Genomic DNA, 57,671 nt, shown 5'->3' with positions numbered 1-57,671 from the left:
TCGACGACGTCCGGGTAGAGCGTGCCCTGCACCAGGTACTCGACCCGCTCACCGGCCTGACCGGCTTCCTCCTGCAGCTCGCGCGCGGCGCGCTCGAAGGTGCGGATGAACTCGCGCCCGATGATCTTGCGCTTCTCCTCGGGGTCGATGACACCGGCCAGCGCTTCGGTGAACTGCTCCACGGCGTCGATCACGACCAGGCGCGCTCCGGTGGCGGCGACGAAGTCACGCTCGACCTGGGTGCGCTCCCCGGAGCGCAGCAGCCCGTGGTCGACGAACACGCAGGTCAGCTGATCACCGACCGCCTCGTTGACCAGCGCACCGGCCACGGCCGAGTCCACACCGCCGGAGAGTGCGCAGATCGCGCGGGCGTCCCCGATCCGTTCGCGGATGGCCGCGACGGTCTCGTCCACGATCGAGGTGGTGGTCCACTTCGGCCGGATACCGGCGATGTCGTGCAGGAAGCGGCGCAGCACCTCCTGACCGTGCGGCGAGTGCGCCACCTCGGGGTGGTACTGCACCCCGGCGAGGCCGCTCTCCGGGTTCTCGAAGGCGGCGACCGGCGTGTCGGCGGTCTCGGCGATCACCCGGAATCCCTCGGGAGCCTTGCTCACCGAGTCACCGTGACTCATCCAGACCGGGTGGTGATCCGGGAGCTCCTGGTGCAACGTCCCGCCCGCGGAACACACCGACAGCTCGGTACGCCCGAACTCCCTGGTGCCGGTGTGCTCGACGGTACCGCCGAGTGCCCTGGTCATGGCCTGGAATCCGTAGCAGATCCCCAGCACGGGCACTCCGGAGCGGAACAGTTCCGCGTCCACCTGCGGCGCGTCGGCCGCGTAGACGCTGGCGGGGCCGCCGGAGAGCACGATGGCGGCGGGGTCGCGGCGCAGCATCTCCTCGACGGGCGTGTCGTGCGGGACCACCTCGGAATAGACCTGCGCCTCGCGTACCCGGCGGGCGATCAGCTGCGCGTACTGCGCGCCGAAGTCGACCACCAGGACGGGGCCGCTACCGGGCCGTCCTCGCTCAGCAGTCTGCCCGGCGGGGTCGATACCGCCTGTGGTGTCGGACACGACGTCGAACCTCCAGGTGAGAACACTACGCTGGTCAGCGTATCGTCCCCGGTCCGAGGTCCGACGAGGGCGTCGCACACCTTTGACCGACCCCGCCACGATCTCCTCGGGGAGCAACGTGGCGGCCGTGATCCGTCCGCTCAGCGCCGCAGGGCCCCCGGCGCGTGCGAGGGCACCGCCGGGTCGGCGGGTGCCACGGGTTCCACCCGCCGGTACTCCTCCGACTGGGCGGGGCGCTGGTCTGGCTCGCCCTTGTTCGGCCACATCGAGAAGGCCCGCTCCGCCTGCGCGGTGATCGTCAGCGAGGGGTTGACCCCGAGGTTGGCCGTTATCGCCGAACCATCCACGATGGACATGTCCGGGTATCCCCAGGCGCGGTGGTAGGGATCGATCACGCCGTGCTCCGGGTCCGAGCCGATCGGGCAACCACCGATGAAGTGCGCGGTCATCGGGACGTCGAACAGTTCGCCCCAGGTGCCGCCCGCGATGCCGTCGATCTCCTCGGCGGCCAGTTCGTTGGCCCGTTCGCCCGCGGGGATCCAGGTCGGGTTGGGGGAGCCGTGCCCCTGCTGCGAAACGAGCTTGCGGCGGCCGAACAGCCCCTTGCCGAGCTTGGTGCGCAGCGAGTTGTCCAGGCTCTGCATCACCAGCAGGATCACCGTGCGCTCGCTCCAGCGCCGCACCGAGAGCAGCCGCAGCGTGGTCAGCGGGCGCGTCAGCACGTTGCGCAACCACTGCCGCCAGCGCGGCTTGTCGATGCCGCCGCTGGTGGGCAGGGTCTGCAACAGCCCCATGGCGTTGCTTCCCCTGCCGTAGCGCACCGGCTCGATGTGGGTGTCGTTGTCCGGGTGGAACGAGGACGTGATCGCGGTGCCGGTGGAGAAGTCGCGTTCCGCGTCGACCGAACCGCGCTGCGCGCCGATGATCGCCTCGGAGTTGGTCCTGGTCAGCTCACCGAGCTTGCGGGAGAGCCCGGGCAGCTCGCCGCGCTGCCCGCAGCGGTGCAGCAGGTTCTGGGTTCCCCAGGTCCCGGCGGCGACCACCACCTGGTCGGCGGTGAAGGTTCGGCCCTGTCCGCCCAGCACGGCACCGGTCCGCTCGGTGCGGATCCGCCAGCGGCCGTCCAAGTCCTTTCGCATCCCGCCGACCGTGGTCAGCGGCCACACCTCGGCGCCCTTGGACTCGGCCAGGTAGAGGTAGTTCTTCATCAGGGTGTTCTTCGCGCCGACCCGGCAGCCGGTCATGCAGGCACCGCACTCGGTGCAGCCGGTGCGTTCCGGCCCCGCACCACCGAAGTAGGGGTCCGCGTTGTTCTCCCCCGGCTTGCCGAAGTACACCCCCACCGGGGTGGGGTGATAGCTCTCGCCCACGCCCATCCGGTCGGCCACCCGCCGGATGACCCGGTCGGAGGGGGTCTCGGTGGGATTGGTGACCACGCCGAGCATCCGGCTCGCCTGCTCGTAGTGCGGGTCGAGCTCGTCCTCCCAGTCGGTGATGTGCGCCCACTGCGAGTCCTGGAAGAACGGCTTCATCGGGCGGTAGAGCGTGTTGGCGTAGACCAGGGAGCCGCCGCCCACTCCCGCACCGGCGAGGATCAGCACGTTCTGCAGCATGTGGATGCGCTGGATCCCGAAGCAGCCGAGCCGGGGTGCCCACAGGAAGCGGCGCAGGTCCCAGGAGGTCTTGGGGAACTCGTCGTCGGCGAACCTTCTGCCCGCTTCCAGCACGGCCACGCGGTATCCCTTCTCGGTCAACCGCAGTGCGGCCACGCTGCCGCCGAAGCCGGAGCCGATCACGACCACGTCGTAGTCGTGCTCGCCGGAGTTCTCGCGCCGAAGGTGTCCCCGATCACTCATGGCTGTGAGAGTAGAACAAATTACTCGCCAGTAGCCATAGCTGAGCGGCTCCCGGGAGCACATTTTTCGGCCGGAGCCGACCCGAAGCGACAACGCGGCAGGGCAACGGCACGAACCGGCGGACGCACCGCCCCGCCGCTCAACCGGTCAAGAACACAGTCCGGTTCGACGGCGGTCCCGCATCCCCCGAAACCGCGAACCCGGGTGGGTCACCGTAGGTTTCCAGTGGAACTCATACCCGCGCCCCTACGCCGACGTGCCCCTCGGACGTCGCGGCGTGGTGGCTCACATCGAGCAGTGCGGCGCCGCCCTACGTGCCCGGCACCAGAGCAGGCGATCGGGCCGTTCCGCGATGAGTTCCCGGCAGCAGTCCCGACGGCAAGCTCGATGAACCCCGGACTTGCCCGCGTACCCGGCAGAGGAACGAACATGTCGAACCGTCCCAAGGCACACCACGACGACGATCACGAAGAGGATCTGCACGCGATCAGGAAGGTCTTCGACGAACTCGAAACCGCCTTCGTCGAGCACGATGCGGCGAAGTTCGACGACAGGTTTACCGCCGACACGGTGTTCACCGCCGTCAACGGTGTCCGGTTCCAGGACTGGCAGGAACTGCACGAATACCACAAGGAGCGATTGGAAAACCACGCCGACGGCATCCGAACCTGGTACGAGATCGAGCAGGTGATCTTTCCGCGATCGGATGTGGCGATCGTGTGCCTTCGGCAACCCGCGATCAGCCAAGCGGGCCGACGCGCCAACGTGGGCACCTGGATACTCTCCAAGCTGGATGGCCAGTGGTGGATCTGCGCTGCGCAGAACACCGGTGTTGCCTGAACGACCTGCGCTGCGGACGGTGTGCGCGGCATCGCGAGAATCGACGGTCAAGGCGGCGTCGCGAGATTTCCGGTGCCTCGGCCGCGAGCGCCGGAGGTCGACGAGCCGGTTCGATCGCGAGGCAGGGCCGCTCGCCGCGTTGGACCCACTCGAGAGCGGGCCCAACGCGGCGAGGCGCCGACTCGGCGATCGGCTAACCGACCACCCGGGCAACCGGAATCAACGGCACAACATCAGACCGACCTTCTGGAACTCCTTCAGTTCGGAGTACCCGGTCTTGGCCATGGCACGACGCAGCGCCCCGAACAGGTTCAGCGTCCCGTAGGGATCGCTGCTCGGCCCGAACAGCAGCGTGTTCAGGTCCACCCCGGCGCTGTTGAAACCGACGATCTCGCTGCGCGGCAGGTTGGGGTGCGCCGCCGCGGCCGTCCAGTAGTAACCCTGCGCGGGTGCCTCCGAGGTCTCGGTGAGGGCCTCCCCCAGCATCACCGCGTCGGCGCCGCAGGCGATCGACTTGGCGATGTCACCGGAGTAGGACAGCCCGCCGTCGGCGATCACGTGCACGTAGCGCCCGCCGGTCTCGTCCAGGTAGTCCCGCCGGGCGGCAGCGGCGTCGGCCACGGCGGTGGCCATCGGCACCCCGATGCCCAGCGTCTGGGTGGTGGTCGCGGAACGGGACTGCCCGAAACCGACGATCACCCCGGCGGCTCCGGTGCGCATCAGGTGCATCGCGGTGCGGTAGTCGCCGACCCCGCCCGCGATCACCGGCACGTCGAGCTCGCCGATGAACCGCTTGAGGTTCAGCGGCTCCCCCTCCTGGGAGACGTGCTCGGCGGAGACGATGGTGCCCTGCACCATCAGCACCTCGACACCGGCGGCGAGCAGCGTGGGGGTGAGTTCCTCCGCGTGCTGCGGGCTGACGCGGGCGGCGACCGTGACGCCGGAGTCCTTGATCTGCTTGATGGCTTCGGTCAGCAGGTCGGTACGGATGGGCGCGGCGTGCAGCTGCTGCAGCATCGCGATCGCGGCGTCCGGCCCCTCACCCTCTTCGGCGGTACGCACGACCTGCGCGAGCTCTCCCTCGACGTTCTCGTGCCGGGCCCAGAGGCCCTCGGCGTTGAGCACTCCCAGACCGCCCAGCTCACCGATCCGGATCGCCGTGGCCGGTGACACCACCGCGTCGGTGGGATGCGTCACCAGCGGAATGTCGAGGCGATAGGCGTCGATCTGCCAGGACAGGGATACGTCCTTGGAGGAGCGCGTACGGCGCGACGGAACGATCTCGACATCGTCCAGGTCGTAGCCGCGCATGGCCGTCCGGCCCATCCCGATTTCCACAAGATCCCGCACGTGTTTCCTTCCCGCGGTGCCGCTGTGAGTCGAAGAGGGGGTCGAGTTCCCACCGGGTTCGCCCGGCGGGGCAGGCTACCGCGTGGTGTAGTTGGGTGCCTCGGCGGTCATGGTGATGTCGTGCGGGTGGCTCTCCTTGAGCCCCGACGCCGTGACCCGGACCAGGTGGGCCTGCTGCAGTTCCGGGACGGTTCCGGAACCGGTGAAGCCCATCCCCGAGCGAACCCCGCCGATCAGCTGGTGCACCACCTGCCCGAGCGGGCCGCGATAGGGCACCCGGCCTTCGATGCCCTCCGGGACCAGCTTGTCCTCGGAGAGCACGTCGTCCTGGAAGTAGCGGTCCTTGGAGTAGGACTTGCCGTTCTCCCGCGAGGACATCGCGCCCAGCGACCCCATGCCCCGGTAGACCTTGAACTGCTTGCCGTTGACCAGCACGAGCTCCCCGGGGGCCTCGGCCGTGCCCGCGAACAGGCTGCCGAGCATCACGCTGCTGGCACCGCTGGCGATCGCCTTGGCGATGTCGCCGGAGTACTGGATGCCGCCGTCGGCCACCAGCGGGACCCCGGCGGGACGGCAGGCCTGGTCCGCCTCGTAGATGGCGGTGATCTGCGGCACACCGACGCCCGCCACCACCCTGGTGGTGCAGATGGAGCCCGGCCCGACGCCGACCTTGACGCCGTCGGCCCCGGCGTCGACGAGGGACTGCGCCCCGTTCCTGGTCGCGACGTTGCCCCCGACCACGTCGACGGAGTCGCCCAGTTCGCTCTTGAGCGTGGCCACGGTCTCGGCGACGGCCTTGGAGTGGCCGTGGGCGGTGTCGACCACCAGCACGTCCACCCCCGCGTCGACCAGCGCCATCGCCCGCTCGTGCGAGTCGGCCCCGACCCCGACGGCCGCACCGCACAACAGCCTGCCGTCGGCGTCCTTGGTGGCGTCCGGGTACTGCTCGGTCTTGGCGAAGTCCTTGACCGTGATCAGCCCACGCAGCTTGCCCGCGTTGTCCACGATCGGGAGCTTCTCGACCTTGTTCCTGCGCAGCAGGTCGAGCGCGTCGTCGGCGGTGACCCCGACCAGGGCGGTGATCAGGGGTGCCGACGTCATGATCTCGCGCACCCGCTTGGTGTGGTCGGTCTCGAACCGCATGTCACGGTTGGTGATGATGCCCACCAGCGTGCCGTCCGGATCGGCCACCGGAACGCCGGAGATGCGGTAGCGCGCGCACAACGCGTCCACATCCGACAACGAGTCCTCGGGAGAGCAGGTCACCGGGTCGGTGACCATTCCCGCCTCGGAGCGCTTGACCACCTCGACCTGGGCGGCCTGCTCGTCTGCCGGAAGGTTGCGCTGCAGGATTCCCACGCCGCCGAGTCGGGCCATGGCGATGGCCATCCTCGCCTCGGTGACCGTGTCCATGGCCGCCGAACTCAGCGGGGCGCGCAGCTGGATGTTGCGGGAGAACCGGGTGCTGGTGTCCACGGCACTGGGAACGATGTCGGACTCGCCGGGCAACAACAGCACGTCGTCGAAGGTCAGCCCGAGCGTCGCGAACTTGGTCGGGAACCCCGGGGCGGTCAGCTCGCTGGTCATAGCGCGAAGGAGTGCCTTCCTGGTGTCTGTTTGAAGTGCGTCGTGTGGATCCCCGTCCGGGAACGGTTGTCTCACTCGGTGAGCATCCGGACCCGCGAGACACTCCCGGAGCCCGTTCCACGACTCGAACGGGGCCTGTTTCGCGACTCGGACGGGGCCGCTCGAATCGACGATCGAGCCGGTGCCTCGCGGCGAAGCGGACCCGGCGAGCCGTTCCGGCGGAGACGGCCGGAAGGCACGAGGTACCCACCACCGAAAAACGCCTTCGACACGACTCACGGGCGGTGTCCCCACATGGTATCCAGAGCCGATTACCAGCGGTTCCCCGGCCACGGCTCGGCGGGGTTGGACGCTACCGGTACCGTGCGGGTCGTGCCGCATGACCCATTGCCACCAGACCCGTTCGCGGGCGATCCGGAAGACCCGAGCATGGCCCTCGGCGACCAGGAATTCGAGCAGGACCAACAGCTCGGCGACGAGGAACGTGCCGAACTGCTGTCCGACCTGGCCGACCTCGCCGTGTACCAGGCGTTGCTGGAGCCGCGCGGTATCCGCGGGATCGTCGTGGACTGCTCGGACTGCGGCGAACCGCACTACCACGACTGGGAACTGTTGCGGTCGAGCCTGGAGCAGTTGCTCAACGACGGCCGGATGCGCCCGCACGAACCGGCGTACGAACCGAATCCGGGCCACTACGTGAGCTGGGAGTACTGCCGTGGGTTCGCCGACGGTGTGATCGAGACCGAGGACCAGCGCAGCCGCTGAGGATCAGCGTAGGCACTGCGGATCCACGTAGGCACTGCGGACCGGCGCAGCCGCTGGGAACTCCCGTACCCGGCCGGGCGGCGAACCCGCCCGGCCGGTTCGCCCGCTCAGTCGGACTGGGAATCGCGCGCCTGACCGCTTCCCGACCCCGAAACGGTGTCGTCACCGCTGCTGGACGAGCCTGTCTCGCTGGGGTCGGTTTCGCTCGGGGACGGCGGGCGCTCCTGATCCGAGGTGGTACTCGGCTCGGACCCGTCCGTCGGACTGGGCGTGGTCTCCGAGGAGGGCGGGTTGCTGTCACCGGAAGTCCCCGGCGAATCGGTGGCGGAGCCCCCGGGCTGTTCGGAGCCGCTCTCGTCCGGCGCGGAGCTCCCGGGCTGTTCGGAACCGCTCCCCGTGGTGGAGGAACCGGCCGACGAATCCGGCGGACGGTCGAACTTCGCGCTCAACGAGGCGTGCGCGGCACGCAGGTCGGAACGCCGTTCTCCCGGATCGATGGTGCTGAGCTGCTCCTCCGCACGGTGCAGGGCGGTGTCGGCCGCCTCCTCGCGGCCGTTCTGCCAGGCTTGGCTGGCCATATCCAACTGGGTCTGCGCACGGGAAGCGGCCGCGGCCGAAGCGGCACGGTCGCTGTAGAGAACCTGCGTGACACCCCACAACGCGTCTCCCGGCGCGGCGTCACGAGCGGCGAGACCGACTCCGGTGAAGCCGATCATCAGCACAGCCGCGGCGCTGGCCACGGGAACCAGGTGACGCAGCCTGGGAACGCGGGAACGGCGCCCGGGCCTGCCCGCCGCCACAGCGGCGGCGGCGCGCTCGACGTCGACGAGTTCCCCTATCGGTGTCGCGTCGACATCCCGTCGCCAAGCGAGCAGCAGATCCTCGACGTCGGTCTCGGCATCGGCGGAGCCGCTGTGACCTCCCGACTGGCCGAGCATGTCCAACAACTCGTCGTCGTCCCGCAGGCGCGCGAGGTCGACGGGCTCCGCGTCCTCCCCGACATCGGCCCCGGCATCGGCCCCGGTGAGCTCGTCCGCCAGGGCGATATCCTCCTCGGAGGCCAGTTCCCGCTCGGACAACAGCATGTCCTCGGAGAGCAGCGTGTCGTCCGAAAACGTGACGTCGTCGGACTCCGGGACGGAGCGCTGCCCGCCCCGCGGGAAATCCACGATCTCGGCATCGGTGTTACCGGTATCGACGGGATGCTCCGGTTCATCCGGCACGCCGACGTCTTGATCATTCGAGGGGTGTTCGTCGGATCGAGATTCGACACTCGTTCCGGAATCGTCACCGGACGAATCGGATCCGGACTCGGTCTCCTCTTCGGCACTGAACCGGTCGTCCTGCCGGCCGGGCTCGGCGGAGTCACGCCCGTCGTCGTCACTTCCGGAGCCTCTTCGTTCCGCCAATCAGACCACCTCCTCCGCGGACAGCGTCTTTCGCAGCCGGGCGAGCGCACGGTGCTGCGCCACACGCACCGCTCCCGGCGTCGAACCGACCGCTTCGGCGGTTTCCTCCGCGGACAACCCGACGACCACCCGAAGCAGCAGGATCTCCCGCTGCTTGGCGGGCAGCACGCGCAGCAACTGCGCCATCCTGCCCGAAAGCTCACCCTGTATGGCCCGCTGCTCGGGTCCGGCCTGGTCTTCCGGGGTTTCCGGAGGATCCGCGACCGGTTCGGACCGATTGCGAGCCGATGCACGGTGCGCATCGGCCACCTTGTGCGCGGCGATGCCGTACACGAACGCCAGGAAAGGCCGTCCCTGGTCCCGGTAGGTGGGTAACGCTGTCAGCACAGCGAGACACACCTCCTGGGCGACATCGTCCGCCGAAGCGAACGTACGTTCGTTTCGGCCAACCCTGGCGCGGCAGTACCGCACCACCAAAGGACGGATTTCGGCCAGTAAGCGCTCGATCGACTGGCGGTCGCCGTCGATGGAGGCGCTGACAAGAGCGTCCAGCCCGTCCCCCACGTTGCTCATCGCAGACGCCAGCCTCGGTGTTACGCGTTGACTTGAATCGAAGTTGCCCGGATACGCGCCAAGCGCGCTGATCCCGTGGTCACACTACCGTTTCGGTGTAGCGCTCCGTACACCGAGTGGACCGGATGAGCAGCGAGTCACGACGGCGAGGCGACTCCGGCGAACCGAGTCCGACATGGGCACGGCCCGGTACCACGAGAGCAACATCGAACAGTTTTTCCTGGTCAACTGGCATACCACCACGGCGGAACCGTAGGTATGGCACCGGGAACAGCACTGTGGAACACCCCAGCGGGACGCTTCGTCGTGAAACGTCCCGGCCAAGTCACACCCCGGACAGGAGACCGTGATATCGGACACGGCTACCGCGACTGACACAACGGCGGACTCCGGATGTCGCGCACCGGCGTAGGAGTGCCCGGGAACGTGCGACGAGACATCGCTCGCCGACCACGGCGGCCGAGGCGGTTCGCATCACCGCCTCAGTCGACCACGACCGGTAACCCGGCCGGACTCCGCCGCACCCGAACGAACTCCTCCGACGTGACCGCACGACCGTCTCGGGGGCCGGCTCGGCGAGTTCGGGCACCCGCCGGGACGGGTGGACGAGAACCGCGCTGAACGGAGCCGAACGGACCTGTAACGAGCACGGTTCACCGACGGAACACCGGAATCACCGGGAGGCGATCGAACGCTCGGAAGTACCGATCGGACGCCGTTTCAAGCGACGAGGCCGCGTCGAAAACCGTGGGCGACCGCCTGCGCCCTGTCCCGGACTCCGAGCTTGCGGAACAGGCGCCGCGCGTGGGTCTTGACCGTGTCCTCGGAGAGGTAGAGCTCACGGCCGATCTGACCGTTGCTCTTGCCCTGCGCCATGCCACGCAGCACTTGCAGTTCGCGATCGGTGAGCTGCACACCCGGATCGGACGGTTGCCGAGGGGCGGGAACCGAAGTACTCGCCAGGGTGTGCGCCAACGCGGCCACGAGTTCCGGCCTGGAGGCATCCCAACGGAGGTAACCACGTGCGCCACCCGCGATGGCGGCCGCGATACTTCCGGCGTCGTCCGGTGCGCCGAAGACGATCACGTTGGCCTGCGGATGCGCGGAGACCAACCTGCGAGTGGCCTCAACACCGTTGGGCACCGCACGCTGGGTACCCACCAGAACAACGTCGACCGCCTGCCGGGCGAATCGGGAGAGCAACTCGTCACCGTGTGCTACACAGTCGATTCGGCTCACACCCGGTACAGCCGACATCACACGGGTGAGCCCCTCCCGGACGCTCCGCCGGTCATCACAAATCAAGACCGTCGTCACGGGAACTCCCTTCCTACAGGCGAGTGAACGTTCCACCTCCTTCATCGGAAACATTCGGACAGAGCTTGACCCGCGCGTCGCGCCGATCAACCACTTTCGAGTGATAAACACGCCGGGTAAGTCTCACCGGAACGGAGCATTCAAACCGTAAGAGTTTCACCCGTTCCGGGGTATATTCCGCGACGCGCCCACTACCTGCGATATTCACTCGAACGTACTCAACAGAAAGTCCCATTTGGACGGTCGAGACCGCGGGGCCGCGACACGAGGGCCATTACGTGATCTATATCACCATTGACTCTCCTCGGGATCCCGCACCAGTTCGTCGAGCCGTCGCAACGCCCCCTCCCAGGAACCGAGGTGCTCCACCTGTTCGGGCAACGCCTCGGGCGACCAACCGCCACCCGCCACGAAGACGCGAACCCGCTGGCGCGGTTTGGGCAAGCCCGTGACCAGCCGGGGATCGGCGAAAGCCGAGTACTCGGACCAGACGAGCACCGCGGCGGGCGCCGTCCGCCGAATGGCGGACTCCAGCCCCTCCCTGGGCAGCGCGGCGGCGAACAGCCGGTGTCCGATGCCCGCACTGGCCAACGCGGCCGCGAGCGCCAACAGTTCCACGGACTGCTGCTCACCGACCGCCGGCGCGAGCAGCACCGGACGCGGAGTGTGCGGCTCGGGGGCATCGGCGATCACCGAACGCAACGCGGTTACCGCCGAGTCCTCCAGCAGCTTCGGCATCTCCGAACCGCTGCCGGTGCGCTCACGCAGTTCGGAGAGAGCACTCAGCACCGGCCACAGCACCTCGCACAGCGTCGCTCGGACCCCGTCCCGCTCCGCGCTGCGGCGCAGAATGCGCTGCGCGGCGAACGCGTCCAGCGCCAGCACGGCCCGACCGAGCCCACGGGCGTTCGGGCTCGCCCCGCCGAGCCGCAGCCCCCGCCCACCGGTGTTGGCCGTGTCGATCCGCTCGGCGTTCGACGCCCCGTCGTCGCCGAGCACACCGCTCAGCAGCACCGAGCCGTCCTCGTTCACCTCGGCCACGGCACGTGACTCGGACTCCGGCCTCGAGTCGTCACGGGAGGAATCGGCCACCGAGGACCGGGCCTCGCCGCCGGCGCCCATCGCCGCCGTGGCACCACCGTGCCGCACGGCGGACGCGTGCGCGTAGCGGGCCGCCTCCGCGGGGGAAGCCCCCCGGAGCAGGGCGTGCTGCATCAACTCCAGCCGGGCGATGTCCTCCGGCCCGTAACGGCGGTGCCGTCCGGAGGAGTGCTCGGTGGGTCCGAGCCCGTACCGACGATCCCAGGTACGCAACGTAGCGGGAGCGATTCCCAGCCTGCGCGCGACGGCCGCGACCGACAATTTCGGGGTGACGGGAACGTCGGGCGTCTCCCCCTCGTCGGACTCGCACTCGTCACCCGCTGAGCCGTTCGTGGTGGCGGACAGAGCTCCACATCCGGCCGATTCGGCGTTCACAGCCGACCACCTCGTCACCTCGACCACATCATCATCGGACATGTTCGTGGTAGCGCACGTGTCGAGGCAACCCGGCATGGTCATCGCAATGTCACTCCAACGTGAACCACCTTTACCAGCCAAAAGGGTTGAACAAGCTTTGACTCGGTTTTACTGTGATCCGTGCGAGGCTGCGGTAACACACCGTGGCAGGGAGGGGACCCACCGAATTGGAGGTGGTCGTCGCAATGGCGGACACACGACGTCTTCCCGGGCCGAACGCCGATATCTGGGATTGGCAGATACAGGGCCTGTGCCGGGGGATGGACAGCGCGTACTTCTTTCACCCGGACGGAGAACGTGGCCCGGCCAGAGCCAGGCGGGAGGCCAAGGCCAAGGAAGTGTGCCACCGCTGTCCGGTTCTGGAGCAGTGCCGGAAACACGCACTGACCGTGCAGGAGCCCTACGGCATCTGGGGCGGGCTCTCGGAGTCGGAGCGTGAGGTAATGATCAAGAACAGTCGAAAGACGGACGAACCGCTGGCGGTGTGACGCACCGGCGGGGGAACGCCCGGAAAGCGGTACACCGGGAAACGATTCGAACGAACCGACAGGTCCCGGGAGGAGCGGGGAAGGACATCACGAGACCGGCCGGGCACCCGGCTCCGAGGGCCAGGAGTGACCGACCTCGGAAACCACGACAGAACTCGCTCGTGCGGACGGGTATCCGGGCACCACGTGGATCGGCAGCCCCGAGGTGTTGGGCGACCCCGAGCTGCCGGGCTGCCCCGAACGGCGAGGTGGACCGGCCGTATCGCACGGCGACCGCACACCGATGTGGTACTCGGCCGACGAACCGGGTACGGAGCGGGGCTCCGGTTCGCACGGGACCGGAACCGGAGCACAGCGGCATCGGCTCGTCCGAGGCCGTCGAGCCCGTGTCGCGGTGAGTGGGGAGACCGCCGACGTGTCGGAGTCAACGGGGGGAGCACGGCGACGGCTCGCGGGGCCGCGACACGAAATCGGGGCGGCACCGTCCGGTGCCGCCCCGATTCCAACGGCGGTGGCCTCACCCACCGGTGAGGCCGTGCCGGTGAGCGTCAGTGGCTGTGCCCGCCGGAGGAGTCTTCCTCCTCCTCGGGCTTGTCGACCACGGCGCTCTCGGTCGTGAGGACCATGCGCGCGATGGACGCCGCGTTGAAGACCGCGGAGCGGGTCACCTTCAGCGGGTCGACCACGCCGGGGCCGGTGAGGTCGCCGAAGGTGAGGTCGGCGGCGTTGAAGCCCTCGCCCCACTTCATCTCGCGAACCTTGGAGACCACGACCGCGCCTTCCTCGCCCGCGTTGTTGGCGATCCAGAACAGCGGGGCCTCGAGGGCACTGCGCACCAGCTGGACACCGGTGGCCTCGTCACCCGACAGGCCGAGGTTGTTCCCCAGCGACTTGGTGGCGTGCACCAGGCTGGACCCACCGCCCGGGATGCTGCCTTCCTCGGCGGCGGCCTTGGCCGCGGCCACGGCGTCCTCGATGCGGGACTTGCGTTCCTTCATCTCGGTCTCGGTGGCCGCACCGACCTTGAGGACGGCCACACCGCCCGCGAGCTTGGCCAGCCGCTCCTGCAGCTTCTCGCGGTCCCAGTCCGAGTCGCTGGCCTCGATCTCGTTGCGGATCTGCTTGACCCGGGCCTGCACGTCGTCCTTGCTGCCGCCACCGTCGACAACCGTGGTGTTGTCCTTGGTGACGGTCACGCGGCGCACGGAGCCCAGCACCTCGGGGCCGACCTCGGAGAGCTTGAGCCCGACGTCCGGCGAGATCAGCTGCGCACCGGTCACGGCGGCCAGGTCCTGCAGGAACGCCTTGCGGCGGTCACCGAAGTAGGGGGCCTTGACCGCGACGACCTTGAACGTCTTGCGCACGGCGTTGACCACCAGCGTGGACAGCGCCTCGCCCTCGACGTCCTCGGCGACGATCAGCAGCGGCTTGCCGTCGTTGGCCACCCGCTCCAGCAGGGGCAGCAGCTCCTGCATGTTGGAGATCTTGTCCTGGTGCAGCAGGACCTGGGCGTCCTCCAGCACGGCTTCCTGCCGCTCGGAGTCGGTGACGAAGTACGGCGAGACGTAGCCCTTGTCGAACTGGACCCCCTCGGTGACCTCCAGCTCGGTGGCCAGTGTCGAGGACTCCTCGACGGTGATCACACCGTCGTCGCCGACCCGCTCCATCGCCTCGCCGACCAGCGAACCGATGTTCTCGTCGCGCGAGGAGACGGTCGCGATCTGGGCGATGTTGTCGCGCCCCTTGACCGGAGTGGACTGCTCCTTGAGGGACTCGATCACCGCTTCGGCCGCCTGCTGGATGCCGTTGCCCAGCGAGGAGGGGTTGGCACCCGCGGCGAGGTTGCGCAGACCGCCGCTGACCAGCGCCTGCGCCAGCACGGTCGCGGTGGTGGTGCCGTCGCCGGCGACGTCGTTGGTCTTGGTGGCGACGCTCTTGACGAGCTGGGCACCCAGGTTCTCGTACGGGTCCTCCAGATCGATCTCACGGGCGATCGTCACACCGTCGTTGGTGATCTGCGGCCCGCCGAACTGCTTGTCCAGTACGACGTGCCGACCGCGCGGCCCGAGGGTGACCTTCACGGAGTCGGCGAGCTGGTTCACGCCGCGTTCAAGCGAGCGGCGCGCCTCCTCCTCGAAGCTGATTTGCTTAGCCATGTTTCAACAGCCCTTCAGCGTGCGTGCCGGGATGTCTTTGTTCGCCGAACGGGCGCGCAGTCGTGCACGAGCGCGCGGCCGTTCCCGCGGCCGCCTGCCTGCGTCCGGCGAGACAGCGCTCGCAGGCGAACCGCCCCGGAAGTCCGCGTAGGGGACCGCCGGGGCGGTTTATCGCCCACGGGGACGTTCTTGTCCCCAGTCGGTTGACGAGATTCACTCGCCAGCGGGACGAGCCAGTCGTCAGTTGACGACGGCCAGCACGTCGCGGGCGGAGAGCACCAGGTACTCCTCGCCGTTGTACTTGACCTCGGTCCCGCCGTACTTGGAGTAGATGACGACGTCGCCTTCGTTGACGTCGAGCGGGATGCGGTTGCCCTTGTCGTCCACACGACCGGGACCGACAGCGAGGACCTTGCCCTCCTGCGGCTTTTCCTTGGCCGTGTCCGGGATCACGATGCCGGACGCCGTCGTCGTCTCGGCCTCACTTGCCTGGACAACAAGCTTGTCCTCAAGCGGCTTGATGCTCGCCACGGTGTGACCTCCGCCTTCTGGGGTCTTCGAAGCGTTGGCTGGATTCCTGACGGCTCCGTGACTCCCCGCCGTCGCGGGTGCCGGGGCGCTCCGGCGCCGTTCGTCTAGCACTCTACCGGGACGAGTGCCAACCTTCAACACGACCCTGCCGAAAACCCCGAATCCCCCGCTCGACATACCCCGAACGAGCGTCTCACCCGGATACCGGTCGACATCGACTCACGCGCCGTTCAGGCTTTGCTGGCGAAATATACGAATAAAGCTCACTTTTGTGCGGCACGCTCTCCCGGCACGAATCCGTTCGACGAGAGGACCACATGAACTCACCGGCCGGACCCCCGAACTGGAATCGTCGGAAACTGCTGCTCGCGTCGGCCACCGCGGCCACGACGCTGGGGCTGGGAAGCGGCGCGGCAACGGCCCGCACGAGCGCCGCCCGGAACCGCGGCGACCCCTTCACCCTCGGCATCGCCTCCGGGGACCCCGACCCGCAGGGCTTCGTACTGTGGACCCGACTCGCCTACGACCCCCTCGCCGACGACGGACGCGGCGGGATGCCCGACCGGACGATCGATGTGGACTGGGAGCTCGCCGAGGACGAACGATTTCACCGCATCGTGCGACGCGGTACCGCGCGTGCCATGCCGGAGTGGGGGCACTCGGTCCACGTTGAACTCGACGGACTGCGCCCGGGGCGAGAATACTTCTACCGGTTCCGCACCGGCGGACACCTGACCCCCACCGGCCGCACCCGCACCACACCGGCCGCCGGTTCGCTGAGCCGACCGCTGACCGTGTGCACCGCCTCCTGCGCCGCTTGGGAACACGGCTACTTCACCGCCTACCGCAGGATCGCCGAGGACGAACCGGACCTGGTGCTGCACCTGGGCGACTACATCTACGAACTGGGACACCTGCAGTATCCGCTGCTTTCCGGAATAGCCCGCTCGGTCACCGGATTCCAGGCCGACAACCTGGCCGAGTACCGCAGGCGCTACGCGGAGTACAAGACCGATCCGGACCTGCGACTGGCGCACCGGACGGCGCCGTGGGTGGTGATCTGGGACGACCACGAACTGGACAACAACTGGGCGGGCGACGACCCGGAACTGCCCCAACCGGATTTCGAGCGACGTCGGGCCGAGTCCTTCCGGGCCTACTACGAGAACATGCCGCTGCGCGCGAGCAACCGCCCCCAGGACACGGACATGCGGCTCTACCGGCGCATCCGGTGGGGCGGGCTCGCCAACTTCCACATGCTCGACACCAGGCAGTACCGCGACGACCAGACGTGCGGCGGACTGGTCGGACCCTGCGGCACCGAGTCCGACCCGGAACGCAGCATCACCGGTGAACGGCAGGAGAGGTGGCTGCTCGACGGACTGCGCCACTCCCGAGCCAGGTGGGACCTGCTGGGACAGCAGGTGATGTTCGCCCACCACGACACGCTGGACGGCCCGCTGACCATGACCAACATGGACAGCTGGGACGGCTACACCGCCTCACGCCGTCGGATCACGGAGGGCTGGCTGGCGGCAGGCGTGCGCAATCCGGTGGTGCTGACCGGCGACATCCACGAGCACTACGCGGCCGACCTGAAACGCGACTACTCGGATCCCGATTCGCCGGTGGTCGGTTCGGAACTGGTCACCACCTCGGTCGCCTCGGGCGGCGACGCCGAGGACGACGAGTTCACCGGTGATCCGGACAACCCGCACATCCGGTTCCACAGCGGGATGCGCGGCTACCTGCGAACCAGGATCGACGCCGAACGGCTGCGGGCGGACTTCCGGGTGCTGCCCTACGTCTCGCGGCGCGGCGCCGATGCCTCGACCAAGGCGTCCTTCGAGATAACCGACGGTGTGGCCGGACCACGCGAGATCACACCGAGTTGAGCGAAATCCGCTGTCGGGGTGGCGCCGCACGGAGCGTCGCTCGATCGAATGTACACATAGTAGGCATCCGGTCACCCGCCCGGCGGTTGCGAGGTACGAAGTGGATCCCGGTCAACCAGATCGACATGAGAGAGATGCCATCGAAGGGGTGGGTGCGTACACCGTGATCGACTGTGTGCTCTAGGTTGCCGGGTATGCCAGCACCGAGCAGGCCGACGAACCAGCCCTGGAAACGTCGTCCCCGCCCGTCCCGGCCCCCCGGACCACTCGCCCCGCCCCGACGCCCCACGAACCGACGTAACTGAAGCGATCTCCCGGCCGCTCCGCGACCGGGCGACACTTCGACGACTCCCACCGAAGAGCACGGGCGACAGTTCCCCGAAAAAGCTTCCTCGAAAGATTTCCACGCTCCACAGCGGAGTTCCGGAGCGAGAGCTCCGCGCCCGACTCCCTCGGCCCCCGGCGGTGAGTTCCACGCCCGGCCGACCTGATTCCCCGCTCCACCCCGAGCGCCACAGCGCCCCACCCGACGGAAACCCGGTTGAAGCTCGAAAACCGGAGTGTAGGGATCTCGTGACCGAGAGTTCACCCGATTCCAACCGAACGCGGGTGGCTCGGAGGACGATCACGGGCGATGGTGGTTCCCGGATAGTCCTCGAACAACTGTCTGGAGGAGCGGGATGTCCGACTCCACTACGTCCGGCCCCGACAACTCGGTGGGCCGCCGTTCGGTACTGCTGGGAGGGGCGGCCGCGGTCGGCGGTGCCGCGCTGGCGAGCACGGTCGCGGGATCCGCCTACGCCGACGTCCGGGGTCTGCCCGGTGCCGGTGTCGGCAGGCTGCGCGACCCCTTCAGCCTCGGAGTGGCTTCCGGGGATCCACTGCCGACCGGTGTCGTGCTGTGGACCCGGCTGGCTCCGGAGCCGACCGCGGCGGACGGCAAGGGCGGGATGCCGAACCGTCCCTACCCCGTGCGGTGGGAGATCTCCGAGGACGAGCGGTTCGCTCGACCGGTGCGCAGCGGCTGGGAATGGGCCAGGCCGGAGGAGGCCCACAGCGTCCACGTGGAGGTCGACGGGCTGCGTCCCGGCGCCGAGTACTTCTACCGCTTCCGGGTGGGCAACGACGTCTCACCGGCCGGGCGTACTCGCACCGCACCCCCGCCGGGGCACATGGGCGACCTGACGCTGTGCTTCGCGTCCTGTTCGCACTTCGGTGACGGATACTTCACCGCCTACCGGAGGATGGCCGAGGACGAGCCGGGATTGATCCTGCACCTGGGCGACTACCAGTACGAGTACCCCGCTTCGGATCACGACGTGCGGAAGGTGCTCGGCCCGGAGACCCGCACGCTGGCCAACTACCGACAGCGGCACGCGCAGTACAAGACCGACGAGGATCTGCAACTGGCCCACTCGGTGGCACCCTGGCTGGTGGTCTGGGACGACCACGAGACCGAGAACAACTGGGCCGACGAGGTGCCGGAACAACCGGACCCCGATTTCCTCGACCGGCGCGCGGCGGCGTTCCGGGCCTACTACGAGAACATGCCGCTGCGGCGGAGTTCCCGTCCGAGGGGGATCGACATGCGGCTCTACCGGCGCATCCGGTGGGGCGGGCTCGCCAACTTCCACATGCTCGACACCAGGCAGTACCGCGACGACCAGGCCTGTGGTGACGGGTACGGCATCAGTTGCGAAGACCGTTTCGACCCGAACCGGAGCATCACCGGCGAGCAGCAGGAACGCTGGATCATGAACGGTTTCCGGAACACCCGTGCGCGCTGGGACGTGCTGGGGCAGCAGGTGTTCTTCTCCAAGTTGGACCTCGACAGCGGGCCCGGCGAGGGATACAACATGGACGCCTGGGACGGCTACGTCGCCAATCGGGACCGGATCGCGCACGGGATGGCCAACAGCAACGTGCGCAACGGTGTGGTGTTCACCGGTGACGTGCACCGGCACTGGGCCGCCGAGATCCGTGACTCGCACGACCACCCCGACTCACCGCCCGCGGGCACCGAGTTCATCACCACCTCGGTCACCAGCGGCGGTGACGGCAGCGAGGACGCCCAGCAGGGCGTGCTCGACGACAACCCGCACGTGAAGTTCTACAAGGACCGGCGTGGCTACGTCCGCACCAGGTTCAGCGCGGACGAGCTGCGGGTGGACTACCGCACGCTGGACCACGTCACCGAACCCGGCGCGCCCGCGCGGACGGCGGCCACCTTCGTGGTCGACGACGGGGAGCCGAAGCTGCACCGGCGGAATTGATTCCGCCGTCGCGACCGCGTGATCGCGGTCCGGTGCGGACTCCTGGTCCGTGAGCGCGGTTGGGACGTGTGCTCCACGGGAGCCGCGTCCCAACCAAGCGGCAACGATTCAGCGCGGCACCAGGTCAGCGCAGCACCACGGTGTCCACCGACATCCCGGGGTTGGCCGACAGTCCCAGCGGGGAGGGTTCGACGCGGTTGGCCAGCACGTGCGCACCCACCGCGGCGATCATCGCGCCGTTGTCGGTGCACAACCTGGGACGCGGCACCCGCAGCGTGATCCCGGCCTCGGCGCAGCGTTCCCGTGCCAGCCCGGCGAGTCGTGAGTTCGCCGCCACCCCGCCGGAGAGCACAATGGTGTCCAGTCCCAGCTCCACCGCGGCTCGCACCGCTTTCTCGGTGAGCACGTCGGCTACCGCTTCCTGGAACGACGCGGCGATGTCCGCGATCGGCAACTGCTTGCCCGCTTCGCGCGCCTGCTCCACCCAACGCGCGACAGCGGTTTTCAGCCCGGAGAACGAGAAGTCGAACTTCGCGTCCCGCGGTCCGGTCAGGCCGCGCGGGAAGGCGATCGCGTTCGGGTCGCCCTCCCGGGCCATCCGGTCGATCGGCGGGCCGCCGGGATACGGCAGGTCCAGGATGCGTGCCACCTTGTCGTACGCCTCCCCCGCGGCGTCGTCGATGGTCGAGCCGATCTCGGTCACCTCGTCGGCGACCCCGGCCACCGACAACAACTGGGTGTGCCCGCCGGAGACGAGCATGGCCAGGCAGCGGGACGGCAGCGGCCCGTGCTCCAGGGTGTCCACCGCGACGTGACCGAGCAGGTGGTTGACGCCGTAGAGCGGAACCCCCAGCGCCGCCGCGTACGCCTTCGCCGCGGACACCCCGACCATCAGCGCACCGGCCAGTCCCGGCCCCGCCGTCACCGCGATCGCGTCCACATCGGACAACTTGATGCCCGCTTCGTCCAGTGCCCGCCGCGCCGTGGGCTCCATCGCCTCCAGATGGGCCCTGCTCGCGATCTCGGGCACCACACCGCCGAACCGCGCGTGCTGTTCCACGCTGGAAGCCACCGCGTCGGCGAGCAATCGCACCGAGCCGTCCGGTTCGAGTCGGACCAGCCCGACACCGGTCTCGTCACACGAGGTCTCGATACCGAGCACGATCCGGCCGGGGCCACCATCGGTACTCATACCGCTCCACCTTCCTGCTCGGCCGTACGCTCCCGGCGCCACATGGTGTAGGCGTCGGCGCCGGACGGCCGGTAGTAGCGCTCGCGCTTGCCGACCACCTCGAAACCGTGCTCCCGGTAAAGCGCGATCGCGGAATCGTTGTCGGTCCGCACTTCCAGGAACACCTGCGCCCGCTGCTCGTCCGCGCGAACCAGCAGCTTGCGCAACAGTGTCCTGCCGACTCCTTTCCGCTGGTGATCCGGGTCCACGGCGATGGTGTGCACCTCCGCCTCGGCACGCGGCGGCCGAGCCACGAGGGCCAGTCCGGCGTATCCGATCAACCGGTCCGCGGCGTCGTAGGCACCCACGTAGTAGTCCCCACCGTCCAGCGCGGCGGCGAAGGCGTGCTCCGACCACGGATCGTCGTCGGGGAACAGCAGTTCTTCCAGTTCGGCGCAGCGCGGGAGATCGCGGCTGCGAAGCTTCGCGACGAACGGTTCGGACGTCTCCGCCGTCGTACCGGCCTCACCGGGGCGCTCGTTCCCGGGGTACTGGCTCTCGGTCACGTCCTCCCCCGCTCGGCCGTCACGGACTTCGGCGGTCCCGGCGCGGCAGCGTCCGGCCTGCGCAGGTACATCGGCACCAGGGGCCGGGGATCCGCTCCGGCCACCACCTCCGCTCCGGCCACCGCCACGATGCCCTCGGGGCTCGGATAGGCGGGCTCGACCACCTCGAGTCCCAGGTCGGGGGCGTGCAGCGCGGCCGACTCGCCCGCGGCGGCCCGGACGTGCAGCCCCTCCAGGCGCGTGGGAAGTTCCTCGGGCCGGTCCACGGCGGGCTCGGTCAGCCGCTCGCGCACGCCGTACGACTTCCTGGAGCCGTAGGCGGCCCAGTACACCTCGCTGCGGCGGGCGTCGGTGAGCACCAACAACGGCGAGTCCCCCTCGGTCCGCGCCGCTATGGCGTCCAGGCTGCTTACGGGATACACCCGGGTCCCGGAGGCGTGACCGAGCGCCGCGGCCGTGACCATCCCGACCCGCAGCCCGGTGAACGGCCCCGGACCGGCGCCGACGACGATCGCGTCCACCTCACCCAGCTGATGGCCGCCTTCCGCGAGGACATCGAGCAACTGCGGTGTGAGTAGTTCACCGTGGGCGCGAGGATTGACCGTTACGCGCTCGGCCAGCGAGTGCGGCCGAGTGTCCGCGAGCTCGACCAGCCCCGCGGTTACCGCGGGAGTCGAGGTATCCAACGCGATGACGAGCACAGTGGTTCAGAATACTTCAACCGCAGGTCATCGCCCTCAACGGGTCGGGGATCGCGCGCACCGCCCCCGACGTGCGGCGGGGCCGCCGGGCCGGTGGGATTCCGGCTCGACGGCCCCGTCGGGAAATCAACGCCCACGCGCCTCACCTTCCGGTGGGGCGCAGCATCACCGAGTAGGTGTGCGGGCGGTCGGCACGCACCCGGTACTTGTCCCGCACCGGGTTCGGCGTGTCACCGAGGCCGGTGACGGCATCGGCGACGTGCAGCGTGATGAACGGATCCTCACGCAGCTGGTAGGCGAAATCCGTGCGCTCGGCGTTGGAGTACCGGTCGGCGGAGACCGCCAGGGAATCCCCGGAGACCGACAGCCCCGCGTGCTCGCCGGAGAGCTTCACCCACTCGGTGTCGACCTTGACGCCGTTGTCCTGTGGCGGCAGGAAGTCGAACCACTGTTCATCGACCGTGGAGGACCAGCGCCCGATGTGCTGCGAATCCTTGCGATCGGGGTAGGACTCGCCGGGTCCGCGGCCGTACCAGGTCATGTCGCCGAACGACTCGGGCACCCGCAGCGACATCCCGACCTTGGGCAGCCACGGCAACGAACGCATCCGTTCGCCGTAGGCCTCGACCCGGTGCTGGAGCTCGATGCCTCCGGAGGAGTCGATCCGATACGTCCAGCGGCTGTCGAAACCGTTACCGGAAACGTCGGGAGCCGAGGAACGGGTGCGCACGACCACCTTCGCCTTCCCGGACTCGGAGCGGCTCAGCCGAACCGAGCGAACCTCGGTCTCCAGCCGGTCCAGTCCCAGCTCCCGGAACTGCGCCTCGGGGTTGACCCCGCTCCAGTTGCTCCACTCGTTACCGGTCGGCGGCCGGAACACGTCGAGCTCGGGACCGCCGAGCAACCGCTCGGTTCCGTCGGTGGACAGCGAACTCAACGTCCCCTGGTCGCGGTCGAAGGTGTACCGGAAATCGGCACCCCGCACCCGGACGTCGTCGGCGGCACGTCGCACCGAGAGCGACTTCGCACTCCGGTTCCGCTTCCGGTCGGCACTACCGGGAGCGGCAGGTGCCTGTTCACCGCCCGCCGCGAGCTGTTCGGAGGCGATGGTGTGCCCCGCCGGGATGCCGCGGGAAGCTTCCCGCGACTTGGCGGTGAGCACCAGGAAGCGCTCCGTTTCACCCGCGCTCGGCAGGTCCAGGTCGACCTGTCGGCTCTCGCCCGGCCCCACGGTCGCGTTCACCGGACCGGCTGCCACCTCGCGACCGTTGGACATCAGCTTCCACCGCAGGTCGTAGGCGTCGGTGCTCAGGGTGTGGTTGAGGTTGCGCACCACGAACCGGCCGTCGGCGGCATCGGTGGCCCCGTCGACCGTGTCGAACCGGATCGGCGCGTGGCTGTAGGCCAGTTGCTTGAGCTCCGGCTGCGGAGTGCGGTCGGCGTTGACCAGACCGTTCACCACGAACTGCGAGGACCCGTAGGTGTCGTGCTCTCCCGCGCGTCGCTGCTCGTCAAAGTCGAGCGCGAGAGCCGCCCGCCGCGCCGGGTCGGCACCGGAGGAGATGTCGCCCGGTGACAGCGCACTGTCGTAGACGCGGGCGTTGTCGACCACGGCGTGCGCGGTCCGCCCGGCGAAGCTGTCCCGGTGCTTCTCCTGGTTCCGGCCGACGGTGACGGTGTACATGGTGTTGTGCGCGATCTCGCCGTCGTAGGACTCGGCCGCCACCTGCTCACCGTCGAGGAAGAGCCGCACCTGTGAACCGTCGTAAGTGCCGGTGACGCGGTGCCACTCGCCCCACCAGTCGTCGGGGATCTCCACCCTGGCGGTGTGCCAGCCGCCCTCGCCGTAGACGAAGAACTCGACGTGGTTCCGATCCGGCATCTGCAGTGCCCACTGCTTGTCGCCCTTGGCCAGGAAGGTGTTGGAACCGTCCCAGGACAACGGCTTGACGCGGACGTCGAGCGTGACCTCCTCGCCCGTTATGCCGAGCTTCGGGTCGCGGTACGCCTGCGCCCAGTCGTCCATTCCGGACAGTTTCAGCGCCTTGCCCTCCACGCCCTTCACCAGTGAGGGGTTGCCGTTGACGTGTACCGGGATGTCGTTGCCCGAAGAGTCGGGCAGCATCCGGCGTTGTCGCGACAGGCCCTGATCGACCCAGTCCCACACGAATCCGCCCTGCAGGGCGGGCTCGCCGCGGATGGTCTTCCACATGTCCTCGTAGTGCCCGAGGCTGTTGCCCATGGCGTGCAACCACTCGCCCATCACGACCGGTTTGGTCCCGGTGCGGGCGATCTCCTTCAGCGCACCGGGCGAGGGATAACGCGGTCCGGCCACGTCCGCGAAGGGCGCGTCACCGCCGTGGTTGTTGGCCTGGTGGTAGAGCAGCCTGGTCGGATCGACCGCGCGGGCGTGCTCGGCCATGTCGTAGTGGGCCTCGCCGAGTCCCGCCTCGTTCCCGGTGTCCCAGATGATCACGCTCGGGTGGTTCTTGTCGCGCTGCATCATCGCGTCGAACCGATCCGCGAAGGCGGCCTGCCATGCCGGGCGGTCGGCGAGGCAGTCCCGTTCGGGCTCGGCCGAGCAGTTCTCCCGGTAGTGGGTCTCGGTGTCGACCTCGTCGGCCACCAGCAGACCGTTGCGGTCGGCCAACCGGTACCAGTACGGATCGTTCGGGTAGTGCGAGGTCCGTACCGCGTTGATGTTGTTGCGCCGCATCAGGGCGACGTCCTCCCGCTGCCGTGCGCGACTGACCGTGCGCCCGGTCTCGGGATCGTGCTCGTGCCGGTTGACGCCACGCAGGTTCACCGGTTTGCCGTTGAGCAGGATCTGCCTGTCCTTCGTGGTGACCTCGCGGAAACCGACCGGCTGCTGGGTGGTCTGCTTGACCTCGCCGTCCGGACCGAGCAGCCGCAGCACCACGGTGTAGAGCGCGGGGTTCTCGTCGCTCCACAACTCGGGGGACTCGATCTCACGGCTGAGATCGATCCGGGCACTGCCACCGTCGACCTTCGTGGCCCCGTCGAGACCGGCCACTCGATCGCCCCCGGGCCCGTGGAGCGCGGCCCGCACGCGGTGCCGTCCGGTGGTGCCGCCCCGGACCGAGCTCAGCTCCACCCCGATGCCGAGTGTCGCGTCGGTGTAGGAGTCGTCCAGATCGGTACGGACGGTGACGTCGGACATGTGGGTGCGCGGTACGCTGTAGAGCCGGACGCTGCGGAAGATCCCGGAGAAGTGCCAGAAGTCCATGTTCTCCAGGTAGCTGCCCGCGCTCCAGCGGTGGACCCGCACGGCGATGGTGTTCTTGCCCGGGTGCAGGTACTGGCTGATGTCGTACTCCGCCGGGGTGTAGCCACCCTGGTCGTAGCCGACGTAGTCGCCGTTGATCCACACGAAGTTGCCGCTGGTGGCGCCCTCGAACCGAAGCAGCTGACGCCTGCCGTCCCAGTCCTTCGGGAGGTGGAACTCCCGGACGTAGGCACCGGTCGGGTTCACGTCGTCGGGAACCTTCGGCGGATCGTACGGCGACACCTCGGAGGAGACGTTGCGGTAGATGGGGTGACCGTGGCCCTGCTGTTGCCAGACTCCCGGCACCGAGATGTCGTCCCACCGCTTGGTGCGGCTTCCGCGCTGCCAGCCTTCGGGGAGTTCGCGGTAGTGATCGGTGTAGCGGAACCGCCACTGCCCGTCCAACGACTTGGTCCAACGGGTGGGGCGGTCCTGTTTCGCCGCGGTGTCCTGGCGTGCGGCGCGCAACGCCTGTTCCGCGTTGTCGTAGGGGCGTAGGTAAGCGTGATGTGGTTGCTGGTTCTCCCCGACCCTGCTCGGGTCCTCCAAGTAGGACTCGACCGTGGCGGGATCGGTGGGGCCGTCCGGTTGCCGTGCCTGCGCCGTGGCGGGCGCCAGCACGACCATGACGGCCATCGCCGTTGCCGAGGCCAACCAGCCCGCGGGACGTAATCGACGCCTCGCGCTCATGAGCACCTCCCTCAGCAACAACACAGTGTGTAATCTTGTTTTTTCGTGTTTGTCACTGTGTTGTTGCTGAGGGATCTTGTCCGATTCGCCGGACGAGGTCAAGATTCATCCCACCGGTACCGCCCGAACAGGGCAGTACCGGTGGGACACGGACACCGGCGGCACAGCGATTTCGCGAGAAATTGACATCCGTACCCGGTGCCCGCGGCTTCCGCGGGGGAGCCGCACGATCGGGCGCGGCGCGCCGAACTCAGAGCAGGGCCGTGAGCTCGGGAGGAAGCGCCGCGTCCTCGGAGATCGGCCTCCGCGCGAGCAGCGTCTCGGCGGCGGCCTCGCCCGGCCCGTCCGCTCCGGTCAACACCTCTCGGGCCTGCACCGGTGGCAAATGGTTGAACCACCGAGCCACCAGGTGCCGCACCCCGTCCTCGGCCGCCCGGCCGTGCAGCCGCAACCGGGCCATCCCGCCGTCCGGGAACACGTCCAGTCGCACGTGGGTGACCTCGGCACGTACCGGCAGCCGGAACCGGTGGCAGGTGTCCGGTCGCAGTCTGGTGCGCGGCAGCAGCTCCGTCCAGGACGCGGGATCGTCCGGATCGTGCTCGCGCGCGTCGCAGCCGGACAGCGCGGCCCAGCCGGGCGCGTTGCCCTTGAAGTGGCTGGTGTCCACCTCGGCGCGCTCCACGGTCCCGGCCGCGGCCAGCCGCACCGAGACCCAGTCGTTGCCGTCGTCCCTGCGGCGTGCTGTCTCCCAGCCCTCACCCATCACGCGGGCCAGCCCGGGAGCGAACAGGTTCGACGGTGAGGAGAAGAACATGTTGCTGCAACCGGTGACCCGGCCACCGTTCTCCAACGCGCCCAGGTCGAAGCGGTCGGAGACCCAGCGCGGATCCGCCACCGGCTCACCGTGCACCCGCAGCCGGGCGATACCACCGTCCGGGTGCATGCACAGCCGGACGTGGGTGTAGCGGTGCGGCGGATCCACGTCGAAGACGTTGCGGGTGTGGCCCTCGACCGGGCTGGGCGGCAGGATCTCCTCCCACTCCGCGTGTTCGAGCTCCTCCGGGTCGGGATACCCCTCGACCGCGCAGGCCTGCACCGAGACCTCCGGCGGATAGTTGCCCTTGAAGAACGAGGTGTCGACGACGAGCCTGCGGATCAGGCCGGGCAGGCCGAGCCGGACGATCGCGTAGTCGAAACCGGGCTCGCGGCGCCTGCGGGTCTCCCAGCCGTCGTAGATCTGTCCCTTGTGGCCGAAGCTGTAGGGCTGGTAGGTGGGTTCCTCGGGCTTGAGGAGGTTCTCCCGCTCGGCGAACAGCTCGTCGTTGGCGTAACCGGCCGATCCGCCGTAAACCCGGGAGGCGAGATCGGGCAACGAGGAACGGTACGAATCCCCGCTCGTGGTGTCCTGGTTCCGGCTCATGCTTCTCCTCGGTTGAGCAACTTGCCCGCGGGGGCGGTCCCGGCTTCCGGACCGGCGATCGGCGTGCCGCGCAGCCAGGTCGAACGCACCACCCCGGCCAGGGCTCGACCGTGGTAGGCGCTCACCGCGTTGCGGTGGTGGAGCTTCTCCGCGTCGACCACATAGGCGTCGTCCGGCGCGAACACGCACAGATCGGCGTCGGAACCGACCGCGAGGGCCCCCTTGGCACGCAGCCCCGAGACCCTCGCGGGGCCCGCGGACATCCAGGAAACGACGTCGGCCAGTTCGAAACCGCGCAACCTGGCCTGGCTCCACACCGCCGACAGGCCGAGTTGCAGGCTGGAGACACCTCCCCAGGCGACGCCGAAGTCGCCGATGTCCAGCCGCTTGAGCTCCGGGGTGCACGGCGAGTGATCGCTGACCACGCAGTCGATGATCCCGTCGGCCAGTCCTTGCCACAGCAGCTCGCGGTTGGCGGCCTCGCGCACCGGCGGGCAGCACTTGAACTGGGTGGCGCCGTCCGGGATCTCCTCGGAGGTGAAGGAGAGGTAGTGCGGGCAGGTCTCCACGGTCGCCCGCACCCCGTCGGCACGTGCCGAGGCGATCATCGGGAGCGCGTCGGACGAGGACAGGTGCAGGATGTGCACGCGGGCGCCGGTACGCCGGGCGAGTTCGAGCACCTGGGCGATGGCCATGTTCTCGGCCCCGCGCGGGCGGGAGTGCAGGAAGTCGCGGTAGTTCTCACCGTGCGCGCTCGGGGCGTGCTCGATGGCGTCGGAGTCCTCCGCGTGCACGATCATCGTCGCGTCCAGCTCGGCGACGATGCGCAGCGCACGCTCCAGCTCCGCGGAGTCCAGCGGTGGGAACTCGTCCACCCCCGAGTGCAGCAGGAAGCACTTGAACCCGTAGACACCGCTCTCGTGCAGCCCGCGCAGCTCGTCGAGGTTGCCGTGCACGGCGCCGCCCCAGAAGCCGACGTCGACGTGCACGTTGTTCCGGGCGACCTCGCGCTTGACCTCCAACGACCCCGCGTCGATGGTCGGGGGCAGGCAGTTCAGCGGCATGTCGACGATCGTGGTGATACCGCCCTCGGCCGCCGCGCGGGTCGCGGTGGGGAACCCCTCCCACTCGGAGCGGCCGGGATCGTTGACGTGCACGTGGCTGTCGACCATCCCGGGCAGCAGCACCTCGTCCTCGGCGAGTTCGACGGTGCGGGCACCCCGCATCGGAGCGTCGAGGGCTTCGACGGCCGCGATGCGTCCCTCCCGGACGCCCACACTGCCGGATACCTCACCGTTAGGACCGATCAACCTCCGCGCACGGAACACGACGTCGAATTCCGGAGCCGAGGAGTTGACGGGTTCGACCACCGCGACTACCTCCCAACTAAATTTTCAACAGAATGTTGAAGCCTATCCCCCGTTCGGTCAACCCCTTCGGCTCGACCGTGCCCACTCGATCGGCGTAGTTGGTTACTCGGCGGAACCTCTCGCACGGCTCTCGCCGCGGGTGCCCCGACCTCGGGTAGCGACGTCCCACCGCCCGGCGATTTCGCGAGAAATTGACGGAGTCGGGGCCATACCGCCGTGCTGGGGTGTCGATTTCGCGCGAAATCGACACCCCTGAGACCGCCGTCGGGAAGCGACCGTGCGGATCGCAGCGCAGGGAACCCCGGTGCGTGAGTCGGATGCGTCGCGAGGCCGGGCCGCCTCGCCGCGTAGGTCGCTACTCAAGAGCGGCCCGACACTCCCAAGGCGCCGACTCACGCACCGGCTACGCAACCACGCTGCCCGAGCCGGGGACATCACAGAAAGTCATCGGCGATGTGCTCGCCTACTCGGTGGAGGAGTGCGGCGGCACCCTCGATGGAACGCGCCGGGTCGGGCTGCAGATGCGCCAGGGCGTAGACCGCCGCGAAACCGCCGTCCCGCAGGCGCTGCCGGGACAGCGAGCACTTGCCCGCCACGGCCACCGTGGGCACGCCCGCCTTGGCGGCGCGCGCGGCCACGGCCGCGGGAACCTTGCCGTGCAGGGTCTGTTCGTCCAACGCGCCTTCCCCGGTGACCACCAGCGCGGCGCCCGCCAGGTCGCGGTCGAAGTCGACGAGTTCGAGCACCACGTCACTACCGGAGCGGAATCTCGCCGACAGCGCCGTCATGGCGCCGTACCCCACGCCGCCCGCGGCACCGGCACCGGGACGATCGGCGGACGAGCCCCCGGTGACGCGGCCGATGACCTCGGCGAACCGCCCCAGCGCACCATCGAGCCGCCGCACCTGCTCCGAACTCGCGCCTTTCTGGGGCCCGTAGACGTGCGCGGCGCCGGAGGAACCGCACAGCGGGTTGTCCACATCGGATGCCAATACCAGGTCCACACCCGCCAAGCGCGGGTCCAAACCGGACAGATCGGCACCGGTGATCCGTTCGAGTCCCCCACCGCCGGGTGCGAGCGGATTCCCGGCGGCATCGGTGAACCGGGCCCCCAACGCGGTGAGCATGCCCGCCCCACCATCGGTGCAGGCACTGCCGCCGACACCGAGCACGATCTCGCTCACCCCGGCGTCCAGGGCGGCGGCGATCAGCTCCCCGGTCCCGTAACTGGAGGCCCGCAGCGGATCGAACTCGCCGGGCGCGAGCAACGCGAGCCCGGAGGCCGAGGCGAGTTCGACGACCGCGGTCGTGTCGCTGACCGCGATCTCCGCGCCCACTCTCCTGCCGGTCGGGCCGGTCACTCGCACGGGCGAGTGTTCGAACCGCCCGGTGGCCAGCGCGGCCCGCACGGTGCCGTCGCCGCCGTCGGCGACCGGGCTGGCGCGGACCGCTACCGAGGGCATTCTGCCGCGCAGACCGGCGACGACCGCCTCGGCGACCTCGGCCGCGGACAGCGACCCCTTGAACTTGTCCGGTGCGACGAGAACATGACCAGTCACAACACGCTCCGCATCTTCGAAAAGAGGGTGCCCCCTGCCAGTTAAGCCCGGCACCGAGGCAGAGGGCACCCCTGGCGTCGACCGTTCGGTCGACCCCGGTCTCGGAACCCGTGCCGCCCCGCCGCCCGTTCGGGTGAGGAGTCCGGGGCGGTGGGCGGCACGGGTGGACACGGCCGGACGGAGTGGCCCGGCCCGACGCGGGGAAACCCGGTCAGCCGACCGGTTCCGGCTCGTTCATCGCGTCGATACGGATCCCGTTGGCGGTATTGGCCTCACGCTCGATCATCACCTCGACCAGCACCGGCCTGCTGGTGGCCACGGCCTCCTTGCGCGCCCACTCGATGGTCTCGCCGAGTTCGGCGGGATCGAGCACGCGGCGTCCGGAACAGCCGTAGGCCTCCATCACCTTCACGTTGTCCGTGCCGTGCTCGTCGTAGTGCAGGTCGACCTCGGTGTTCATGCCGTAACCCTGTTCGGCCATCCGGATCAGCCCGAGGTACTCGTTGTTGAGCATGATGATCACGAAACCGACGTCGTACTGCGCGGCCACGGCCAGCTCCTCCACGAGGAACTGGAAGGAGTAGTCCCCGACCACCGAGACGACCTCGGCCGAGGGCTCGGCCGACTTAACCCCGATCGCGGCCGGAATCTCCCAGCCGAGCGGGCCTGCCTGCCCGCACACCTGGTAGTGCCTGGGCTTGTAGGTGCGTTGGAACTGCCCGGACCAGATCTGGTACAGCCCGATCGCGGTGGTGAAGTAGGTATCCGGGCCGAAGATCTCGTTGATCTCCCGGAACACCCTGGGGGCCTTGATCGGCACGCTGTCGTAGTCGTCCGGCCTGGTGTGGGTCTTCTTGAGTTCGTTGACCCGGTCCACCCAGGAGTGGAACCGGGGTCCGGCCGAGCGACGCCGGGCGGTTTCCAGCAGCGCGTCCAGGAACGCACCGGTGTCGGAGACGACGCCCAGATCGGGACCGAACACCTTGCCCAGCTGAGTGGGCTCGATGTCGACGTGGATGAACCGGCGCTCACCACGGTAGACGTCCAACGCTCCGGTGTGCCGGTCACCGAAGCGCGCACCCAGCGCCAGCACCAGGTCGGACTCCATGAAGGACTGGTTCCCGTAGCGCTGGCTGGTCTGGATACCGGTCATACCCGCCCAGAGCTCGTGGTCCTCGGGGAAGGAACCCTTGCCCATCAGGGTGACCTGCACCGGGATGCCCAGCAGCTCGGCGAGTTCGCGCAGCCGCTCGTGCGCCTCGCCCAACACGACACCACCGCCGGAGAGGATCAGCGGACGTTCGGCCCGCTGCAGCATGTCCAGCGCGCGTTCCACCCGGGGCTGGTGCGGCTCCACCCGGTGAATCGGCAGCGGCGCGTCGATGCTCGGGTCCCACTCGATCTCCTGCCGCTGCACGTCGAGCGGCAGGTCGATCAGCACCGGCCCCTGCCTGCCGGAGCGTGCGACCCGGAAAGCCTCCCGGAAGATCCACGGTGCCTGGGCGGCTTCCTTGACCTGCACCGCCCACTTGGTGACGGGTTTGGCGATGTCGACGATGTCGACCGCCTGGAACGCTTCCTGGTGCAGCTTGTCGGAAACGGCCTGACCGGTGATGCACAGGATCGGCACGGAATCGGCCTGGGCGGTGTAGAGACCGGTGATCATGTTGGTGCCCGCGGGACCGGAGGTCCCGATGGCGACACCCACGTTGCCGTTGGTGCGGGACCACCCGTCGGCCATGTGGGTGGCGCCCTCCTCGTGGCGAACGGTCAGGTGCTCGATGTCGCGGTGTTCCATAGCCGCGTACAGCGGCAGGATGGCCGCCCCGGGGCAGCCGAACGCGACGTCGACTCCCTCGGATTCGAGGACGTCGACGACAGCCTGCATGACGGGAACCTTCGGCATGGTATGCACGACCTCTCCGATGCGGCGGGTTCGCGGCGGCACGGTTGCTCGACGGTGCCGCGGAGTGCGAACCTGCCGTGGTGACACTCGGTGTGGGGGCCGGGACGACAGCGGCCGTCCGAGCCGTGTGGGGTGCGGAGGTCTCCGCACCGCGCGGCACGCGACGACGGTCCGGAGTCCGTCCGCACGTACCGGGGTTGTTCCGACGGGTGGGTGGCCCGGATGCTTGGCGGCGTTGGTGCCACCCTCCCTCGGAAATCGTGCGGCAGTGTTTCGTCCGCTGGGGTTAGCCCGCCTCATTCCCTGCCGCTGAGGCGGGCGATCTGCCGGAACAGCCCGGAGTGATCCAGCGAGCCGTCCCCCTGTGCCACGGCCGCGGCCATGAGCTGTGCGACGAGGCTTCCCACCGGGGTGGCGACGCCGGACTCGCGGGCCGCGCTCTGCAGGATGCCCAGGTCCTTGTGGTGCAGTTCGATGCGGAATCCCGGCTTGAAGCTGCGCTCGCGCATTCCCTTGTTCTTGGCGTCGAGCACCTTGCTGCCCGCCAGTCCGCCGCCGAGCACCTGGAACGCCGACTCGGTGTCGACTCCCTGCGCCTCCAGGAAGGTCAGGGCCTCACCGACGAGCGCGATGTTGCCCGCCACGATGAGCTGGTTGGCGGCCTTGACCGTCTGACCGGACCCGGCCGGGCCGACGTGCACCACGGTTTTGCCCACCACGTCGAAGACGCCCGCCGCGGCGGCGAAGGTCTCCGGATCACCACCGACCATGATGGACAGCGCACCGTCGATGGCGCCCTGCTCCCCACCGCTGACGGGGGCGTCCAGCGCACGGACGCCCTGCTTGTCCGCCTGTTCGGCGACCTTGCGCGAGACCTCGGGGCGGATGGTGCTGCAGTCGATCAGCAGCGCACCGTCCGGGGCGTGCGCCAGCACGCCGTCGTCGCCGAGCACCGCCGTCTCGACGTCCGGTGAGTCGGGCAGCATGGTCACGATCACCTCGGCGTCGGAGACGGCCTCGGCGATGGTGCTCGCTCCCTTGCCGCCCGCGGCGACCAGCTTCTCCACCTTGGCGCTGCTGCGGTTGTAACCGGTTACCTCGTACCCGGCGTCGACGAGGTTGGCGGCCATCGGGCCACCCATGATGCCGAGTCCGACGAATCCTACCTTGGTCATCGTTTCTCCTCTCGTCACTGAAGTCCTCGAGTTCGCTCTCTCCGGCCGGTCGTCGGGATTCGACTACGGAGACGATGTTCGACGGGAGCTGCGGGTTCCCCTGCGGTGGCGTCAATTTCTCGCGAAATCGCCGCGCCCTCGGCGGTGCGGAGCCGAACTCCGACCACCCTCGCGACCCGCACCGCAGCGGGTTCTCCCGTGCGGCGTCGATTTCTCGCGAAATCGCCGCCGCTGCACCGGAACCGTCCGTCGAGAAGCGACCGTGCGGGTCGCAGCGCGGGTGTCCCCGGTGCGTGAGTCGGATGCATTGCGAGGCCGGGCCGCTCGCCGCGTAGGTCGCTACTCAAGAGCCGGCCCAACGCGGCAAGGCGCCGACTCACGTGACGGCTACCCGACCACCGCGCCAGAGCCGACGCAGTCACGCTCAATAGATCCAGCCGAAGCTGTCGGCACTGGTACCGCTGGGCTTGTACTCCAGCGCCACGTGCCCGCGATAGCCGGTCCGCTGCAGCTTGGCGAAGTAGTGGTCGAAGTCCACCTGGCCGGTGCCGGGCTCGTTGCGGCCGGGAGCGTCGGCGATCTGGACGTGCCCGATCCGAGCGGCGTGGTTGTCGATGGCTGCTGCCGGGTCGTCGCCGTTGGCGATCAGGTGGTACAGGTCGAACAGCAGTCGCAGATTGTCCACACCGCCCGATTCACGCACCCGGTCGATGACGGCAACCGCGTCGTCGGCCTTCTTGAGCGGATAGCTGGGGGTGCCGCTGACCGGCTCGATCAGCACGGTGCCGTCGACGCGCGCGGCTCCCTTCGCCGCGACGGTGAGGTTCTCCACGGCCGCGGCGTCCTGCTCGGCGGGCTGTACACCCTCGATCCGGTTGCCGTAGAGGGCGTTGAAGGCGGTGCAACCCAGCCGTGCGCCGATTCCCACCGCCACGTCGACGTTGTCGCGGAACTCGGCGGACCTGGCGGGGTGCGAGAGCACGCCACGGTCCCCTGCGGGCATGTTCCCGGCGAAGAAGTTCAACCCGACCAGGGAGACACCCGCGTCCTCGACGGCGCGGACGAACTTGTCGACCTCTCCGTCGCCCGGAACGGCCTCGGAGAACGGCCACCAGAACTCGATGGCGTCGAAACCGGCTGCCTTGGCCGCTGCCGGCCGGGACAACACGTCGAGCTCGGTGAACAGGATCGACGTGTTGACTGCGTACGGGAAGCGATGCATCCGTGTGCCCCCTTGATTCACCTTTATTTCACAAAGTGAAATTATTATTTCGTACAGCGATAGAATACTGAGTGTCCACGACAGGGTCAACACCCATCGCACCGGCGGGCTACCGTGATGAGGCGTACGACGGGGCCGGACGGAAGCGGAGGTGCTCGATGCGACTCAGAGCGGAGTTCACGACGGAACCGTTCGAGGGCGAGGGCGATCCCCCAGCACACGCGGCCGTGGCTCGGGACGCGCTGCGCGAGTCCGGGTTGGAACCGGAGTTCGGGCCGCTCGGCACGGCCATCAGCGGGGACCGGGCAGTGTTACTTCCGGCGCTGTCGGCGGTGCTGGAGCGAACCCTGGACGCGGGGGCGGACCGAATCACTCTGCAGGTCAGCATCGACGACACACCCCGGGACGGTTGAGGTTTCACGTGCATCCGCTGACTTCCGCGATCCAGCCGCTGCTCAGCCGGATCGGCGCCAGAACGGTGCCGGTCGAGGAACGGAGATCCGACGACGTACTGCTCTACTGGGACGGCGTGCCCGCCGTCGCGGTCCGGATGCCGAACGAGGAACTCACCAGCGCACTGGATCGATTGATCGCGCAGGTCGAGACCGAGCTGGGCGCGGGCCTGGCCGACCTCTCACGGGCCGACAAGCAGCGTGCCGTGCGCCTGCTCGAGGAACGCGGCGCCTTCACGCTGCGCAAGTCGGTGGAATCCGTGGCCAAGAAACTCGGGGTCAGCCGCTTCACCGTGTACAACTACCTCAACCGCGAACGCTCCTGAACAACCGGCGTCCGCCTCCTGACGGGCCCCTAGACATCGCCCCGCCGAAGCCTCCCAGCGGCCCCGCCGCGCTCCTCCACCGGGCCGCGCTCCTCCACGGTTTCCCCTCCAGACCGGGCGCGGCGATTTCGCGAGAAATCGACACCGCGCCGAACGGGCACGCGCCGCACAGCCCCGGTCACCGCGTTACTCCGAACGCAGTAGCACGACACCGACACACGCAGCTGTCCCGAACCGGGCGATTCGGCCGAACACCACGCACCGGAACTGCGATCATTGTGCGAACGCACAGCGCGGACCAGCAACTTTCAACAAAGTGTTGACACCCTCGGTTGGGCGGTCTTAACTTTTGCCACCAACCGCTCCGAAGGAACACGCGGGTGAACCCGAGGAGAACAACCACGCGAATCCGTGGGGAACACCGATGTCAGCACCGTCTTCCACCGGTACCGGCCCGGGACTGGCCAGGCTCAACAGCCTGCCCCGGCCCGAGCTCATCAAGAAACTGCTGGCCTGCCTCGATGTGCAGCGCTGGGCGAACGAGCTGGCCGACAACCGGCCTTACGAGTCCGACAACCAGCTCTACGAAACGGCCGACCGCGCGGCGAACGAGCTCACCGAGTCGGAGATCCACTCCGCGCTGGCCGCCCATCCGAGGATCGGCCAGCGATCCAGCGGCAACGACACCTCGGCCTCGTGGTCCCGCCGGGAGCAGTCCGGCGTCGACGCGGACGACACCAAGCTGGCCGTGGAGCTGGCGGAGGCCAACGAGGAGTACGAACGCCGCTTCGGGCACGTCTACCTGGTGTGCGCGAGCGGACGCAGCGGACCGGAGCTGCTGGAGATCCTGCGTTCCCGACTGGACAACGACCCCGATACCGAGCTGCGCGTCGTCGCCGACGAACTGCGCAAGATCGCGAGACTACGGCTGGCGAGAGTGATCGAAGCGTGAGCGAGACAACCACGAGTGCCGTCACCACACACGTCCTGGACTCCTCCCGGGGGCTGCCCGCCGCGGGGATCGAGGTCGCGCTGGAGCAGGCCACGCGGGACGGGTGGACCTCACTCGGCGAAGCCGTGACCAACGACGACGGCAGGGCCAAACAGCTCGGACCGAGCCGGCTGACCGAAGGCACCTACCGGCTGACCTTCGAAACAGGAACGTATTTCCAACGCCTGGGCGTCGACTCCTTCTATCCGCAGGTGCAGATCACCTTCCGCCTCGCGGACGCGGAGCAGCACTACCACGTTCCGCTGTTGTTGAGCCCGTTCGCATATTCCACATACCGAGGGAGCTGATCAGCTCATGGGCATCGTCATGGGCCCCAACCAGTACGGCAAGTCCGAGTGCCGCATCGTCACGATCAACCGGGGTAGCAGCAGGCACACCATCAAGGACCTCAACGTCAGCACCGCGCTGCGCGGTGACTTCGACGACACGCACTACACCGGTGACAACGCCAAGGTACTGCCGACCGACACCCAGAAGAACACGGTCTACGGCCTGGCGAAGGAGCAGCCGGTCGGGGAGATCGAGGACTTCGCGGTACGGCTCGGACGGCACTTCATCGACACCCAGGAGCCGGTCAAGGGCGCGCGCATCCTCGTCGAGGAGTACGCCTGGGAGCGCATCCCGGTGGCGGGCACCGGCCACGACCACTCGTTCGCCAGGTCCAGCGACGAGAAGCGCACCACCGCGGTGACCATCGACGGTTCGGAGACGCACGTGGTCTCCGGGCTCAAGGACCTGGTCGTGCTGAAGTCCACGGGTTCGGAGTTCTGGGGCTATCCCAAGGACCGGTTCACCACGCTGGGCGAGACCGAGGACCGGATTCTCGCCACGGCGGTCACGGCCCGGTGGCGTTACCTGCGCAACGATGTGGACTGGGCGAAGAGCTTCGGCTCGATCCGGGAAACCATGCTCGAAACGTTCGCCACCACCCACAGCTACGCGTTGCAGCAGAGCCTGCACGAAATGGGCAAGGCAGTGCTGGAAAAGCATCCCGAGGTCGCCGAAGTACGGATGTCGCTGCCCAACAAGCACCATTTCCTGGTGGATATGGAACCGTTCGGCATGCAGAACGAGAACGAGGTTTTCTTCGCCGCCGACCGCCCCTACGGACTCATCGAGGGCACCGTGACCCGCGACGACGTCGACGAGGCACCGCGAGCCTGGTACAGCCTGCCGGAATTCTGATTCCGCCGCCGGGGTCGCCGGAAGCAGAACCGGCGACCCCGTTGTCTCACCTTTCGCCTTTTTCTTCGGAAACCACACCGTTACTCGACGGCAACGCCTGATTCGAGATTTCGCAGAGAATTGATTTAGCTAACCCATATTTCCTCCGTGGCCCAGGAGTACCCAATGCCCCTGTTCATCAGTAGGCGCAATCGCGGCACGAGAAACGGAAGACAGGACTCCCATCCGGTGGACGAGGTACTTCCGCCGGGCAAACTGCTGGCCTACGGTGTGCAGCACATCGCCGCGATGTACGCGGGTGTGGTGGCACCCCCGCTGATCATCGGCCAGGCGCTGGGGCTGGACCCGCTCCGGATGACGCTGCTGATCGGCGCGAGCCTGCTGACGGCGGGAATCGCGACCCTGCTGCAGGCGGTCGGTGTCTGGCGGGTCGGTGCGCGCATGCCGTTCGTCAACGGCGTCACCTTCGGCTCCGTGGCCCCCATCCTGGCCATCGTCGCGCAGCACGACCAGCAACAAGCACTGTCCATAGTCTACGGCTCGGTGTTGATCGCCGGGATCCTCGCCTTCATCGCCGCACCATACTTCTCCCGGTTGGTGCGCTTCTTCCCGCCGCTGGTCAACGGCACCGTGATCACGCTGATCGGACTGTCGCTGTTCCCCGTCGCGATCGGCTGGATAGCCGGTAACGACAGCGAGGCCGCCGACTTCGCCTCCCCGCTGCGGGTCGGCCTCGGGGCGGGGACATTCGTACTGGTACTGCTGCTCAACAGGTTCCTCAAGGGCTTCTGGAACCGGATCGCACTGCTGATCGGCCTGGTCATCGGAACCCTCGTGGCGTGGCCGCTGGGCGCGGTGGACAGCTCGACCTTCGCGCAGGCCCCGATCTTCGACGTCCCCATGCCGTTCGAACTCGCCGCTCCGGCGTTCAGCCTCACGGCGACGATCTCCATCTGCATCGTGATGCTCGTCGCGATGATGGAGAGCACCGCGGACATGATCGCGCTGGGCGAGATCGTGGACCGCCCCGCCGACGAGCAGACGATCGCGGCCGGGCTGCGTGCCGACGGCGCGGGCAGCGCGCTGAGCGCGGTGTTCGGCGGATTCACCTGCAGCGCGTTCGCGCAGAACGTCGGGCTGGTCGCGCTGACCAGGGTCAAGAGCAGGTTCGTCGTGGCGGCCGCGGGTGGCGTGCTGATCATGCTCGGGTTGTTCCCGATCGTCGGCGCCGTGGTCTCGCTGGTACCGCAGCCGGTGCTGGGCGGTGCGGCGCTGGTGCTGTTCGGCTCGGTCGCCTCCAGCGGGATGCGCACGCTGGGCAAGGCCGATCTCGGTAACCCGCTGAACTCGCTGGTGGTCGCGGGGGCGGTGGGGGTCGGCATGATCCCGATCGTGTCGCCGGACTTCTACGAGCACTTCCCCGCCGCGCTGCGTACCGTGCTGGACTCCGGCATCAGCACCGGCTGCCTGGCCGCGCTGGCGCTGAACCTGCTGTTCAACGGGACGCGAGGCTCCGAGCAGGGCGAGCACCCGGCTTCCGGAGCGGACGAGGCCCCGGAAGGCGCGGCAGCGGTGGTCCCGGCCGACACCGCGGAGCCCGAGGAGGTGGGTGCGGGTGGAACGCAGGCGGGGCCGGTTCCGACCCCCAGACCGAACAGCGTCGCGCAGGACACCGAACGCGGCGGCTGACAACGGTTCGCGAGCGCTCGACGAGATGACCCCGACGGCCGGGTGATCGGTGCCGCTGCGAAGCACCGCCGCCCCGAGGGACCTCCGAAGGGTGATTCTTCCGGAAAGCGGGGATCCGGTCCGCACGACCGGGTCCCCGCTTCGCGTGTTTCAGCCGCGGAACTCATCGTGACGCCCCGGGCGGTCCACGGAATAATCGCTCTTATCGTTTCCGTTTTCTCCCCGCGCGCTGATCAGGCTTTCCCGACGCCGAACCGAGTGAACGATCGGGGAAAAACGTGAATGTCGCGTGAATCCTGCCAAAAAAGGACGACACGCGGAATACGGCCGTTTCGGTGCACCATTTTCACCCGTCCGGAGCAGGAAACTCGACCGGCCGGCGGCAATCCGGCCGAAACTCCGAACAGCTTCTTGTCACCTCCCCCGTAGGTGGGAAAAATTCGCTCCGCCCGTTCGCGAACCGAAAATCATCGACCACCGATTCCCACGGCGGGAGCGAGCAGATGCCCGAGAGACGGCGGGACGCGAAACCGAACGAGACCACCCGGCGAGCGCTGCTCGGCGGCACGCTGCTGGGAACCACCGGCCTGTTGTTGGGCGGCACCGCGGCGGCCGCGACCTCACCACCGAGCACACGCGCGCTGACCGTCGCGAGTACCGACGCATGGGGAGCGCGCCCGCCTCGGAGCGAGCCGGTGGTACTGGCGCGACCGGCCCACAAGATCATCGTGCACCACACCGCCACCCCCAACAGCACGGATTACTCCCGTGCGCACGCCTTCGAGCTGGCACGGTCCATTCAGGACTACCACATGGACCACAACGGCTGGATCGACACCGGTCAGCACTTCACCCTCAGCCGGGGCGGCCACATCACCGAGGGCAGGCACCACAGCCTCGCCGCCTTCGACGGTGGTGGCAGCCACGTGGTCAGCGCGCACACCAGCGGCCAGAACAGGTTGGCCGTGGGCATAGAGAACGAGGGCACCTACGACAGCGTGGCGTTCCCGAGCACCCAGTACGACAAGCTGGTGGAACTCTGCGTGGCGCTGTGCTCGTCCTACGGCATCGAGCCCTACGAGATCTACGGGCACCGCGACTTCAACGCCACCGGCTGCCCCGGCGACCGGCTCTACGCCCTGCTGGGACAGCTGCGCGCGGACGTGGCCGCCTCGGTCGGCGGTGATCCCACCGGGGTGAGCTGGCCGCTGCTGCGTCCCGAGGACGAGGGCGAGCGGGTGCGGACGCTGCAGCACCTGCTCAACGAGCACGGCGCGGCGTTGACCACCGACGGGATCTACGGTCCCGCCACCGAGAGCGCGGTGAGAGACTTCCAGCGCTCCACCGGCGCCATAGTGGACGGTCTGGCGGGTAACCAGACGTGGAACCAGGCGGTCCGTGACCGCGCGAACGGCGACAGCGGACCGGCGGTGCGGGCGGTGCAGCAGCGGCTCGGCACGACGGTGGACGGCATCTTCGGCCCGGTCACCGAGTCGGCGGTGCGGAACTTCCAGCAAGCGCGGGGACTGCGTGTCGACGGCGTGGTCGACGCCCGCACCTGGGACGAGCTGGTCGGCTGATCCTTCGAGCACACCGGTTTTCCCCACGGCGGTGCGCACGACCCGAGCACACCGCCCGAACCCCTACAAGGGAGGTAGGAATGAAACGAACAGGTCGTTCGATGCTGGGTCTGCTCGGCGCGTTCACGCTGAGCCTCGGCCTGCTGGGCGGTGCGAGCGTGCTCGATCCGGCGCCCGCCGCCGCGGACTCCTGCTACACCTGGGGAGAAACGCTGTCCCAGGGTGACAGCGGGAGCGATGTCCGCGAGCTGCAGGTTCGCGTGGCGGGCTGGGCCGCCTACGGCGACCCGGTCAACATCGACGGTGTCTACGGCCCGGAGACCGCCAACGCGGTGGAGCGGTTCCAGAGCGGCTACGGCCTCACCGTGGACGGCATCGCCGGACCGGAGACCTACGGACAGATCTACGACCTGCAGGACGCCGACTGCACCCCGGCGCACTTCGCGTACTCCGAGTTCACCTCCGGTGACGGCAGCGGCTTCTCCGGAGGGAACACCAGCACCTCGAACGTGCGCACCAACGTGCTGCGCAACATGTGGAAGCTGGAGGCGATGCGGCACAAGCTGGGCGACAGCCCGCTCTACGTCAGCTCCGGGTTCCGCAGCGTCTCGCACAACGACGCCGTGGGCGGAGCCCCGAACAGCAAGCACACCTACGGCCAGGCGGCGGACCTGACCGGTGCTCACTCGCTGTGCGACCTCGCCCGCGCGGCCAGGAGTTCCGGTTTCAACGGCATCATCGGCCCTGGCGCTGCCGGGCACAACGACCACACCCACCTCGACACGCGCTCCGGCAGGTACTGGAACGCCCCGAACTGCTTCTGAAACGCAAGCTTCCCTTCACGGCTCGCGCAGGTGGTCATTTAGCGGAACCTCTCGCGGGCTCTCGCTGCGGGGAGGTCCGACATCGAGTAGGCATTACGCCACGTCGGACCTTCCTCGCGAGAGCACCACGAGAGAACCCGCGGGTGGTCGAGCTGCGTAAGTGGTTTTTCGGCGCTGCCGCGCCGAATACAAGGTTTTCGATCGTCGGCACGGTCGTCGGTTCGGCCGCACACCGATAGTGTCCGGGACGTGACGCGCACCGAACGGCACGGCCGGTACCTGCCGCACTACGCGAGCGTCGTGTGGGCGCTGCTGTTCGCCGCGCTGAGCGTGTTCTGGGCGTTCGGCGGCCGCACCGGCGCGCATCCGCTGGAAACCGACGATCCGACGCCGCTGTTCACGCTGCTGAACCTCGGCGCGGCCCTGCTCAAGGGCGGTATCGGCCTCGTCGCCTGGCTGGCCACCCGGCAGTGGCGGCGCCGGGCGGTGCGCGGTCCGCTCGCGCTGGTGCTCTGGACCTCCGGGGTGGTCTGCGCGGTCTACGGCCTGTTCGGAGTGGTGGGCAACAGCCTGGTGCTGGCCGGAGTCGTGCCGGTCGAGGGCGGCGTCAGCCACTGGTACTGGTACTACGTGCTGCTCTGGGATCCCTACTGGGTACTCGGCGGAGTGCTGCTGCTGGCCACGGCGCTGCGCTCCGGCGATCCCCGCGATCCCCGGACTTCGGATACCGGGGGACGGATGTTCTGAGGGCGGCTGTCCCGAGGGCCGCACCGAGCGATCCACGCCCGGAACGGTGCCTTCCCGCTTCGCCGTCGCACCACCCGCTCCGCGATTTCGCGAGAAATCGACACCGGCCCGGCGCACCGTGGAAACCGGGCAACTGGATACCGCTCGCGCCGTTCCCGAAACATCCTGATGCCCGTACGACGAAACCTAGGATCGACGGCGGCCCTTCCGGAGAACCACGAAAACTCCGGAAGGGCCGTCGATTTCCCGCGAAATCGCCGCTCCCGCCCGGATGCGGCGATTCCGGAGAAAACTACACCCGCCCGAGCTCGCGCAGCTCGGACTCGGAGATCCCGGTCATCCGGGCGACCTCCTCGGCGTCGGTGGCGCCGTTGTCCAGCGCCCGCACGAACGACGCCGCAAGCGCCCTGGCCGTGGCGGGCTCGTCCAGTACCGCTCCGCCGGTGGCGGAGACGTAGGCGGCCAGTCGTGCCGCCTCGGGCTCGGCGGACTCGCGAAACTCGGCGAACACGGCCGCGTAGCGCGTGACCAGCTGCGCCGGGTGCAGGTCCCACCCCTGGTAGAAGCCGTGCTCCAGCGAACGCCGCACCAGCCCGTAGTGGGTCCGCCAACCGCGCCGCACCTGTTCGGCCTCGCCCACCGGCAGGACGTTGGTCGAGCCGTCGGACAGGAAGATCCCGGTCCCCGCCGCCGACACCTGCATGACGTGCCTGGCGAAGTCGCAGGCCCGGTGTGCCAGGTGCTGGTGCGCGGCGGTGAGTCCGCAGCCGGCCGTGTAGTCGTAGGTGCCGAAGTGCAGCCCGCTGATCCGGTCGCGTCCCGCGCCGATGAACCTCGGCAGCGCCAACCTGCCCTCGGCGTCCACGATGGACTGGGTGGTTTCCACCTGGATCTCGAACCGCAGCGAACCGGAGGCGAGCCCCAGGGTGCGTTCCACCAGCTCCAACACCTCGACGAACGCCTCGACCTGCCGCACGTCGACGACCTTCGGGAAGGTCAGCAGGAACCCCTCGGGCAGCTCACCGTGCCTGGCGAGCAGCTCGGTGAGGAAGACGTCCAGCGTGCGCACCGAACGGGCACGCAGCTCGGGATCGTCGAAGGACTTCACGCGCAGCCCGAAGTTGCCGGGGGCCGTTCCCTGCCGCAGCCACTCGGCCACCACACCGGCGGTGCGCTCGGCGTCGGCGTCCTCCACCTCGTCGCCGGGCGCGCCGTAACCGTCCTCGAAGTCGATGCGCAGGTCCTCCACGGGTGACCGCTGGAGCTTGGCCCGCACTCGCGGCAGGATCTCGGTGGCGCGGCGTTCGGAAACATCGACGATCCCGGCGAGATCCGCCGCGCTCGGGGCGTGTTCGTCGAGCGCCGCCAGGGCCTCGTCTCCCCAGTTCCGAACGGTCCCGGCGTCCACCCTGCCCGCCGGGACGTAGCAGGTGTGCACCGGCTGACGCGCGGTCGCGGTCCTGCGGAACCTGGCGGCGATCCGCGCGTCGACATCGGCCAGCGGTGCCAGCCGAACGTCCACATCGGCCCGGTTCAACGAGTTCCTGGGCACTTGTCCTCCTCCGAATTTTTTGGAGCGTCCGCGACTCGGTTTGCGTGGCGGTTGCTTGGCGGAACCTCTCGCGGGCTCTCGCTGCGGGTGCCCCGACATCGGGTAGCGGTTCTACACAACGTCGGGACCGTCCTCGCGAGAGCACCACGAGAGAACCCGCGGCGGTGCCGACTACTCGGGAGGTGACAAGCGGCTGGCGCCGCTTACCCGATAATCGGCCCAGCTGAACGAGCACTCACCCCAATCCATGCGGGCACTGTGTTCTCTGTTCGGGCTGTTCGCAGGTGATCGGTCGGCACTCCCTCCGACTCCCGTTCGCGGCGGCCCGGCCTCGAACAGGCACCCGCGGTGGCCGCCCGAACGCTTCCGGACGGCCACCGTCGCGGTCGATCAGTCGATCTGCTCGTAGGCGGGCAGCGTCAGGAAGTCGACGAACTCGTCGGCCACCGCGACCCGCTCGAACAGCTCGACGGCCCGGTCCAGGTTGTCGACCGGGAAGCCCTCCTCGGCGCGGAGTTCCTTCTCGGTGTCGGCGAGCACCTGGCGGACCAGGTCCTTGGTGACCCGCTGCCCGTCGTTGAGCACGATGCCGTTGTGCAGCCACTGCCAGATCTGCGACCGCGAGATCTCGGCTGTGGCGGCGTCCTCCATCATGTTGTGGATACCGGCCGCACCGTTGCCGCCGAGCCAGGACACGATGTAGCGCACCCCGACGTCCACGGCCGAGCGCAGCCCCGCGAGGGTCTTGTCACCGGCGGTCTCCGCGGTGTTGAGCAGGTCGGACGCGGCGACGGAGACGTCCTCGCGCTTGCGGTCCAGCTGGTTGGGCTTGTCGCCCAGCACCGCGTCGAACTCCTCCTTGCACACCGACACGGTGTCCGGGTGGGCCACCCAGGAACCGTCGAAGCCGTCGTTGGCCTCGCGGCGCTTGTCGTCGTGGATCTTGGCCAGCGCCCGCTCGGTGACCTCCGGGTCGCGCCGGTTCGGGATGAACGCGGCCATACCGCCGATCGCGAAGGCACCGCGCTTGTGGCAGGTGCGCACCAGCAGTTCGGTGTAGGCACGCATGAACGAGGCCGTCATGGTCACGCTGTTGCGGTCGGGCAGCACGAAGTCCTCACCGGCCGAGCGGAACGTCTTGATCACGCTGAACAGGTAGTCCCAGCGCCCGGCGTTGAGGCCCGCGCTGTGCTCACGCAGCTCGTAGAGGATCTCCTCCATCTCGAAGGCGGCGGGGATCGTCTCGATGAGCACGGTGGCGCGCACCGAGCCCTGCGGCACACCGAGCTCCTGCTGGGCCTGCACGAAGACGTCGTTCCACAGCCTGGCCTCGAGGTGGCTCTCCATCTTGGGGAGGTAGAAGTACGGCCCGGTGCCGCGGCGCAGCCCTTCCTGCGCGTTGTGGAAGAAGTACAGCCCGAAGTCCACCAGCGCGCCCACGACCGGCTGACCGTCGACGAGGATGTGCCGCTCGTCGAAGTGCCAGCCGCGGGGGCGGACCAGCGGGACGGCGTGCTCGACGTCGTCGCGCAGCTTGTACTGCTTGCCGTTGGAGTGCAGCTCGACCTGCTTGCGGATCGCGTCGTAGAGGTTGACCTGGCCGGAGACGACGTTGCTCCAGTGCGGCGTGTTGGCGTCCTCCAGGTCGGCCAGCCAGACCTTGGCGCCGGAGTTGAGCGCGTTGATCGCCATCTTGCGGTCGGTCGGGCCGGTGATCTCGACGCGGCGGTCGCGCAGCGCGGGCGGGGCCTCGGCCACCTGCCAGTCGGACTCGCGGATGTGGCTGGTCTCCGCCAGGAAGTCCAGCTTGCCGGTCCTGGCGGCCTCGTCGCGGCGCTGCTGCCTGCGGGCGAGCAGCTCGTCCCGTCGCGCACCGAAGGTGCGTTGCAGCCGGGCGACGAAGTCCAGTGCCTCGGGGGTGAGGATCTCGTCGCCGCGCTCCACGGGAGCACCGAGGACCTCAACGCCCTGTGCCGGGGTCGATTGGGACATGAGTCCACCTCTTTCTGATGCCGGGTTACAGACGGTGGCTGGTGACACAGCTTGCCGCGCCGGTGGCGCCCTCGCACCCCTTCGGAACCCACCCGCCGTGCTCGTCCGGCCGGGCGGTCGGAACGGCAAGGACGGGTTCGAAAGTCGAAAGACTCGACCGAGCCCGTCACCGGCTCGCGGTACGCCCGTTATGTTTTTTGCATCGTGGAGGTTAGTTTCCGCATGCCGTTACAGGCAAGATGAAGTGGACCACCTACACCGACCGACCCGAGGGTGCCCCGCTCCGGAGCAGGGGCATCAGGGCTCCGTCGACCGGGCCGAACCGGCGTGACGAGATCGCCTACATCGGGAGCTCTCGGGCTGATCGGGTGGATACACTGGCCCACCGCCGTACGGTGGAGGCGGAAACCGACCGCTGACGGGGTCGAGCAACACACGGGAAGAGGAACACTGGATGGCGGCTGGACAGGACGCGAGCGGGAGCGGATCCGATCGCGCCAAACCCACGCAGGGCGGCGTTCAGTCGGTCGAACGCACCTTCGAGCTGCTGGAGCTGATGGCCGACGCGGGAGGCGAGGTCGCCCTCAGCGACCTGGCGGAGGCTTCGGCGCTGCCGCTGCCGACCATTCACCGCATCATGCGCACGCTCGTCCGAACGGGCTATGCCCGGCAACAGCCGTCCCGCCGGTACGCGTTGGGGCCGAGCCTGATCCGGCTCGGTGAGACCGCCAGCCGCACGCTGGGTTCCTGGGCCCGGCCCTACCTGGCCGAGCTGACCGAGGCCACCGGGGAGACCTCCAACATGGCGGTGCTCGACGGGGCGCAGATCGTCTACGTCTCGCAGGTTCCCTCACAGCACTCGATGCGGATGTTCACCGAGGTCGGCAGACGGGTGGACGCGCACGCCACGGCCGTGGGCAAGGCCGTGATGGCCCACATGCCCGAGGAGAACGTCATCCAGGTTCTCAACCGCACCGGAATGCACCCGCAGACCGAGCGGACCATCACCAGCGTCGATGGTATGCGCGAGGAACTCGCCCGGATCCGTGAGCTCGGCTACGCGCTCGACGACGGGGAGCAGGAGGTGGGGGTGCGCTGCTACGCGGTGGCCGTCCCGGACGCGCCCGCGGCTTCGGCGATCTCGATCAGCGGCCCCGAGGCGAGGATGAAGCGGATCGCCGTCGACGACGTGGTGCCGCTGATGCGGCGGCTGGCCACCGACCTCGGCAACGAACTCAGCGCGGCGGGCGAACCCAGCTGAGGAGGGGCGAGTACCGGCCCGAGGACGGCAGCGGCGCGGCGTCGATTTCTCGCGAAATCGCCGCGCTGGGGCGAGCGGGGCGCACACCACGCGGTTCCGGGCGGAAAGCGCAGAGCGCCCCGAACCCCGGAAACGGGGCCTCGGGGCGCTGCGGCGGTGACACGGTCCTCGGGTGACCGTGAGCGGGGTCAGACCTGGCTGACCGGGGTGACCTTCAGCTCGGCACCGATGACCGGCTCGTCGGGCCAGGCGACCTCGATCTGCTTGCGCTGCACACCGGTGGGCGCCTGGAACGAGACCGAACCGAGCTCATTGCGCTGTCCGATGGTCGGCTGGATGAAGTAGGACACTCCCGAGTGATCGGCGTCGATGGTGACCGGCTCCGCCACGGTGTGCTCCGCGTGGGCCGAGATGCCCGGCGCGGTCTCACCGTTGGGCTGGAAGAACCTCGGTTGAGTGGGGAATCCCTGCATCAGGCAGTGGGTGTCGGCGTCGGCGGCGGTGTAGTGCACCGCGAAAGCCCGCTGCCCGGCGCCCCCGTGCGGATCCTTGGTGATGTTGATCGAGAGGTCGTCGGCGGTGCAGGAGGAAACCCGCGAAGCGGCCGTGTCCGCCGCGGCTGACTGCTCCTGCTGGGTGCCGGAGGTGGCGCCGAGGGCCGTGCCCACCACGGTTCCGGTGGCGAGAAAAGTGGCGGCGATGCTGGTGGCAATCGTCGAACGCTTCATGACGGAATTCTCCTCGCGGAATACTGGAAAACGATCGATCCGATCGACTTTCACACCGTAGGACGCCCATTCCCGAAAACGGTTCACTCGACATGAATCACGTCACACAAAATCAACCCGACGAATCAGCGCGATTACACGGATCACCGAGAACGAACAACCGGCACCACGAAATCACCTCCGAAAAGAGCAATCGGGAAACGACGAAAACCATCAGGACGACAACGTGGAAAATTTCGGACATCTCCGAACCTCCCGATCATCCCCGGCATGTCCCGGACCGTGAGAAGCACAGCAGAAGCCTTTCGACCCCGGGAAACCTCGCGAACCGCGATTCCGGGCAGCGGCACAGCCGATTTCTCGAACACGGGTCGGAATTACCGGTCGGTCCCGGTCTCGGCGGACAGGCGGCGCAACGCGGCTTCCCCGGCGTGCCGCACGTGGACACGGGCGACGGCCGCCGCCAAGGCGGCGTCGCCCGCGGCGAAAGCCGCGACCAGCTGGTGGTGCTCCTGCCTGGCCTCCTCGTTGCGCGCTCCGGTGTTGGCGAGGTTGATGTAGCGCTCGCAGGTGTGCCAGAGCATTCTCACGTGACGCCGCATCGTTCCCTCCCCCAACGCGTCGAAGGCGACGAAGTGAAAGGCGCGGTGCGCACGCAGCATCTCGGCCCGATCCACCTCGGGATCGAGGTCTTCCATCCGGGCCAGCTCGGCACGCATGGCGGCGGCGACTCCGAGGGGGTCGGAGCTCACGGCGCGTTCGGCCGCCATGACCTCGAAGGTCTCCAGCAGCCGGAAGCAGTCCTCGACCTCCTGCTCGCGCAACGGACCGACAACCGCTCCCCGGTGCGGATAAACTTCGACCAGCCCCTCGGCCACCAGTTCACGGAACGCCTCGCGCAGCGGGACCCGACTGACGTCGAGCTCCTCGGCCAGTCCCGCCAGGCGCAACCTCGTCCCCGGGGGATAACTGCCGAGCACGATGCCCTGGCGGATCTGGTCGGCGACGACGTCGGTCCTGGTGTCGGCGGGCTCGTCGGTTCGGGTCACCTGCGGTTCCTCCTGCGGCGGCGCACCGGGACAGTCTGCCACCGCGGAAACGTTCGCCGGGAACTCGCCGAGCGGCCGGTGTCCCCGGGAAACGAGTCCGCCGGGCGAGACTCCCGGAAGTGTTCAAACCTCGACGGCAGCGCCGGGAAGACCGGCGAGCGGTGGCCCGATGTAGCTTTCCGCGAAGTTCCGCGCGTAGGCGGGTGAGTTCCGCAGCTGCCACAACCGCGACCGCTGGAGCCGCTGGCGGAAGGCGGCATCCGGCGAGTCGGAAGGATAGTAGGTGTGCGTCATGTGCAGCAGTGCGTGGCTGAACTCCTGCGCCTTCCAGACGTCGGGTACCCGCCGCTGGGAATAGCGGTCCAGCGCGTTCTCTTCCCCGGTCTCCAGGTGCTCGGTGACGGTCCGCGTGAACTCGGCCGCGTCGGCGATGGCGAGGTTCATTCCCTTGCCGCCGGACGGTGTGATGATGTGTGCGGCGTCGCCGAGGAGGAAGACACGGCCGTGACGCATCGGTTCGGTGACCCGGCTGTGCGTTTCCAGGATGTTCTTGCTGAGGATCTCGCCCTCGTGCAGCGTCCAACCGGGCTTGGCCAGCCGGGTGCGCAGCTCCGACCAGATCCGCCGGTCCGGCCAGTCCTCGATGGACTCGCCGATGGGAATCTGCAGGTGAAACCGGGTCACGCTGTCCGAACGCAGCAGGTGCCCGGCGAATCCGCTCCGGTGTTGCGCGTAGATCGTGTGCTCGGAGGAGGGCGGCGCGTGGGCGAGCAGGGTCAGCCAGCGGAACTCGTGCCGCATGGTGTACGCGGTCACCGCGTCATCGGGAACGCCGTCCCCGCAGGCGCCGTGTTGACCGTCCGCCCCCGCCAGGTAACGCGCGCGGATCACGGTGCCGTCGACACAGCGAACCGCGGTGTGTTCGGAGTACCCGCACACCGAGTCCACCGCCGTCGCGTACCGCACGTCCCCACCGGCCCGCTCGTAGGCGTCGAGCAGATCAGCGACTATTTCCTGCTGGGGATAGACCCACTGCGGGATCCCGTCGTAGTGCGCGGAGTAGTCGGTGAAGAAGGCGGTGCCCTCGGTGCGGAACTCACAGCCACGGTGCACCGCGCCCGCCGCGTGCAGTCCGCCCGCCAGTCCGTTCTCGGCGAGCAGTTCGACCGTGCGACGTTCCAGCAGGCCGGCGCGCGAGCGGCCCACCAACCGCTCACGGTCGCAGCGGTCGAGGACGACGGTGTCGATTCCACGCGCCAGCAGCAGGTTCGCCGCGGTCAACCCCGCCGGTCCGGCTCCGACGATCACTACCGTGGCGTCGATTTCGGACACGTGCCACCTCCCGCGAGCGGGTCGACCCGGCATCGAGGGGTTCCGCCGTACGCGACTCGCGTCACCCGGCCGGTACGTGTGGTGATCCCCCGACTGATCACCCCGCGGAACCCCGTCGATCGGTGCCGAACAACCTCGACAAGGGTAAGTTTAATTAAATATCGGCGTCAACGGCTGACACAAGCAGGATCTGTCCTGTACTACGGCGTTGACAAAACACGTGACCTCATACTTTGAATTAGACTTTGGGGAGGGCGCAGTGCACCAGCTCCCCGGAACGGCACGAGCGGCGGCTCGGGAACGTCCGGCACGGCGCCGTTCGATACGGGGCATCCGGCACTGGGCGCGCTCGTTCCTGAACACCACCGCCGAACCGGCACGGACGTGCGTGCTTCCGGTTTCCCGGGGTGAACGGCCGGTTCGTCGTTCGCACCGCCGTCAGATCACCCCCATCCGTAACGCGTAGGCCACCGCGTGCGGTCTGTTTCGCAGCTGAAGACGACCGGTCAGCTCGGAAACCACTCGCTTGACCGCTCGCTCGGAGAAGTTCAGCTCCGCTGCGATCTCGGAAGTGTCGAACCCGTGCGACAGCAACCGCAGCACATCGATTTCCCTGGGAGTGAGCCCGGACGCGTGCAGCCCGTTCGGCGCCAGAACCTCGCGCTGCAGTTGTTCGAAGTGCCGCAGCAGCTCGCCGAGCATCGGCGAGGGCAGCAGCCCGCCCCCTGCCGCGGCGGTGCGAACGGCCTCCTCGATCCGCTCCCGGGAAGCGGCCTCCCGCGGCAGCACCGCGGCCACGTTGCACTCGACGGCCGGAATCAGGTCGTTGCGCGTGATCTCGCAGAGAATCATGATGACGGGCGCGTTGAGGGTCGCCTTGATCTTGCGCAACGTCGAGGCCACGTCGACGGTCAGTCGCTCCGCCACCACCACGACGACGTCCACCGGGGTGTGCTCCTCGGCGGGTACCACCTCGATGTTCGGCCGACTGTCCAGGTAATGGCTGACAGCCATGCTGGTCAACGGGTCCACGGTCCGCACGAACACTCGAATCGAGTCCACCGGAGCCTCCTAGCACCGCGAGCAATCGTCTGGGATGAAGTGTGTGAACGGTAAATTCGGCAGTGCTCAGCACGAACCGTCAGCACGGGTGCGGACAGCGACTCGAACCGGAACCTCCGGAGAAGCGGGTGAAAGCAAGCGAAATGTGAAGCGAACAACAATGAATCTCTACCGACGGAAACACAATCTCTACTCCTGTTCCGGGGCCCTCCGAGTGAGCAGCTGGTTCGTCGGGCGCATCCGCATCAATCGCGTTTCGACCGATACGGTCAACGAGTTCTGCGACACCGATGTAAAGGTATACACCGATTTCGTTACCGGTCAAGGTAAACACGAGTAACCCCACGGGCGGGCAGGACGGTTCGACTTCCCGATCCCCGCCGATACGCAGGGCACGGCCAGGACACCGGCAGGACCGCACTCGACGCGCATCGATTCGGAGTACGCGTGGACAGCACCCGGGAACGCCCGCACATCCCGCGCGCGATGTTAAAAAAGTCTTCCACCGAGTGATCTGTGATAAATCCCGGTGCGCCACGGATAAACGTATCAGAATATAGGCATAAGAGGCGCTCGCCACTTCTTGGCACACAAGTGACAAGTTCTCGCCGCATCGCACAGGTGAAGCCGGATCGACGAACGAGGTAAATTCTGAACACGCACGTTCGCGATCACGAAAAACAACGGAACGCGATCAAAATATGAATAGCATTCTAAGAATCGGCCCGGAAAGCCGCTGAACTGTGCTTTCACGCGACATGCCGCGAACCGCCTCGATCACGAAACGTGACATCAGGCGCTGGTCGCCGCGCACCGCGCCGGTGAGCACCGAACGTGTCAGGGCCTCGAGACGAATCGGTGGTTGACCGAAGACGACGACATCGTGCGGGGCCGTCACGGCTCCGGAAACACCCGGGCGGGGCCGTCAGCGGTTCACGCGGCCACCGGACTCCCGTACCCGCGTGGACTCCGGCACCCGCGGAGGCTCCACGGGTTTCTGCCCTCCAGACGCATCCTGCGGTACAGCAGGACGATGTAGACGATTCGAGCACCACCATCGTCGGTATCAGCACCAGGAAGAGCACCCGGGAGGGATAGAGCAGGAATCCGGTCAGTCCGGCGGAGAACGTACCGAGGAACTTCGCCACGGCGATGTGGAGGTACTGCCCCACCGAGGAGTCCCGACGACGCAACATCAGGATGAAAGCGGCGCTCAGGAACACGTTGATGATCATGCCGATGTACATGCCGTCGCGGTCGTGGAACTCGTTCGCACCGGCCATCACCGCCAGCGACGACCACACCGCCAGCCCGCCGAGCAGCGCTCGGGACGTGAACCGGGACAGGTGGGGATAGTCCCTCGGACCCCTTCGCCACTCCCGCAAGCCGAACTCCGACCATCCCTGCAGTCGACACCGCCGCGGGTTCTCCCGTGCGGCTCTCGCGAGGAAGGCCCGACGTTGTGTAGTGACTACCCGATGTCGGGGCTCCCGCAGCGAGAGCCGTGCGAGAGGTTCCGCCAAGCGAGTAACGACGAAGAGCGAGCGGAGAACTCTCCACTATCCGGCTTCGGCGAGATTGTCGGTTATGACTCCGACCGTTTCGAGCAGCGTACGTGTCGCCGTTCTGAGATTCGTGCGGCTCACCGCCCCGGCGACGACAACGGCGGCCGACGGAGCCTCACCACCGAGGAACACCGGGGCGGCCATCTCCACCAGCTCAGGGTTGTGCTCGCTCCTGAGGCAGGACACGCCGGTACGTCCGATCAGCTCGAACTCCCGCTTGATCCTGCTCGGATTCGTCAGCACCCCCGGCGCGCACACGGCGGAGGCGGCCTCGTGGAACTCCACCCAGTCGCGCGAGCTCCTGGCGAGCAACAACCTGCCCACGGCGGAACGGTGCACCGGGACGGGGTGTCGAAACGTACGGGCGATCCGGGAGTCCTCCCGGTTGTAGAGCGTCCCCGCGTATCGCACGCGTGCCCCGGAGAGCATTCCGACGCTCACGACGCAGTGGACCTGCCGGAACAGGTCGATCAGGTGGGGCGTGATCGCCTCGCTGAATTCCTCCACCCTGGATTTGCCCCGGACGGCGGACAAGCGGGAAAAATAGTCGCCGAGCTCGTACGCCTTGGTCTCCAGACGCACCACCGCACCGATATCCGTCAGAACTCGCATCAGCCGGTGCAGGGTCGACTTGGGAAAATCAACTCGTTGGGAAATCTCGGACAGGGTCAACGGCTTCGACGAACCCGATATTTCTTCGAGAACGACGAAAGCCTTCCGCAAGGGTTCACCCGGACTCTCGGTCATATCCCTGCGCATAGTCTCGATCGCCCCGAGAATCCGGGTGATGCGGACGGGCTCCGGACAGCGTGCGCGAGCTTCAACGCGATACCTCCACTGCTTTCCTCCCTTCCCGCCACACTCTTTCTAGTGTGCCGACGAAACCGGAAAAAGACCGCACGAAACGGCTGCCCCCTGCATTCACCGATCCTGGCACGTAACGGCTCCGTTTCGTAACCGGCTTCACACCGTCGACGGACGGGACAGCGAAGAGCAGCGGAGTTCTGAAAAACGGAACGGACCGTTGAGGAGACGATCGCCGTTACCTAACGTCCGGAATCATGGCACCCAAGAGTTCGGGCGAGCACACCCCGGACGACGACACGCGTCGGATCCTGCTCGCCAGTCCAAGGTCCTTTTGCGCCGGAGTCGAACGAGCCATCGAGATCGTCGAACGAGCTCTGCGGTCGTACACGCCCCCGATCTACGTCCGTAAAGAGATCGTGCACAATTCCTACGTCGTCGACGACCTCGCGAGCAAGGGCGCCGTCTTCGTCGAGGAGCTCGACGAGGTGCCCGACGGGGCGACCCTGGTCTTCTCCGCGCACGGGGTCTCCCCCGCCGTGCGGGAGGAGGCGGACCGCAAGAACCTGGACGTCATCGACGGCACGTGCCCACTGGTCAGCAAGGTCCACGCGAAAGCGCGCCGCTTCGCCGCCCGCGGTGACACCGTGGTTCTCTTCGGGCACTCCGGGCACGAGGAGATCGAGGGCACCTACGGCGAGGCACCCGAGTCCACAGTGCTCGTCGAGAACGCGGACGAGGTCGCCGACCTGTCCGTTCCCGACCCGGAGCGGGTCTCCTACCTGACCCAGACCACGCTCGCCGTGGACGAGACCAACGATTTCGTGCGGGCGCTGCGCGAGAAGTATCCGGACGTGAGCGAGCCGGCCTCGGAGGACATCTGCTACGCCACCACCAACCGGCAGCACGCCCTCAACGAGGTCATCGCGGAGTCCGACCTGGTCCTGGTGGTCGGCTCGTCGAACTCGTCCAACTCGGTGCGGCTGGTTGAGATATCCCGCAGGCAGGGGACGCCGGCGGAGCTCATCGACGGGGCGGGCGACATCGCCGCCGACTGGCTCGACGGTGTGCGAACCATCGGCGTCACAGCGGGCGCTTCGGCACCGCCGAAGCTGGTCGACGAGGTCGTCGAGGCACTACGTGGTTTCGGACCCGCGACTGTCGCGGAACGCGAGTTCACCCACGAGACGATGCACTTCGAGCTCCCGTCGGTGCTGCGCGGCACCGGGGAAGGCGCGGCGGAACGGCCCGCGGGTAGCGGCGGCTGATCGGACCCTTTTGGTCGGTCGGCAGCGATCGGGCGGCGGCGACCGGCCGGGGTGCTCGGCCGGGGTGCTCGGCCGGGGTGCTCGGCCGGGGTGCTCGGTCGGGGTGCTCGGTCGGGGTGCTCGGTCGGGGTGCTCGGTCGGGGTGCTCGGCCGGGGCATCTCCGCCGAAGCCGAACACCAGCGGCGGAGGCGACATCGAGCGGAACCCCGCCGGCCGCGGGGATCGGACACTATTCACGCAGGAACGGGCAGCACGGTATGACGACCAGCTTACTGAGCAGTATCACCAGTCCCCAGCGACTCAAGGAACTCGGACCGGAGCGGCTGGACGGACTGGCCACCGAGATCAGGGAATTCCTCGTCGACAGGGTCGCCCGCCTGGGCGGGCACCTCGGCCCGAACCTGGGCGTGGTCGAGTTGACCATAGCGCTGCACCGGGTCTTCGAATCGCCCGGGGACCGGATCGTGTTCGACATCGGTCACCAGGCATACGTCCACAAACTCTTCACCGGCAGGCAGGAGGACTTCGGCTCGCTGCGCGAGGCGAGCGGGCTCTCCGGCTATCCACTCCGGGCGGAGTCCGAACACGATCACGTGGAGAACTCGCACGCCTCCACCGCGCTGTCCTACGCGGACGGTTTGGACAAGGCACGACGCGTGCTGGGAGAAACCGACGAAACCGTGGTCGCCGTGATCGGCGACGGCGCGTTGACCGGCGGGTTGGCCTGGGAAGCGATGAACAACCTGGGAAGCGGTGTCGGACGAGTGGTGGTCGTGCTCAACGACAACTGCCGTTCGTACGGCCCCACTGTGGGCGGGATCGCCGAGCACCTGGCCGAGCTGCGTGCGGGCACGCATCACGGACCGAACCTGTTCGAGGACCTCGGCTTCGCCTACAGCGGACCGGTGGACGGGCACGACATCGTCGCCACCGAACGGGCGCTGCGGCACGCGGCGGAGCTGCACAGCCCCACGGTGGTGCACTGCGTCACCGAGAAGGGACGAGGGTACTCCCACGCGGAGAACGACGTCGCCGACCGCATGCACGGCATCGGCCCCATCGATCCCGAGGCTGGCACACCACTCGCCGCCTCGGCGCCGAACTGGACCAAGACGTACGGCGCGGAGCTGACGAAGCTCGCCGAGGAGCGCCCCGAGCTCGTGGCCGTGACGGCGGCGATGCCGCGCCCGGTGGGCCTGCTCGAGTTCGCCGAGCGGTTCCCGGATCGGGTGTTCGACGTGGGCATCGCCGAACAGCACGCCGTCACCAGCGCGGCCGGGCTCGCCATGAGCGGCCTGCACCCCGTGGTCTCGCTGTACGCCACGTTCCTCAACCGTGCGGTCGACCAGATCATGATGGACGTGGCGCTGCATCGACTGCCGGTGACCTTCGTCCTGGACCGTGCCGGAATCACCGGGCCGGACGGCCCCAGTCACCACGGCATGTGGGACCTGGCGCTGTTGGGCACCGTCCCGGAGGTCCGGGTGGTCGCACCGCGGGACGCCACCCGGTTGTGCGAGCTGCTGCGCGAGGCGGTCTCGTTCCAGGACGGCCTGACCGCGCTGCGCTTCCCGAAGGGGAGCGTGGGTGCCAACGTTCCCGCCCTCAACCGCATGGACGGGCTGGACATCCTGTTCCGCAGCAAGTCCCGACCGCTGGACGTGCTGCTCGTGAGCACCGGAACGCTGGCGGGCCCCGTGGTGGAGGCGGCGAACGCCCTCTCGGAACGGGGGATCGGCGTGACGGTCGTGGACCCGCGCTGGCTGTTGCCGGTGTCCCCCACGCTGATCCACCTCAGCTCCCGGCACCAGCTCGTCCTCACCGTCGAGGACGGCGTGCGAAACGGGGGCGTGGGCGCGGCGCTCGCGCAGTCCTGCACCGAGGAGCACGTGACCACGCCGGTGCACAACCTCGGGCTGCCGCGCTCCTTCGTGGACCAGGGTGATCGCGGCGGGATTCTGGCCGACAACGGCCTCAACGCCGACGCCATCGCCGAGCACGCCCGAACGCTGCACGACGACCTCGAGAATCGGAACCGGACTCGATTGGAAGGAACCCCCCATTGACACAGGTGGCGCTCGGCATGCCGACAACTCCCCCGCCAGTGCTGTCCGAACGTCGCGAAACCCGCCAGCTGCGGCTGGGCCCCGTCGGTGTCGGTAGTGATCATCCGGTTTCGGTGCAGACGATGACGACGACGAACACCACCGATATCAACGGGACGTTGCAGCAGATCGCGGAGTTGACCGCGTCGGGGTGTGACATCGTGCGTGTGGCGTGTCCGACGTCTGATGATGCCGAGGCGTTGCCGGTCATCGCGCGGAAGTCGCAGATTCCGGTGATCGCCGATATTCATTTCCAGCCGAAGTACGTGTTCGCGGCGATCGAGGCGGGCTGTGCGGGGGTTCGGGTCAATCCGGGCAACATCCGCAAGTTCGATGATCAGGTCAAGGAGATCTCCCGGGCGGCCAAGGACACCGGCACGCCGATCCGTATCGGGGTCAACGCGGGCTCGCTGGATCCGCGCATGATGGAGAAGTAC

47 protein-coding genes (1 of these 47 running past the window's edge) are annotated in these 57,671 nt (G+C 68.2%); 19 read left to right on the top strand and 28 right to left on the bottom strand.

What is annotated here, in order from left to right; all coding sequences use genetic code 11:
- Together guaA and BM394_RS16100 are read right to left on the bottom strand one after the other, a co-directional pair.
- Nucleotides 1-1,055, bottom strand: the 5' portion of a protein-coding gene (gene guaA, locus BM394_RS16105; protein WP_175530132.1) for a glutamine-hydrolyzing GMP synthase. The gene continues 547 nt to the left of window position 1, outside the view; 1,055 of the gene's 1,602 nt are visible here — the first part of the coding sequence; its start codon is at nucleotides 1,053-1,055; its stop codon lies off the left edge, out of view.
- A gap of 161 nt (nucleotides 1,056-1,216) precedes the next feature.
- The gene (locus tag BM394_RS16100) at nucleotides 1,217-2,932 is read right to left on the bottom strand and encodes an FAD-dependent oxidoreductase (RefSeq protein WP_092979473.1); all 1,716 of its coding nucleotides are present in this window, start codon (nucleotides 2,930-2,932) and stop codon (nucleotides 1,217-1,219) included.
- 429 nt (nucleotides 2,933-3,361) lie between these two features.
- Here BM394_RS16100 and BM394_RS16095 point away from each other — a divergent pair, with 429 nt between their 5' ends.
- Nucleotides 3,362-3,772: an SgcJ/EcaC family oxidoreductase gene (locus BM394_RS16095; RefSeq protein ID WP_092979472.1), complete on the top strand. Its 411-nt coding sequence runs from the start codon at nucleotides 3,362-3,364 to the stop codon at nucleotides 3,770-3,772.
- A 219-nt stretch (nucleotides 3,773-3,991) separates the two neighbouring features.
- Here BM394_RS16095 and BM394_RS16090 read toward each other — a convergent pair whose 3' ends face one another.
- Nucleotides 3,992-5,122, bottom strand: a complete 1,131-nt coding sequence (locus tag BM394_RS16090) for a GuaB3 family IMP dehydrogenase-related protein (RefSeq protein WP_092922962.1) — start codon at nucleotides 5,120-5,122, stop codon at nucleotides 3,992-3,994.
- Nucleotides 5,123-5,197: 75 nt separating this feature from the next.
- Nucleotides 5,198-6,709, bottom strand: coding sequence for an IMP dehydrogenase (gene guaB / locus BM394_RS16085; protein WP_092979471.1), 1,512 nt, complete (start codon nucleotides 6,707-6,709; stop codon nucleotides 5,198-5,200).
- A 363-nt stretch (nucleotides 6,710-7,072) separates the two neighbouring features.
- On the opposite strand from guaB, the gene BM394_RS16080 reads away from it, so the two are divergent.
- Complete coding sequence (locus BM394_RS16080) at nucleotides 7,073-7,474, top strand: DUF5319 family protein (protein ID WP_092625948.1); 402 nt, start codon at nucleotides 7,073-7,075, stop codon at nucleotides 7,472-7,474.
- A 107-nt stretch (nucleotides 7,475-7,581) separates the two neighbouring features.
- Here the strand turns inward: BM394_RS16080 and BM394_RS16075 are convergent, their stop codons facing one another.
- The 4 genes from BM394_RS16075 to BM394_RS16060 all read right to left on the bottom strand — a co-directional run bounded on the left by BM394_RS16075 (nucleotide 7,582) and on the right by BM394_RS16060 (nucleotide 12,135).
- Nucleotides 7,582-8,883, bottom strand: coding sequence for a hypothetical protein (locus tag BM394_RS16075; RefSeq protein WP_092979470.1), 1,302 nt, complete (start codon nucleotides 8,881-8,883; stop codon nucleotides 7,582-7,584).
- Entirely contained in the window at nucleotides 8,884-9,456 is a 573-nt protein-coding gene (locus tag BM394_RS16070) for a sigma-70 family RNA polymerase sigma factor (protein WP_043570589.1), read from the bottom strand.
- A 720-nt stretch (nucleotides 9,457-10,176) separates the two neighbouring features.
- Nucleotides 10,177-10,773: a response regulator transcription factor gene (locus BM394_RS16065; RefSeq protein WP_026152733.1), complete on the bottom strand. Its 597-nt coding sequence runs from the start codon at nucleotides 10,771-10,773 to the stop codon at nucleotides 10,177-10,179.
- A gap of 288 nt (nucleotides 10,774-11,061) precedes the next feature.
- Complete coding sequence (locus BM394_RS16060; protein WP_342752729.1) at nucleotides 11,062-12,135, bottom strand: MerR family transcriptional regulator; 1,074 nt, start codon at nucleotides 12,133-12,135, stop codon at nucleotides 11,062-11,064.
- Between the two features lie 341 nt (nucleotides 12,136-12,476).
- On the opposite strand from BM394_RS16060, the gene BM394_RS16055 reads away from it, so the two are divergent.
- Nucleotides 12,477-12,779: a WhiB family transcriptional regulator gene (locus BM394_RS16055; protein ID WP_092625944.1), complete on the top strand. Its 303-nt coding sequence runs from the start codon at nucleotides 12,477-12,479 to the stop codon at nucleotides 12,777-12,779.
- Between the two features lie 548 nt (nucleotides 12,780-13,327).
- Here the strand turns inward: BM394_RS16055 and groL are convergent.
- Nucleotides 13,328-14,935, bottom strand: a complete 1,608-nt coding sequence (gene groL, locus BM394_RS16050; protein WP_092979468.1) for a chaperonin GroEL — start codon at nucleotides 14,933-14,935, stop codon at nucleotides 13,328-13,330.
- 240 nt (nucleotides 14,936-15,175) lie between these two features.
- On the bottom strand, nucleotides 15,176-15,466 hold the full coding sequence (gene groES, locus BM394_RS16045; protein WP_092625188.1) for a co-chaperone GroES: 291 nt from the start codon (nucleotides 15,464-15,466) through the stop codon (nucleotides 15,176-15,178).
- Between the two features lie 317 nt (nucleotides 15,467-15,783).
- Here groES and BM394_RS16040 point away from each other — a divergent pair, with 317 nt between their 5' ends.
- Nucleotides 15,784-17,361: an alkaline phosphatase D family protein gene (locus BM394_RS16040; protein ID WP_092979467.1), complete on the top strand. Its 1,578-nt coding sequence runs from the start codon at nucleotides 15,784-15,786 to the stop codon at nucleotides 17,359-17,361.
- A gap of 680 nt (nucleotides 17,362-18,041) precedes the next feature.
- Nucleotides 18,042-19,634 carry an alkaline phosphatase D family protein gene (locus tag BM394_RS16035; RefSeq protein ID WP_092979466.1) on the top strand — a complete coding sequence of 531 codons (1,593 nt, stop codon included), beginning with the start codon at nucleotides 18,042-18,044 and terminating at the stop codon, nucleotides 19,632-19,634.
- 124 nt (nucleotides 19,635-19,758) lie between these two features.
- Here the strand turns inward: BM394_RS16035 and tsaD are convergent, their stop codons facing one another.
- The 10 genes from tsaD to BM394_RS15985 form a co-directional block, all read right to left on the bottom strand.
- Nucleotides 19,759-20,826, bottom strand: coding sequence for a tRNA (adenosine(37)-N6)-threonylcarbamoyltransferase complex transferase subunit TsaD (tsaD, locus tag BM394_RS16030; RefSeq protein ID WP_092979465.1), 1,068 nt, complete (start codon nucleotides 20,824-20,826; stop codon nucleotides 19,759-19,761).
- Nucleotides 20,823-21,371: a ribosomal protein S18-alanine N-acetyltransferase gene (rimI, locus tag BM394_RS16025; RefSeq protein WP_092979464.1), complete on the bottom strand. Its 549-nt coding sequence runs from the start codon at nucleotides 21,369-21,371 to the stop codon at nucleotides 20,823-20,825. Before rimI ends, tsaD begins: the two co-directional genes overlap by 4 nt.
- Nucleotides 21,368-22,072 carry a tRNA (adenosine(37)-N6)-threonylcarbamoyltransferase complex dimerization subunit type 1 TsaB gene (tsaB, locus tag BM394_RS16020; RefSeq protein WP_092979463.1) on the bottom strand — a complete coding sequence of 235 codons (705 nt, stop codon included), beginning with the start codon at nucleotides 22,070-22,072 and terminating at the stop codon, nucleotides 21,368-21,370. The genes rimI and tsaB overlap by 4 nt, the downstream gene beginning before the upstream one ends.
- Nucleotides 22,073-22,214: 142 nt before the next feature.
- Nucleotides 22,215-26,048: a glycoside hydrolase family 2 TIM barrel-domain containing protein gene (locus BM394_RS16015; protein WP_092979574.1), complete on the bottom strand. Its 3,834-nt coding sequence runs from the start codon at nucleotides 26,046-26,048 to the stop codon at nucleotides 22,215-22,217.
- A gap of 250 nt (nucleotides 26,049-26,298) precedes the next feature.
- On the bottom strand, nucleotides 26,299-27,468 hold the full coding sequence (alc, locus tag BM394_RS16010) for an allantoicase (protein ID WP_092979462.1): 1,170 nt from the start codon (nucleotides 27,466-27,468) through the stop codon (nucleotides 26,299-26,301).
- Complete coding sequence (gene allB, locus BM394_RS16005) at nucleotides 27,465-28,838, bottom strand: allantoinase AllB (RefSeq protein ID WP_092979461.1); 1,374 nt, start codon at nucleotides 28,836-28,838, stop codon at nucleotides 27,465-27,467. Before allB ends, alc begins: the two co-directional genes overlap by 4 nt.
- A gap of 434 nt (nucleotides 28,839-29,272) precedes the next feature.
- Entirely contained in the window at nucleotides 29,273-30,397 is a 1,125-nt protein-coding gene (locus tag BM394_RS16000; protein WP_092979460.1) for a glycerate kinase, read from the bottom strand.
- A gap of 211 nt (nucleotides 30,398-30,608) precedes the next feature.
- On the bottom strand, nucleotides 30,609-32,285 hold the full coding sequence (gene gcl / locus BM394_RS15995; protein WP_245780239.1) for a glyoxylate carboligase: 1,677 nt from the start codon (nucleotides 32,283-32,285) through the stop codon (nucleotides 30,609-30,611).
- 314 nt (nucleotides 32,286-32,599) lie between these two features.
- Nucleotides 32,600-33,478, bottom strand: coding sequence for a 2-hydroxy-3-oxopropionate reductase (locus BM394_RS15990; RefSeq protein WP_092979458.1), 879 nt, complete (start codon nucleotides 33,476-33,478; stop codon nucleotides 32,600-32,602).
- A 424-nt stretch (nucleotides 33,479-33,902) separates the two neighbouring features.
- The gene (locus BM394_RS15985) at nucleotides 33,903-34,700 is read right to left on the bottom strand and encodes a hydroxypyruvate isomerase family protein (RefSeq protein WP_092979457.1); all 798 of its coding nucleotides are present in this window, start codon (nucleotides 34,698-34,700) and stop codon (nucleotides 33,903-33,905) included.
- 158 nt (nucleotides 34,701-34,858) lie between these two features.
- Between BM394_RS15985 and BM394_RS15980 the strand changes: the two genes are divergently transcribed.
- From BM394_RS15980 to BM394_RS15940, 9 genes are all read left to right on the top strand, one after another.
- Entirely contained in the window at nucleotides 34,859-35,113 is a 255-nt protein-coding gene (locus BM394_RS15980) for a thiamine-binding protein (protein WP_092979456.1), read from the top strand.
- Nucleotides 35,114-35,121: 8 nt separating this feature from the next.
- Nucleotides 35,122-35,478: a helix-turn-helix domain-containing protein gene (locus BM394_RS15975; protein WP_092979455.1), complete on the top strand. Its 357-nt coding sequence runs from the start codon at nucleotides 35,122-35,124 to the stop codon at nucleotides 35,476-35,478.
- 424 nt (nucleotides 35,479-35,902) lie between these two features.
- Nucleotides 35,903-36,430 (top strand): 2-oxo-4-hydroxy-4-carboxy-5-ureidoimidazoline decarboxylase, encoded by a 528-nt coding sequence (gene uraD / locus BM394_RS15970; protein ID WP_092979454.1) that lies wholly within the window; start codon nucleotides 35,903-35,905, stop codon nucleotides 36,428-36,430.
- The gene (uraH, locus tag BM394_RS15965; protein WP_092979453.1) at nucleotides 36,427-36,777 is read left to right on the top strand and encodes a hydroxyisourate hydrolase; all 351 of its coding nucleotides are present in this window, start codon (nucleotides 36,427-36,429) and stop codon (nucleotides 36,775-36,777) included. Before uraD ends, uraH begins: the two co-directional genes overlap by 4 nt.
- 7 nt (nucleotides 36,778-36,784) lie before the next feature.
- Complete coding sequence (pucL, locus tag BM394_RS15960; protein ID WP_092979452.1) at nucleotides 36,785-37,675, top strand: factor-independent urate hydroxylase; 891 nt, start codon at nucleotides 36,785-36,787, stop codon at nucleotides 37,673-37,675.
- A gap of 165 nt (nucleotides 37,676-37,840) precedes the next feature.
- Nucleotides 37,841-39,364, top strand: coding sequence for a nucleobase:cation symporter-2 family protein (locus BM394_RS15955; RefSeq protein WP_175530126.1), 1,524 nt, complete (start codon nucleotides 37,841-37,843; stop codon nucleotides 39,362-39,364).
- Nucleotides 39,365-39,867: 503 nt separating this feature from the next.
- Entirely contained in the window at nucleotides 39,868-40,944 is a 1,077-nt protein-coding gene (locus tag BM394_RS15950) for a peptidoglycan recognition protein family protein (RefSeq protein WP_092979451.1), read from the top strand.
- Nucleotides 40,945-41,024: 80 nt separating this feature from the next.
- Nucleotides 41,025-41,768, top strand: coding sequence for a D-Ala-D-Ala carboxypeptidase family metallohydrolase (locus tag BM394_RS23540; protein WP_281246451.1), 744 nt, complete (start codon nucleotides 41,025-41,027; stop codon nucleotides 41,766-41,768).
- Nucleotides 41,769-42,017: 249 nt separating this feature from the next.
- On the top strand, nucleotides 42,018-42,515 hold the full coding sequence (locus tag BM394_RS15940) for a DUF3995 domain-containing protein (RefSeq protein ID WP_092979449.1): 498 nt from the start codon (nucleotides 42,018-42,020) through the stop codon (nucleotides 42,513-42,515).
- A 292-nt stretch (nucleotides 42,516-42,807) separates the two neighbouring features.
- On the opposite strand, the gene BM394_RS15935 is transcribed toward BM394_RS15940, so the two are convergent.
- Both BM394_RS15935 and aceB read right to left on the bottom strand, forming a co-directional pair.
- Nucleotides 42,808-44,067 carry a DUF6986 family protein gene (locus BM394_RS15935; protein ID WP_092979448.1) on the bottom strand — a complete coding sequence of 420 codons (1,260 nt, stop codon included), beginning with the start codon at nucleotides 44,065-44,067 and terminating at the stop codon, nucleotides 42,808-42,810.
- A gap of 390 nt (nucleotides 44,068-44,457) precedes the next feature.
- Nucleotides 44,458-46,059, bottom strand: a complete 1,602-nt coding sequence (aceB, locus tag BM394_RS15930; protein WP_092979447.1) for a malate synthase A — start codon at nucleotides 46,057-46,059, stop codon at nucleotides 44,458-44,460.
- A 454-nt stretch (nucleotides 46,060-46,513) separates the two neighbouring features.
- On the opposite strand from aceB, the gene BM394_RS15920 reads away from it, so the two are divergent.
- Nucleotides 46,514-47,320, top strand: a complete 807-nt coding sequence (locus BM394_RS15920; RefSeq protein ID WP_092979445.1) for an IclR family transcriptional regulator — start codon at nucleotides 46,514-46,516, stop codon at nucleotides 47,318-47,320.
- Nucleotides 47,321-47,508: 188 nt separating this feature from the next.
- Here BM394_RS15920 and BM394_RS15915 read toward each other — a convergent pair whose 3' ends face one another.
- The 5 genes from BM394_RS15915 to BM394_RS22485 form a co-directional block, all read right to left on the bottom strand.
- Entirely contained in the window at nucleotides 47,509-48,048 is a 540-nt protein-coding gene (locus BM394_RS15915) for a hypothetical protein (protein ID WP_139235242.1), read from the bottom strand.
- A 377-nt stretch (nucleotides 48,049-48,425) separates the two neighbouring features.
- Entirely contained in the window at nucleotides 48,426-49,097 is a 672-nt protein-coding gene (locus BM394_RS15910; RefSeq protein WP_092979443.1) for a GntR family transcriptional regulator, read from the bottom strand.
- Between the two features lie 123 nt (nucleotides 49,098-49,220).
- Nucleotides 49,221-50,429: a 4-hydroxybenzoate 3-monooxygenase gene (locus BM394_RS15905; RefSeq protein WP_092979442.1), complete on the bottom strand. Its 1,209-nt coding sequence runs from the start codon at nucleotides 50,427-50,429 to the stop codon at nucleotides 49,221-49,223.
- A gap of 438 nt (nucleotides 50,430-50,867) precedes the next feature.
- Nucleotides 50,868-51,491, bottom strand: a complete 624-nt coding sequence (locus tag BM394_RS15900) for a response regulator transcription factor (protein ID WP_092979441.1) — start codon at nucleotides 51,489-51,491, stop codon at nucleotides 50,868-50,870.
- A gap of 694 nt (nucleotides 51,492-52,185) precedes the next feature.
- On the bottom strand, nucleotides 52,186-52,389 hold the full coding sequence (locus BM394_RS22485) for a hypothetical protein (protein ID WP_139235241.1): 204 nt from the start codon (nucleotides 52,387-52,389) through the stop codon (nucleotides 52,186-52,188).
- A 329-nt stretch (nucleotides 52,390-52,718) separates the two neighbouring features.
- Here BM394_RS22485 and BM394_RS23535 point away from each other — a divergent pair, with 329 nt between their 5' ends.
- Nucleotides 52,719-52,847, top strand: a complete 129-nt coding sequence (locus tag BM394_RS23535; protein ID WP_281246450.1) for a hypothetical protein — start codon at nucleotides 52,719-52,721, stop codon at nucleotides 52,845-52,847.
- Between the two features lie 203 nt (nucleotides 52,848-53,050).
- Here the strand turns inward: BM394_RS23535 and BM394_RS15885 are convergent, their stop codons facing one another.
- On the bottom strand, nucleotides 53,051-53,803 hold the full coding sequence (locus BM394_RS15885) for an IclR family transcriptional regulator (RefSeq protein ID WP_217643540.1): 753 nt from the start codon (nucleotides 53,801-53,803) through the stop codon (nucleotides 53,051-53,053).
- 314 nt (nucleotides 53,804-54,117) lie between these two features.
- On the opposite strand from BM394_RS15885, the gene ispH reads away from it, so the two are divergent.
- The 3 genes from ispH to BM394_RS15870 all read left to right on the top strand — a co-directional run.
- The gene (gene ispH, locus BM394_RS15880; protein WP_092979437.1) at nucleotides 54,118-55,128 is read left to right on the top strand and encodes a 4-hydroxy-3-methylbut-2-enyl diphosphate reductase; all 1,011 of its coding nucleotides are present in this window, start codon (nucleotides 54,118-54,120) and stop codon (nucleotides 55,126-55,128) included.
- A 258-nt stretch (nucleotides 55,129-55,386) separates the two neighbouring features.
- Nucleotides 55,387-57,195, top strand: a complete 1,809-nt coding sequence (locus BM394_RS15875; RefSeq protein WP_092979436.1) for a 1-deoxy-D-xylulose-5-phosphate synthase — start codon at nucleotides 55,387-55,389, stop codon at nucleotides 57,193-57,195.
- Between the two features lie 17 nt (nucleotides 57,196-57,212).
- The coding region (locus BM394_RS15870; RefSeq protein WP_175530131.1) for a flavodoxin-dependent (E)-4-hydroxy-3-methylbut-2-enyl-diphosphate synthase at nucleotides 57,213-57,671 on the top strand (459 nt) is incomplete at its 3' end.

The sequence above is a fragment of the Actinopolyspora lacussalsi subsp. righensis genome, from assembly GCF_900116555.1.
GTDB lineage: Bacteria > Actinomycetota > Actinomycetes > Mycobacteriales > Pseudonocardiaceae > Actinopolyspora > Actinopolyspora lacussalsi.
The sequence above is the reverse complement of the archived record's forward strand: the minus strand, read 5'-3'. Positions and strand labels throughout refer to the sequence as shown.

Bases quoted from the DNA above. Each gene is read 5' to 3' on its own strand.
- BM394_RS16100 (WP_092979473.1), bottom strand. From the start codon at position 2,932: ATGAGTGATCGGGGACACCTTCGGCGCGAGAACTCCGGCGAGCACGAC.
- BM394_RS16095 (WP_092979472.1), top strand. From the start codon at position 3,362: ATGTCGAACCGTCCCAAGGCACACCACGACGACGATCACGAAGAGGAT.
- guaB (WP_092979471.1), bottom strand. From the start codon at position 6,709: ATGACCAGCGAGCTGACCGCCCCGGGGTTCCCGACCAAGTTCGCGACG.
- BM394_RS16070 (WP_043570589.1), bottom strand. From the start codon at position 9,456: ATGAGCAACGTGGGGGACGGGCTGGACGCTCTTGTCAGCGCCTCCATC.
- BM394_RS16055 (WP_092625944.1), top strand. From the start codon at position 12,477: ATGGCGGACACACGACGTCTTCCCGGGCCGAACGCCGATATCTGGGAT.
- groL (WP_092979468.1), bottom strand. From the start codon at position 14,935: ATGGCTAAGCAAATCAGCTTCGAGGAGGAGGCGCGCCGCTCGCTTGAA.
- BM394_RS16040 (WP_092979467.1), top strand. From the start codon at position 15,784: ATGAACTCACCGGCCGGACCCCCGAACTGGAATCGTCGGAAACTGCTG.
- BM394_RS16035 (WP_092979466.1), top strand. From the start codon at position 18,042: ATGTCCGACTCCACTACGTCCGGCCCCGACAACTCGGTGGGCCGCCGT.
- tsaD (WP_092979465.1), bottom strand. From the start codon at position 20,826: ATGAGTACCGATGGTGGCCCCGGCCGGATCGTGCTCGGTATCGAGACC.
- BM394_RS16015 (WP_092979574.1), bottom strand. From the start codon at position 26,048: ATGAGCGCGAGGCGTCGATTACGTCCCGCGGGCTGGTTGGCCTCGGCA.
- alc (WP_092979462.1), bottom strand. From the start codon at position 27,468: ATGAGCCGGAACCAGGACACCACGAGCGGGGATTCGTACCGTTCCTCG.
- gcl (WP_245780239.1), bottom strand. From the start codon at position 32,285: ATGCAGGCTGTCGTCGACGTCCTCGAATCCGAGGGAGTCGACGTCGCG.
- BM394_RS15990 (WP_092979458.1), bottom strand. From the start codon at position 33,478: ATGACCAAGGTAGGATTCGTCGGACTCGGCATCATGGGTGGCCCGATG.
- BM394_RS15985 (WP_092979457.1), bottom strand. From the start codon at position 34,700: ATGCATCGCTTCCCGTACGCAGTCAACACGTCGATCCTGTTCACCGAG.
- BM394_RS15980 (WP_092979456.1), top strand. From the start codon at position 34,859: ATGCGACTCAGAGCGGAGTTCACGACGGAACCGTTCGAGGGCGAGGGC.
- uraD (WP_092979454.1), top strand. From the start codon at position 35,903: ATGTCAGCACCGTCTTCCACCGGTACCGGCCCGGGACTGGCCAGGCTC.
- pucL (WP_092979452.1), top strand. From the start codon at position 36,785: ATGGGCATCGTCATGGGCCCCAACCAGTACGGCAAGTCCGAGTGCCGC.
- BM394_RS15955 (WP_175530126.1), top strand. From the start codon at position 37,841: ATGCCCCTGTTCATCAGTAGGCGCAATCGCGGCACGAGAAACGGAAGA.
- BM394_RS15950 (WP_092979451.1), top strand. From the start codon at position 39,868: ATGCCCGAGAGACGGCGGGACGCGAAACCGAACGAGACCACCCGGCGA.
- BM394_RS23540 (WP_281246451.1), top strand. From the start codon at position 41,025: ATGAAACGAACAGGTCGTTCGATGCTGGGTCTGCTCGGCGCGTTCACG.
- aceB (WP_092979447.1), bottom strand. From the start codon at position 46,059: ATGTCCCAATCGACCCCGGCACAGGGCGTTGAGGTCCTCGGTGCTCCC.
- BM394_RS15920 (WP_092979445.1), top strand. From the start codon at position 46,514: ATGGCGGCTGGACAGGACGCGAGCGGGAGCGGATCCGATCGCGCCAAA.
- BM394_RS15915 (WP_139235242.1), bottom strand. From the start codon at position 48,048: ATGAAGCGTTCGACGATTGCCACCAGCATCGCCGCCACTTTTCTCGCC.
- BM394_RS23535 (WP_281246450.1), top strand. From the start codon at position 52,719: ATGATCATGCCGATGTACATGCCGTCGCGGTCGTGGAACTCGTTCGCA.
- BM394_RS15885 (WP_217643540.1), bottom strand. From the start codon at position 53,803: ATGACCGAGAGTCCGGGTGAACCCTTGCGGAAGGCTTTCGTCGTTCTC.
- ispH (WP_092979437.1), top strand. From the start codon at position 54,118: ATGGCACCCAAGAGTTCGGGCGAGCACACCCCGGACGACGACACGCGT.
- BM394_RS15875 (WP_092979436.1), top strand. From the start codon at position 55,387: ATGACGACCAGCTTACTGAGCAGTATCACCAGTCCCCAGCGACTCAAG.